Here is a 57,671-nt window from a genome sequence, read left to right as displayed (position 1 = left end):
GGGCTTGGTGGCGCCTGTGTTGGCGCCAGGGTTCATACGGGTTCGGCGCGCAGCTTGTCGAGCAACTGACGGAAGGCGTTGCCCCGGTGGGACAGCACGTTCTTGAGCTCGGAGGGGATTTCGGCGGCGGTCTGCTCGAGCTCGCTGACGAGGAAGAGCGGGTCGTAACCAAAGCCGGCCGTGCCGCGGGGGGCGTCGAGGATCTCCCCGTGCCATTCGCCGCAGGCGATCAGCGGCTGCGGGTCGTCGGCATGGCGAAGGAGGGCCAGTGCACAGTAGAAGCGGGCCCGGCGGTCTGCCTGGCCGGCGAGCTTTTCGAGCAGCAGGGCGTTGTTGCGCTGGTCCGATTTGGGTTCGCCGGCAAAGCGCGCCGAAATCACGCCCGGCGCGCCGCCGAGGGCTTCGACACACAGACCGGAATCGTCGGCCAGCGCCGGCAGGCCGGTGCAGCGGGCCGCGTGGCGTGCCTTGGCAATGGCGTTCTCGACAAAGCTCGGATGCGGTTCTTCTGCCTCGCTGACGTTAAAGGCCGACTGGGGCAGCACTTCGATGCCCAGGGGCGCGAGCAGGGCGGAGAGTTCCTTGAGTTTGCCGGCGTTGCCGCTGGCCAGGACAAGCTGTTTCATGGGGAGCCTCGCTTTCGTGGCGCTCAGGCAGGAATGCCGAGAGCCTTCTTCTGTTCCACGACGAGTTCGGCAATGCCGGCACCAGCCAGTTCCAGCAGGCTGTTCAGCTCGGTGCGGGAGAAGGGGGCGCCTTCGGCGGTGCCCTGAACCTCGACAAAGCCTCCCGCACCGGTCATCACCACGTTCATGTCGGTCTCGCAGTCGGAGTCTTCCGGGTAGTCCAGATCAAGGACGGGGACGCCCTTGTAGATGCCCACCGAGATTGCCGCAACAAAGTCGCGCATCGGATTGGCGGGCAGCTTGCCGGCCTTGACCAGGCCGTCGAGAGCCTCATGAACGGCAATGCAGGCGCCGGTGATGGAGGCGGTGCGGGTGCCGCCGTCGGCTTGCAGCACATCGCAGTCGATGGTGATCTGGCGCTCGCCCAGGGCGGCCATGTCCACCACGGCGCGCAGGCTGCGGCCGATCAGGCGCTGGATCTCCTGGGTACGGCCGGACTGCTTGCCCTTGGCGGCCTCGCGGGCGCTGCGGGTGTGGGTGGAGCGGGGCAGCATGCCGTACTCGGCGGTCAGCCAGCCCTGGCCCTTGCCGCGCAGGAAGGGAGGCACGCTCTCCTCGACGCTGGCGGTGCACAGCACCCGGGTGTCACCGAACTCGATGAGCACGGAACCTTCGGCGTGGCGGGTGAAACCGCGGGTGATGCGGACAGGGCGGAGCTGGGCAGGCGTGCGGCCACTGGGGCGGGCGAAGGGGGTGTCGGTCATTTGAACTTGTGGATGGCTGCGTTGATTTCACGGATGGCGCGTTCGATCTCGTCTTCGCTGAGATCTTCCTGATCGCGCTTGTTGCGCCCAAAGCCTTCCATCTGGGTGGTGAAGGCGTCGGCGGGCATGGTGCGGGTGGAGACGGTGTCGGGGGTGTCTTCCTGGTGGTCGTCGTGCCAGGTCATGGCGATCAGGGACATGTTGTCGCACTGGGCGCCGCCGAGGGCTTCGGCTTCGTTCATGAGCTGGGGTACGCCGTCCATCACGCGGCCGTCGGCGAGGGTCTGGACCAGGGTGTCGGCGTCGAGGGGACCCCACACGCCGTCCGAGCAGATGGCGATGACGTCACCGTTGATGAGGGGCGTGCCGCGGGAGAATTCGATCTGGGGCGGGTGGCTGCCCCCCAGACAGCTGAAGATGCGGTTGCGGCCGGGATGCACGGCGGCGCTTTCGGCGTCGAGGAGGCCCTGGTCGAGCATCAGCTGGACCCGCGAGTGGTCACGGGTCTGGGTGGCCAGCTTGCCTTTGCGGATCAGGTAGAGACGTGAGTCGCCGGCGTGGGCCCAGTGGGCGACGCCGTCCTGCACCAGGCAGGCGACGATGGTGGTGCGGGGAATGTCGGCGAGGTGCTTGTCGAAGGCGTAGTCGAGGATGGCGTGGTGGGCGTTACTGAGCACCCGCGACAGGAACAGGATCGGGTCGGTGACCTTGGGGCGGGCCTCCTGCTGGAAGGATTGGGCGATGAACTGCACCGAGATCTGCGCGGCGACCTCGCCGTAGAGATGGCCACCCATGCCGTCCGCCAGAACCAGCAGCAAGGCATCGCGGGTGTAGGAATAGGCGACACGGTCCTGGTTGGTGCGCCGCTTGCCGACCCGGCTTTCCTGGAAAATGGTGAATCTCATGTACGGCCTATCATTGTTTTGAGTCGGGAGCCCAGTCCTTCGAGCCAGGTCTTCTGCGCGGGCGGCGCCTCGCGGTGGCGTTGGGCGAGTACCTTTTGCAGGGCGAAGCAGCTTTGAGGGCGCTTCAGGGGGTCAAGTTGCAGGCACCAGTCGATGGTGGCCAGAAAATGATGGGAATACTTGCCGGCCCATTGTTCGGTGGCCGGGACGACGTTGTCGTGATTGATGCGTTCGTCGGAGCGCTGGGGGGAGTTGCCGGCCAGGCAGGCGTACATGCTGGCTCCCACACTGTAGATGTCGCTCCACGGGCCGAGGGCGTCCCGGTTGTTGAACTGTTCCGGTGAGGCGAAGCCAGGCGTGTACATGGGTTTCAGGATAGGGGTGTCCGACATCAGGGTTTGCCGGGCCGCGCCAAAGTCGAGCAGCACCGGGGTGCCGTCGGCTCGCAGGTAGATGTTGGAGGGCTTGATGTCCAGGTGCAGCAGTTTGTGGGCGTGCACCTCGCGCAGGCCGTTGAGCATGCGTGTGAAGACGCCGCGGATGAAGCGTTCGCGGACGTTGTTCTTGTTCTTGTAGGCGTAGTCGTGGAGCGTTCGACCTCGCTCGAACTGCATCACCATGTACACCGTGCCGTTGGCCCGAAAGAAGTTGAGCACCCGCACCACGTTGGGGTGCACCAGCTTGGCCAGCGCCCGGCCCTCTTCGAAAAAGCACTTCATGCCGTAGCGGAAGGCGCCCTGGTGGGCTTCCGTGACGTGGGGCGTGACCTCGCCTTCGGCCCGCAGGGCCAGGGAGTTGGGCAGGTATTCCTTGATGGCGACGGGGGTGCCGTCCTGGTCGTAGGCCAGATACACGATGGAAAAGCCACCCAGCGACAGCTGCCGCTCGACCCGGTAGTGGTCGAGCTGAAATCCGGACGGGAGGGCGCAGTTCTGTTGAGTGGCCATCAGGCGGGGCGCTACACTTCGTCTTTTGGTGGCAATCTGGCTCGCTAGTGTAGCCGCGGATTGCCGCTCTATCTCGGGAAAAAATGATGATTCACAGCATGACGGGCTACGCCGTCCAGACTCGCGACCTGGGCCGCGTGGCATTGCATCTCGAACTGCGGAGCGTCAATTCCCGCTATCTCGATCTTGCCTTCCGGATCAATGATGACCTGCGCCAGGCTGAACCCATGTTGCGCGAGGCGATTACCGCCAAGTTGCGGCGGGGCAAGGTGGAGTGCCGTTTCAACCTGCAGGCCAAGGATAACGCAGCGCGCGATATTTCCATCAACGGCATGGTGCTGGGGCAACTGAAGGCTGCCCAGGCCGCCATCCAGGCCGAGCTGCCCCAGGCGGCGCCCCTGTCGGTTGTCGAGGTGCTGCGCTGGCCCGGCATCCTGGCCGACGACAGCGTGACCTTCGAGGCCATGCAGCCGGAAATCGCGGCAACCATCGCCGTGGCCCTGGACGAGCTGATCGCCACCCGGCGGCGTGAAGGTGACAAGCTGGCCGAGATGATCCGCGGCCGCATCGCCCACATGCGCCAGCTGGTTGCCACCGTGCAGCCCCGGGTTCCGGCGCTGGTCGCTGAATATCAGGAAAAGCTCGCCACCCGCTTGCGGGACGCCGCAGCCACCCTCGACGACGATCGCATCCGCCTCGAAGTCGGGCTGTTTGCCCAGCGTGTTGACGTGGCCGAGGAGCTGTCGCGCCTGTCCACCCACCTCGATGAGGTGGAGCGCATCCTGAAAGTCGGCGGTTCGGCCGGCAAGCGCCTGGATTTCCTGATGCAGGAGCTCAATCGCGAAGCCAACACCCTGGGCTCCAAGGCCATGGCTGCCGACATGACCGCCATCGCCGTCGAACTCAAGCTGGCCATCGAGCAGATGCGCGAGCAGGTGCAGAACATAGAGTGAGGTTTCAGGACGGCACATGCCACCCGAAAACTCCTTGAAAATCAGTTGGTTAGCGTGGCGATTGATGTCATGAGGTAGCAAGCGGTTTCAGCGTAGCGCACGATTTCTGTGTGGTAAATCGTGTGGGAAATCCAGTCCTCCGCGATCTCGGGAGCAGCGCCCGAACATTTACCACACAGGTTCCTCGTGAATCGCTGTGGAGATCGCGCCATGACTGAGACTGAACGCGTCACCGACAAGACGCTGCGAGCCTGGCTCAATGCCGGAGCCGTGCACCGCGGCATCGGCGGTGGCCTCAACTTCGTTGCCACCGCCGCCGGTGCGCTGAAAGGCCAAGCCTCCTGGATCCTGCGCTACCGCTTTGTTGGCGTTGCCCGAGAGAAGGTGCTCGGCCGCTATCCGGATCTGTCGCTCAAGGACGCCCGCGAAGCGGCGCGCCAGAACCGAGCGCGCATCCAGCAAGGCGTGGACGTGGCCGCCGAGAAACGGGCAGAACGACTCAAGGTCCACGAACAGGTCACCGTGGCCGCCCTCGCGCAAGCCTGGTACGACCGCCACATTGCAAAGACCTACAAGCACCCCGAGGTCGTGCTGCGCGTCATCCGCCGCCACATCGAGCCGGTGATCGGCAAGCTGGGCGTGACGGAGGTACGGCCACTGCACATCGACAAGGTGCTCACCCGCATCCTCGATGCAGGCGCGCCAACCGTCGCCAACGATGCGCTGCGTCACCTCTTCCGCATGTTCCACTTCGCCGTGAAGCGCCGGTGGATCGACACCAACCCGGCCTCCGGCTTCGAGATTTCAGACGCAGGCGGCTTCGAGGTCTCAAGACAGCGCTGGCTGAACCGCGATGAGCTCGCCGCGTTCGCCAAGGCCATGCAGGACACACCGAACTTCGGTCGCCAGAACGAATTGGCCGTGTGGCTGCTGCTCGCCCTGTGCGTGCGCAAGATGGAGTTGCTGTCGGCTCGGTGGACCGAGTTCGACCTGAAGCGTGGCGTCTGGTCGCTGCACCCGTCGCGCACGAAGATGAACCAGTCCATCGACATCCCGCTCGCGGCGCCGGTCCTGCGGTGGCTGGAGGAGGTCCAGGTGTTCTCCTGCAACAGCGAATACCTGTTCCCGGCGCGCCGGCTGATCCACATGAAAGGCGGCGTGCCGAGGCGGAACCGCTTCGGCCACATCAGCCCGGACACGCTGAACGTCGCGCTGCGCCGCCTACCGCTGGACGACATCGAGCACTTCACCGTGCATGACATGCGCCGCACGGCCCGCACCCACATGGCCGCGCTGGGCGTGGACCGCTTCGTCGCCGAGCGGGCGCTGAACCACAAGGTGCGCGACATCGAGGGCGTCTACAACCAGTACGACTATTTCGAGGAGCGCAAGGTGGCGCTGGAAAAATGGGCGAAGTGGCTGGCTGCGATAGAAGAAGCGCGCAACGGCGGTGCGGCGAGCACGCAAGCCAGCGAAGACGCCATGGCGGCACTGGCGAAGCAGGCCCAGGAACTGGGCATGGGCTACGAGCAAAGCAGTCGCCGCTCGAGCGCAGATGACACGCACTCCCCATGAGGTGCGGCTGCTTCAGCCCGCTGCCCTGTGGGCAATCACTGTGCAATATGCCGCTTGCGGTAGAACCATATAAAGACCATTATAATGACTCTTAAAAATGATTTTTTGAGATAAGAGACAAAATAATGTCATTAAATCTAGCGCCGTCTAGCGAAATCCTCCAGATACTGGGCCAACGCGTGCGTGCGCAGCGGTTGGCCCAGGGGTTGCCCCAGCGCGAGCTGGCGCAGATGGCTGGCCTCTCGTTGGGCGCACTGCGCAAGCTGGAAAGCAGCGGCCAGTCTTCGCTGGAAACCCTGGTTCGCGCGGTGCAGGCGCTCGGGCTGGTCAATGAGCTGGAGGATCTGTTCGTGCTCAAGCGCCAGTCCATCGCTCAGATGGAAAAAGCCGAAGCGGCTACCCAACGGCAGCGAGCCCGCCGCCGGAGCAGCACATGAAGCGCCTTGCCGTCCACTACTGCGGCTGGGGCGAGGACTGGCCACTGGGCTTGCTCGCCGACGATGGCACCACGCTGCTGTTCGAATACGCGCCCGAGGCGCTGGCGCAAGGGCTGGAACTGTCGCCGCTGCACCTCAAGCTGCGTGCCGCCGCTTATGGCGGCTTTCCACCGCACCTGCTCCGCCTGCCAGGCCTGATCGCCGACAGCCTGCCCGATGGCTGGGGCCTGCTGCTGATGGACCGGTTGTTCCGTCAGCAGGGTTTGCGCCATCCCGGGCCACTGGATCGCCTGGCCTTCATCGGGGATCGCGCCATGGGCGCCCTGCGCTTCGTGCCGGCTGCAGAGCCTGATGCCGAGGAGCCAGACTGGAACCTGTTGGCCTTGGCCAAAGAAAGCGAGCGCGCCCTGGCCGGTGAGGCAGGAGCCGCCTTGCGCGAACTGGCGCTGACGGGAGGCTCCCCGCAAGGCGCACGGCCCAAGGCGCTGGTGCAGTACGACACAAGGTCGGGCCACGTCAGCACGCGCGGCGACGCACCAGGCTCCCCGTGGCTGGTGAAGTTCCCCGCCCAGGGCGAGCACAAGGAGGTCTGCGCCATCGAGCAGATGTATGCCGAACTGGCCCGCGATTGCGGACTGGAGGTGCCAGCCAGCGCATGGTTCGATCTGTCGTCCAAGCTGGCCGCCTTCGGCGTGGCGCGTTTCGATCGCGAACAGGGCTTGCGCGTTCCGATCCACAGCCTGGCGGGCCTGCTGCAGGTGGACTTCCGCCTGCCCGGCAGCGCGGACTACACCGCCCTCCTGCGGGCCACACGCCTGCTGACCCGCGACGAGCGCGAGGTGGAGAAGGCCTACGCCCGGGCCGTCTTCAACGTGCTGTTCCACAACCGCGACGACCATCCGAAGAACTTCGCCTGGCGCCTCGGACAGGACCGGCGCTGGCGGCTGGCCCCAGCCTTCGACTTGACCTTCAGCGAAGGCCCCATGGGCCATCACCACATGGACGTCTGCGGCGAAGGCAATGCAGTGAAACGCAGCCATCTGCTGCGCCTGGCCTCGGAGGGGGGTGTGGCGACGAAGGCGGCCGAGGCCACCATTGATCGGATGGCAGCGCAGGCGGCGACCTTCTCTCAACGTGCGGCAGCGTATCCGATCCGCCGAACGACGGTGCAGCGGATGAAAGCATCGATCCACAACTGCCAAGAGAAACTCATGCGCGGTTGATGAATGTCGACAGCAGCCCCGGACACAGAGTCGTCAAGCACCTGCAGGTAACGCATCCTCGTCCGGCAACTCTGCTTGCTCGTCATGCTGGCGGCGATGCAGGACGGCCCCAAGGTACGCCCCGGAGGCGCGAGTGCGATGGTGCCCTGCCAGGTGCGCTGTCGATTGCCTCGCCACGGCGTCCAGCTCCAACCCTGCTTCACCACCGCGCACGGGTGGCGCCACCCCGCCGGTCTGTTCGATGTAGTGCTCGATCAAAGCCTGGTGGCGTAGGCCATGTGCCGTCACCCCCAGCTCTTTGCTCGTGATGCCGAAGCGCGCCATCACGTAGTCGAAGCGCCGCAGGTTTTCCACGAGACCACGGCCTGGGTTACCCATGTGAGCGTCCGGCCCCTGCGCGACGCTTTGCGCGAACTGCAGCGCTTCGATGCGCTGCAGCGAATCCAGCGGCACGAAGCGCGGCCGGCCACCCTTGGCACCCTGTTGAATCCAGACGTATTCGTCGGCTTGCCGCTGCTCGACGGGCAGTCCTGTCGCCGCGAACGCCACGACGCAGCCGTGGGGCCTCAGCATCACCGCTTCCTTGCGCCGCAAACCCATCGTCCGGATGAGCCGCAGCGATGCGCCGACATAGGGGTCATAGGCACACACGCGCCCTATCACCCCGTCGATGTCGACACCCGCGGCACTCCAGCTCTTGTCGTGCTGGGCGCACTCATGGCGTTGGTACTCTGCGAGCGTCAGACCATAGTGATCCGGCTTTCGGATGAACCCGGGCTTGCCCAGCCATAGCGCCAGTCCGCGCAGGAAGCTCAGGTAGGTCTGGATGGTGGCGGGCGCGAGTCGTTCACGTTGCCAGACGGTGACCATGGCTTGGATGTGCTTCTGCCCGAGGTTGCGCGGATCTGGCAGCGTCTTGAACCCGGCCTTGAGGCGCAAGTCGCGAAAGAAGCGCCGCAGGAAGTCTGCACGCTCCTGGCGCGTCTTGTGCGACACGGTCTTTTTCAGTGCGGTGTGCTGGGCGTTGAACAGCTCGATCAACACTTCGAGCACACGCATCGGGTCGGCTTTGCCGGGGCGGTAGCGATCGAGCACCTGCTGGGGTGGCTCATATCGGGTGTGGCGCGCTGTGTCGATGCCGCCCTGGCGGCGGCGCTTGAAGTTCGGAGCAGAAAGGTTGGCCATGGCCATCTCCTGTGAAGAAGCCGCGCGCCGTCCCGGCGGCGTGCTGCGGTTGAAAGAGGTGGAATCGATCGAGTCCATGGGCAGCGCGGATTCCATTGCGCTATCCATGCGTGGTCAGGTCATTTCGGCGAGGCGCCCGACCACGGCGGTGCCTTGCCTACCCAGGTATTCGCTGGCATCACGCCACTTGCGCGGCAGCCGGCTCGGTCGGTCTTAAAAATGAAACTGAGTGATCCAACCCGGCGACGCATTTCTGCGTCTGCCGGGTGTTGTGATGCCGTCTTGCCTCGCAGGGCATGGACGACACCGGCGCGAAGGTCTGGCCTTCAGCGCGGTTGAATGGATCGGTTCTCGGAACGCAGCGTCATCCACCTGCAGGGGTCCGCCCCTTGACCGAAAGTCCAGGGCGGTGCCAGGTTTACGAGCGGGTGCACACGGGGAGCCCATGAGGGCAAGCACAACCGTGTGCTGCGCGAATGCGCGTGCTCGAAAGAATGACGGGCTCGGTGGCACGGCATCGGGTGCCGGTCAGCGAGCAGTCAGGCGCATGACACGCCCTCGGGGAACGTCCGGCGGCAAAGCGCCGGCCAGTCATGTGCAGCTCTACGTTGTAAACAACGCCGGGCATGGCCTCGGAGGACCATGCCGCGCCAGGCTCATAGGCCAGGCAATGGGAAGGCGGGTAACGACCGCAACGCCTTTCGCTCCACGATGGAGCAGGCCAGGAGGCCTCGGGAAACTGCAGTTGACACCGGCGGCGGACGAACGTCAACGGCTGTTCGCCGCGTACCCGTGCAATGCCCGCGAAATGGCGGTCGTTTCGGGTGGCGCTTGCAACCGAAACGACGGGGGAAAATATCCTTCGAACGCGCATGTCACCGAGACGGCATCAGGGCTTGACTCCCATTGATACGGCCTCTGGTTTCGACCGGCAAGAAACCACGTCATTCCAGACACGTGCCGCCCAGCCCGCGAAACATCTGCAGTGCAGCTGGAGTGTCACTGCAGATTCGCGCACGCCCCAAGAGCGGAAACACCTTTTCAATCCACTGTCACTGGAGTGGTGTCACAAGGCGCTGGGAATACCAGTTGACGATGCGTTCATCCATGCGAACTTGCCCTCATCACGACGAGAGGAGTTCGAGATGAGCAAGTTCTGGTATGTCACCGGCCAATTGACCGAAGTGCAGCGCTACATCAATGTCCCCATGCGGTGGTGCGAGCAGTATCCCGCGCGCGAGCGGCGGGAGTTCTGGCTGGCCCGAACCGATGGCGTCGACCAGGACGTGAAGCTCATAGTCCACAGCCGCTCGATGCCGGCACGGCGTGGGCACGAGGTCTGCGTGCTGTTGCTCGGCGAGCTGGTCGTGGGCCTGGTGAACCTGAACACAGGCCGACAGGTCAACTTCATCCGCGCCGATCCGCCGCTGCTGCTGCACCGCTGCGACGGGCTCGTGTCGGTTGGCATCATCGCCTCGGGCGCCGCCCTGGCCCTCGGCTGGGATGTACTGGTCCTGGTGGGGGCCGCGCCCCTCGGGGTGCTGTACCTGCCCGTACAGGTGATCCGACGCCTGCTCGCGCGAACCTGGCTGCGCGGACACGTGGATCGTGGCCTGGAGAAGGCGTTGACAGCGGTATCCGCCGAGCCACCGCGGCTGCGACGAATCAAGTAGCGAAGCGCAGCGGAATCGCCGCCCCGTGCGGTGATTGCAGGCCTCTTTCACCGCATGAATTGCGGCAATCACTTGCCCATGCGGTGAATTGGGTGTTTAATCTCCGCATGTATAGCGGAGAAAATCTCTACATCTGGCAATCCGCCGACTGGCCCCAGTGGCACTACGACCTGCCTGCATTGGCCCAAGCGCTGGCCGAGGTCAGCCGCGCCCAGGGCATGCTGCTGGGTCGTCTGGCCGACGTCGGGCTGGTGTTGCGCGACCAAGCCAGCCTGGCGGCACTGACGGACGATGTGGTCAAGACCAGCGAGATCGAAGGCGAACTGCTGGACGTCGCCTCCGTCCGCTCGTCCATCGCCCGCCGCCTGGGCATGGACATCGGCGCACTGGCGCCAGTTGATCGACATGTCGAGGGCGTGGTCGAGATGGTGCTCGACGCCACCTCGCGCAGCACCGAGCCTTTGACGGCCAAGCGCCTGTTCGGCTGGCATGCCGCCCTGTTCCCGACGGGCTACTCGGGCCTTGCCAGGATCGCCGTGGGCCAATGGCGTGATGACGCAGCCGGCCCGATGCAGGTCGTGTCCGGCCCGGTGAACCGTCGCAAGGTTCACTTCCAGGCGCCCCCCGCAGCCGTGCTGCCGGCTGAGATGGCACGATTCCTGACATGGGCCAACGACGAAACAGACGAGCCTGCGCTTATCAAGGCCGGGCTGGCCCACCTGTGGTTTGTCACCCTGCACCCGTTCGACGACGGCAATGGCCGCATCGCGCGCGCCGTGGGCGATCTGTTCCTGGCGCGTGCCGATGGCGCCGAGCAGCGCTTCTACAGCCTGTCGGCGCAGATCCAGCGCGAGCGCAAGGCCTACTACGACATCCTCGAACGCACCCAGAAGGGCTCGCTGGACGTCACCGAGTGGCTGGCTTGGTTCCTCGGCACGCTGGGCCGAGCCATCGCCAGCGCCCAGACCACGCTCGACAGCGTGCTGGCCAAAGCTCGGTTCTGGCAACGCTGGGCCGGCACGCCGATGAACGAGCGCCAGATCAAGCTCCTCAATCGCCTGCTCGATGGCTTCGACGGCAAGCTCACCAGCAGCAAGTGGGCGACCATCGGCAAGTGCTCGCCGGATACGGCGCTGCGGGACATCACGCAGCTGCTGGGGGTGGGGGTGCTGCGGAAAGCGCCTGGGGGTGGACGCAGTACGGGCTATGAATTGGTGCATCCATGACGACGATCGAGAAAATGCTGGGCTGAATTTGTGCAGCAGATCACTACACAATTGCCTTGATTCCAACTCTGAACCGTGCAGAACAAGCCGCGATAAACGAGTCCGGCATCTAGCCCAAGCCGTGGAGTATGGCTGAGGGGACGGGCGACACTGCAATTCCACAGCCGCAATCGCCCGCACGAACGGTAGGGAGGGTCAGGCCATCACCAACTTCGACCAGCGTCTGCCCGCGCCGCCGTCACAACTGACGCACGAAACGCTCAAGGACTCGTATCTATTTGATTTCCTCGGCTTGGACAATGACGCCCACGTGGGCAGATCGAGAACGCCCACTGTGCGCCCCTATAGTGCGCTTGACGGGTTGCTGAGGCGAATCCAGCCGGGCGGAGCAGTTGGACGGAGTTTGGACACGGCGCTGACTGCGGTATCCGCCAAATTGCCGTAGCTGCGGGGTTCGAGTAATCGAAATCTCCGCAGAGTATTACGTGAGGCGCTCAACGTTTGGCTGGCATCTCCAGCCCAAGCGTAGTCTGCGAAGCGATCTGCATCACTTTCGCCGACAGATCCGCTCCGGACACGTCCTCGTAGCGCGCCGGGATGCGTTCTTTCAGACGAAACAGTCGCTGATGGGCCGAACGCGTAAGCTGGCCGTAGGTGACGGCCTGCACTCTGCCCCGCAAAACTTTCTCCTCCATCAGATCCTTCTCACGCACGGTTTTGGGCGCGATCTCGTAGCCAACGACGAAGGCGCGGAACATCGGCGTTCCGTCGAGCGCACCGCTTTCGAGGAAGTCCTGCACATAGCCGTCGGCTTGGTTCATCTCGTCGCGGCCGATCGCGGAGCGACCTTTCTTCAACTCGATGATCAGGACGTTTTGGATGCGCGTGAGCGTGGGATCCGTTGGATCGAATCCCTCTGTACCAACGATCGAGCACGTCGCATTGGCTAGCGCCATGATGTCTGGGCGCTGCTTGGCGTTGACGAAGGCATCCTTGGAGAGGCGCTTCTGAAAGACCTTTTCGGCGGCCGTCTTGAGACTCACGTTGGATGCGTATTCGCTGCTGTCGAACTCGGGGCCGAATAGCCATCGGGCCTGCGTAACCAGTGGATGGAGGGTGTGCAGTTCGTCGGTTGAATCGTCGCCGGAAAGCTTCTCGATGGCCACAATCACCGCCAGGCGTTGGTCAATCTCGTCGAGCACCGACAACGCGTCGCGCACGGTCCATTGGCTTAGCAGTCGGTCGAGGCCGTCGATGTCGGACTCGTCGAGCTTGGTGAGTTTTTCAAGTAACGCAGCCCCACCGCGGGCCTTCTCCAAGTTGATGACGGCCTGCACTGCCGCCGAGAGCACGTCCTGCGAGACGGTGGGCGTGGCCTTCACCAGGTCGCGGGCAAAGCTGGCGACCTCGGCCCGGCCCAGGGGCGAAAGCTCCTTGAAGTCCTCGCGGTTCTTGACCAGGGCCTCTTCGGAGCTCTCCTCCACCAGCGTCGCCGAAAGCTGGGCGAACACCTTCTTGGCGTAGTCGCGGGCGGCCTCGAAGAGCGCATCGACCTTCTTGCCGCTCTTGAATCGCACCCAGTCCTGCTCGACCTCCGGCAGCCAGCCGTCGTCGGCCTTGATGACGATCGAGAAGCGCTTGGCGAAGCGCGCTCGGCCATCGATCACGGCCTCCGAGCCAACCACCCAGCTCGGGACGCCGACCAGGCGCCCATTCACCCAGAAGGCGATGCCTTGGTAGAGGGTGTATTTGGCCGTCCGCGTCGTGTCGACGACGAAGGCCTCGGCCGGCGGGCAGCCGGGGATCTGCAAGTCCTGCTTCTCGATCAAGCCTATTTGTTCGGCCAACGCGACCGACACCCCGTTGACCCGGACGACGAACTGGGGGTCGTGGACGAAGCGCCCCGCCAGGATCTCGCGGATGGCATCGGCGTCGGGCAAGTGCCGCTGGACGATCACGGAGAGCTTGGTCCCGTGGCCCTTCCTCAGGAAGGATCCCTCCTTCTCGATCTTGAAAGGGTTCTCTTCGCTCTGGGTGCCGATGTCGAAGCTCGCGCCCTTGTCCTCGCGCCAGGTCTCCACCGAATACTGGTCGGCAAAGCACAGCAGCCCGTGCCGGCCGACGCCGTTGCGCCCATAGGCCTTGCGGCGCCAGCCTTGGCGCTCCGGCGGGAACTCGACCAACGCGCTTTGATGCTTGAGGCGGTTGTAGCCCAGCTTCATCCAGCGGCCCTTGAACTGGCCGGCGTTCATGCCATGGCCATCGTCCTCGACTGTCAAAGCCAGCTCATTGGTGGGAGGGATGGTTAGGTCCACGAGGGACGCGCCGGCATCCCAGGCGTTGGCCACGAGCTCGGTGAGCGCCACCTCGGGATCTTGGGCGATGCGCCCGAGCGTGCGGACGAGGTAGTTCTCCTCGAACAGCGATCCAGTCGAATCGTCGGCCTTCTGCTTTGCCTTTGGTTTGGTCATCGTCTCCCCTTTCTTGTCTGGACCTCGGCCTCAGTGGCCGAAGATGTCTCGCACACGCTCGAACGGCAGGCCCGTCTCCGCGGCCCGGCGCGCCTTGCGGGCGATCACCTGGTCGAGCGGCAGCTCGCGATCGAGCGTCTCGAATAGGTCGAAGCCGTCCATGCAGATCACGCGCTTCCCTTTGCCAAAGGCGATCAGGCCATCGGGCGTGAAACCGCTGTTGCTGATGAAGAGCCCGCGGGCCCATGCCGCCTTCTGCTCGACCTTGCCGTGGAAAGCATGCAGGTCGGCCGCAGGGGTCTGCGCCGAGTGCCACTTGGCCTCGACCAAGTAGGTCTCGCCTTGCAACTGGAAGCTCCCATCGATCTGCTCGCCGCGCAGGCGGAACGGCTCGCGGGCTTGCAAGCCGAACACGTTGAAGGTGTTTGTGAGCCAGGCCTCGAACGCATAGCCCCGCGGCTGCGGCTCCAAGGCCGACAGCTCGATGAGCTTCTGCTTCAAAAGGATGATCTTCGGCCGATCGAACGCGGGCTTGGGCGGCTCTCCCTGCGGGGCCGACGCCTGGTCGGGCTTGCCCTGCATGCGGTTAAGCAGCGAGAGGAAACGCCCTTCGGCGTTGTCGACCCACTCCTCGCGCCGGCTGTCCTTGCGAGTGGCCTCGCGGTAATCCCAAAGGGCTTTGAGCGTCTTGATCGACGTGGCCAGGTCCACCTTGTTCAAGTAGCAGCGCAGGCGTTTGGCCTTCGAGGTGCCTAGATCCCGATAGGCCGGATCGTCAATGTCGACGTTGAGCTCCTCGACGAAGAAGGATGACATCGTCCGGTCCGAGAAATCGAGCACGTAGCCATTGCCCATGTCGAACAGGTCGTCGACGAGCTTCATGTCCAGGGACCGTATGTTCGGCATCTCGGCTGCTAGGCTTTGCTCGCCTCGACAATCGCGCACGCCCGATGGTCATAGCGGTAGCGCAGGATCGAGCCATCAACGATCAGCGGGATCGCCTGCTCAATGATCGGCAGCGGCAGCAAGAACCATTCGCGCGGCTTGATCGCCTTGCCGAAGCGGTCCTTGACTTCGATGTCCAACCTGGCCTCACCGAAGAAGTGGTGAACGAGACGCTCGAAGGCATTGGCGTTCAAGTTGATCGCCTGGTAGCTCATCACCGGCTTGACTGGCGCCATCAAGAAGGTCGGATCGTCCTCGACCCCACGCAAGCGCGTCTCGAGGTTCCCCGTGGTGAAGCCGATCTTGAAGAGGCTGCCGTCGAGCCGGGCGATCTCGGGGAGCTTCGAGAGGCTCTTGACCACGTAGATGACGCCGGTGACGCGATCCTGGCCTTGGGCGGGCTGGACCTCCACAGACTTCTCGGAGCCGAAGAGCGGCCCCGCGTTTGGGTCGGAGATGCGCCGCCCGTTGGGATCCTTGTAGAGCTGGGTGGCCAGCGAGCGCAGCAGGTTCTGGCCCTCGGTCCCGTTGTCGAAGATCAGGCGCAGCCTGGCGTTACGCTTGCCGTTGCGGATGTGCGGATCGCGCACCTCGGCGACATAGACCATTACGCCATTGAGGATGAAGAAGCCGCCGGCCTCGATCTCCTGCTCATTGGCGAATTGCACGCTCCTGCGAACGCCTGAGGAGAGCTCCGCGGCGGCCTTGTCGAATAGGGGCTTGAACGTTTCGAAGTCCGCGCAGGGCTCACGCTCCGACACCATGTCGGGCCGCGCCGGCGAACCCTTGGCGTGGCGCAACTCGAAGAGGCCGCCGTTAGGATCGATGAGCAGCGGATCGTCGCTGTCGAGCAACTCGTCGAGGCTCTTGGGCTCGGGCTTGGGCGCAGCGGAGAGCAGCCCATGCCGGTCGATCTCGCCCAGGGTGGCCGCGAGTTCCGGGTTGTCCTGGTAAGCGCGCAGGCGCGCCTGCAGGGAGCGCTCCATCACGCCGACTTTTCGACTCTCGCCGCCTTTCCCGGGCGCGAAGCCATTACGCTCGACGAAAGCGTTGATCTCCTCGAACTGCGCCCGAGCTCGCGCGGCCGTGTCGATCGCTTTGGCCTGTCGGGGCTTGACGTTGAGCAGCTCCGAGTCGGCCTCCTCGGAGAGCAGCTCATCGAGCGTCTTCTTGGCGGCCATGCTGTCAGCCTCCGGCGGCCATGCGCTTGCGCTTGGCCTCGCGGATCCAGGCCAGGGCTTCCGCCATCCGACGCTCCATCGGGCTGGCCGAGTTCAGGTTCGGCTCGTGTCTACGCTCGGCGGTGAAGGCCTTGATGCGCGGGAACAGCGCCACGGCCTCTTCCTCGGTCATCGCGACCCTCGTCGCCGAGATCGCGCCATGGATGGTGCGGAGCACGTCGGCGGTGACGGACTTGGAGAGGATCTCGTAGGCACGTTGGAAGGGGTTGATGCTGTCGATGAGGTCGATGCTCAGCTCGTCGATGTTGATCAGCTTCTCGGCCAGCCGGATGAATTTCGAGCCGCCCTTGGCGTCGGGATCCACGTCGCCAAGGGCGGGATCAATCTCGATCTGCGGGCTCTTGAAAGCGCCGTTGGCCACCACTGCTTGGCGGATCTCCTCGATCTCGTCGTCGGTGAGGTCGGGATACTTGGTCTGGATCACCCGGGGGATGTAGACCTGATTGACCACCTCCGGCGCGTATTCATCGGGGTTCAGCGACGCGCGCAGGATTGAGTCGTCTTGGAAGATCGCGGCGGTCAAATCCGCCAAGTCTGTCTCGATGATCTGGCGGCTGCGCTCAGTCGACGGCTCCTTGAATCCGTTGATCGCAATCGAGGTGGCGCCATCCTTGTCGAACACGATGTCGGTCTCGCGGCGCGAACCGTCGATCTCGTCGCTCCCATCCTTGGCTCGGAACTTGAAGTTGGGCGCCAAGACCTGCTCCATGAGCAGCGAGCAGGCGATAGCCTTGAGCATGTTGTTCACGGCCTCCACCACCCGCTCCTCGGAGGCATCGGGCTCGGCGATGAGGTTGGTGAACTGGGCGTGGGGCTTACCGGGAGCGTCGCGGGTCGCGCGGCCGATGATCTGGATGATCTCGGTGAGCGAGCCACGGTAGCCGACAGTCAGCGCGTGCTCGCACCAGATCCAGTCGAAGCCTTCCTTGGCCATGCCCAGCGCGATGATGATGTCCACGTCGTCACGGCCCTTGATCTCACGCAGCGACCCCATCACGCGCTCGCGCTCGGGGCCGTCGTCGACGAGATCGGCGACGATGAGCTTCGAGCCGTCGGGACGCTCGACGCTATAGAAGCCGGTGGCCGCGTCGCGCCCGAGCACCCGGCCCAGGTGATCGAGGATCCGATCGACCTCGCCATACTTGCCCTCGCCGGTGGCTTCGGCCGAGCGCACGCTGGGGATGTGGACGATGGTCTTTTTGGAGGGGTCGAGCACCTCGTTAATCGCATCGATGTAGCGACCGCGGTAGAAGTGGTAGCCGATGCCCAGAGTCTTCAGATCCTTGTAGCCGTTGAGCTGCTCGTAGTAGGTGTATGTGACTCGGTTGAAGCGCGCCTCGTCCTCGGGCCGCAGCACCGGCGCGGCGTCCCCGCGGAAGTAGCTGCCGGTCATCGCGACGATGTGCGCCTTGTCGCGATCGACCAGGATGCGCACCAGTTCACCCAAGCGGCTTTCGTCGTCGGCCGAGGCGTGGTGGAACTCGTCGATGGCCAGCAGGCAGTTGTCGAAAGCCTGCGCGCCGAGCTGCTCGAAGGCAAAGCGCAGGGTCGCGTGCGTGCAGACCAGGGCCTGGGCTCCGCTTTGCATGAACTCGGCGAAGGCCTTGGTCTTCTGCGCGCCACCGGCGGAGGTCAGGTTCCACTCCGGGGCGACCTCCCAGTCGGCAAAGAAGCCGTCCTTGGAGAGCGGGGTGGATTTGAACGAGGAACCGATCGAGCGCTCCGGCACCGCGACGATCGCCTTGCGAACGCCCTGGCGATGCAGCTTATCCAAGGCGATGAACATAAGTGCGCGAGACTTGCCGGAAGCCGGCGGTGCCTTGACCAGCAGGTATTGCGAGCCGCGCTCGTCGAAGGCGCGCGCTTGCATGGCGCGCATGCCCATCTGATCGACGGACTGGCTGGCCCCGGTCTGGGCGTAGGTGATCTGGACGAAATCGGTCATCGGGCTCTCCTCAAGGCCAGCTCGCGGTTGGAGCCGGACCTGTCTTTGCGCTTCAAAGCGACATATTGCTTGAAAAGGTATTCCAGCCGCTCGGTGTCGTTGCGGAACGGTCGACCGATGCAGATGCGCTCCAAGGTGTCATCAAGAGCGCGATGGGCTGCCAGCAGCCCTTCGGGCATGGCCTCGGGGTCGTAGAGCTCGCCGATGGTCATTCCTGGATGCTCCTCGCGTGCGGCGATGATTGCCCATGCGTGGTCCTCGAGCTCCTGCTTTTGCTCATCGGAAAGGTTGGGGATGGGGAAGGTGTGGTAGCCCATCGTGTTGGAGTAGCGGATACGCGTCTCCAGGCCGCCGCACACGGTCGAGACCCAAACGGCATGCAGCCGCGTCGACAGCAGCGCCATCACATAGGGCGAGGCGTTGTAGATCGCGAAGGTGGCGTTGCTCAGGATCGAGTCCTCACCGGACGCGAAGCCGATGGTGAAGTATTCGCGGTCTTCGGAGAAGTGAATCGGCACCAGCACAGCGTCCGAGCCGAAGTCTTGGATCTGACGGAAGCGATGGGGCCAGGCGGCGTATTCCTGCGTGGTCGGCGCGGGGCTGGCCAGGCGGAAGGCGGCCACGGCATCGAGGCGCGCTTTGATCGGCGGAATGCTCGCGGCCTCTTGGGCATCTTCGTCAAGGATCCACAGGCAATATCGCTCGATGCCCTTGATGAACTCCTGCGTGCCGTAGTAACGGCGGACGAACTTCGCAGCGGCCGGGAAGCGCGCCAGCAGGTCGGCCTTCTCATCGGGTGAGAGGATCAGGTTGCCGTCGTCTGTTGGCATGTTGCCCTTGTCCATCTTCGGCAGGCCGTTGATGGGGCGCGACTCCTTTTCGACGATGGTGTCGTCCATCTCGATCAGGTAGGGGCTGATGTTTCGGACCACCCGCGAGAGTTCGGCTGAATACAAAACCTTCTTGGCGCTCGAGCGCGGGCGGATGCCGACGATGACGCAAGTGACGCCGGCGACGGCCGATGCGTTGTTGCGCCACTTGAAGGATTGGTGTGCGAAGCCGATCTCCATGCCGCGTCGATAGACAAGCGGCCAGAGCATGGAGACCATTTCGCCCTGGCATAGCGAATTGGTGGCCACGAACGCGCACTGCGCGGCCGTGGGCTGGGCATAGTCCGCGGCCTTCATATACCAAGCCGCCACGTAGTCAAGGTTGCGGTAGTTATCGGTTTGGCCCGAGAAAATCAAATCCATGTCCGCCTTTTGGGACTCATCTTGGTTGGAGCTGCCCAGATACGGCGGGTTGCCGACCACGTAAGTCTCTGCTCCCTCTCGAGGCGGGCAAACGGCCAGCCAATCGACGCGCAGGGCGTTGCGGTGGACGATGTTGCCGCTGTCTCGCAGAGGCAGGGCCGGGGGAGCGACGCCGAACTGCTCCTTGACTTGCTCGTTCATCTGATACTCGGCGATCCACAGCGAGAGCTTCGCGGTCTCGACGGCGAAATCGGCCAGCTCGATGCCGTAGAACTGATTGAGGTGGATGCCCGTCATCGGGATCGCGGAGCTGCCGAGCTCGCGCAGCCTGGCGAAGATGCGCGCCTCGAGCTTGCGCAGCTCCCGATAGGCGATGATCAGGAAGTTGCCTGATCCGCAAGCCGGATCGAAGATGCGGATGCGCGTGAGTCGAGCCAAAAGTCGAGTGAGCTTGGCTTCGCTGTCGCGCGAGGCGTCGAAGTCCTCTTCGAGCGAGAGCAGGAAGAGCGGCTGCAGAGCTTTCATGATGTTGGGCACAGACGTGTAGTGCATGCCCATGTCGCCGCGCATACCCGGCTCCACGACCGCTTGGATCATCGAGCCGAAGATGTCAGGGTTGATCGCCGACCATTTGAGCTCGCCGCAGCCTTTGAGCAGCCGGCGGGCGCGGCGCGAGAAGGCCGGGATCGGCGCATCCTCTTTGAAGAGCCCGCCGTTGACGTAGGGGAACTTGCGGGCGAAGTCGGGTAACTCCCCGCGAACGGGGCCGTCGAGGGCCAGCGCGCGGAAAATCAGCGAGAGCGTAGCGGCCATGTCCGTCCCGTCCTCGCGGGAGAAGGTCATCGCCGCCTGGGTAAACTGACCCGAGTCGAAGATCGAGGTATCTTCCGCGAAGAAGCAGAAGAGCAGTCGAGTCATAAACAGGTTCAGGCTGTGCGAGCTCGCCTCGCTCCAATCGGGGTTGGCCTCCAGGATGGCGTCATAGAGCTTGGCCAGCCGTCCAGTTGCTTTGATGTCGGCCGGGCTCTCCGCCACGCCTTCGTAGCGTTCGATGCCGGCGAGCGGCAAGAAAAAATCGAAGGAATCATTGACCAGGGAGCGCTCCACGTCGAGCGTAGCGCCAGTCTTGGTGTCGCGGGCGAGAAGCTCCTGGCCATCGGTGCAGAGCAAGATCCGCGGGGTATCCTTCTTGCCTTCAAACTGCTGGGCCATGGCTTCGATAGCCGCGCCGGCCCCTCCTTTGGGCGCGCAGCGATACAGCAGCTTCTTCTTCCAGTGGATCTGACCGGGCTCGCCGAGCAGATCAGGCTGGGAAGCTTGGCGAAGCTTTGTGATGGTCGCCTTGGGCGCGTCATACGCAGCCAGGAACTCGAAGGGGAAATCCGAGGAGCTGAATGGCTTATCGGCCAGCTCCTTGAGCGAGGATTCGATCTCAGCGATATTCATGCACACCAGTCCCGGAGATGCTCTCCCCCGAACTCTTCCCAAGGCAGCAGTAGAGACATGTCGAGCCCTTCTTTCTTATTTCTCGGTATAGCCAGTCAAATGTAGTAACGGAACGGCAGCGGAGGGAGGTCTTCCCTGCGCGGCGCTGCGGTCAAGATCTCGCCGACGGTGTCGGCGAAGCGCAGCGTCACGGGAACCCCATCGCCGTAGATGCATGCGTTGTAGTTCAGCTTAGTCAGGCCCAACACGTCGGCCATAACCTGCTCGATGTCCGCATTGCCACGCGCGATTTCGATGGTTAACGGGCTCGGAACTTCGCGGCCGGCATAGGTCTGCAGCCGCGTGACATAGCCCTTGGTCCACAGGTAGCCGCGAGTCTCGGACTTCACCCACGCCAGGCCACGCGCGATCGCGCTAGGGCCATGGCGATAGAGCTTGACGCCGGAATCCTCACGGATGCGCACGCAGACCACATTCGTCTCCGGCGGCACCGTTTCGCGGAAGCCTTCCCACTCCTCGTAGGAGAAGCGCGTCTTGCCATGGATGAAGAGCTCCTTGGGCGCTTCGCCGCCATGGCTCCTGCGGTAGGCCTCGACCACCAGCGACATTAGCGCCTTGGCCTTGTCCCTGGGCAGATGGAACTCGTCTTCCTTCTCGGACTTGAACTGACCCGGCGTGCCCTTGAAGACGACGCCATCGCCGGACTCCAAGAACATCTGAGCGCCGCAGCAGACCATGCCTGGCTCCGGATTCGAAGCATCCTGCTTGAACACGACGCCGACATAGCAGACGCCGGGGCGCACATGGGCGAGTTGCCAGGGCTTACCGCCCGCCTTGAAATAGCAAGTCGTCGCCAGGTTCCACGCCAGCGTCGCCGGATCCTGCAAGGCGCGCAACGGCTTGCCGATCTTGTTGAGGAATTCCTCCGGCGCCATCGTCGTCTCGCGCAGAACCTGCACCGCAGCCTTGTGTTCCAAGAGCCGCGCCTTGAGCTGGTTGTGGAAGTCGAGCTCGTAGAGATAGATCTCCGCAGACTTGGCATCCTCTTCGAACAGCCCCGGCTCATTGGTCAAAAGTCGGGTCGCTTGCTTCTTGTCCATGAGCGCGACCGGCGCAGCCTGCTCCGGTCCGCCCTTCTTGGACTTCGATTGCGGGCGGCAGTGTTTGTGTACATCCTCCGGCACGATCGCCATCCAGAGATCGATGTGCGCCTCGGCGTCATCGCGCAGATACTCAGCGATGGCATCCGAGTACAGCGACACGGCCTTGTGGATCGCCTGATGCCGATCGGGGATGCTGATCGCGGCATCAAGGTCAGCCGGATCGATCTCGAGGAAGGCGGCTGGCTCCAACGGCCATTCCACTCCAAAGATCGCCTGAAATCCAGGAAACAAGGTGTGGTTCGGGTCGTCGGCCTTGGCTGGCGCAATGGGCTTGCCGAGCCGCTCTGCGAACTTGCCGTAGATTTGGTGGCCGCGCGCCGTGGCCACGACGCCGATGCGAAGCCGCCCACCCGTGAGCTGACCGCGCAGCGGACCGTAAAGCGAGAGCCCATCCTTCGGATGTGCCATCGCCTGGCTGAACGCGAATTGCAGCTCGGGCTCGGCGATTTCGATGAGGCGAGGGGCAAACGTCACTGCGCGCCCTCCTCTTCGCTCTCTGCCTCCTGGGCGGCTTCATCGTCGTCGATCTCATCGACTGGGTCATCATCGACGGCGTGCGCTACGTCGGACAAGCCGCACGGCGCCTCGAACTGGATCGGGGTCGAAGACAGCGAAATGCTGCGGCCTGAGCCGACTGGCAAGAGCAACTCGGGCTTGCCTTCCGAGGCCAGCCACAGAAACGCCCGCATGAGCGTACGCCACTGCTCGTTCCACCAGCTTTTGCAGAAGCCCCGGCGCAGGCGATGCGCCTTCAATGCGTCCTCGAGCGGTTTGCCGTCGTCGTCAGTGAAGATGACCGCATGGCGAAGCTCGACGCGCCAGGGCTCGTCGAACGACGTCACCATGCCCACGCCGTAGGCCCAGCAAGCGCCGCGCTTCTCGCTTTTGCCTGTAAGCGCCTTGCGGCGCTTCGCGCCATCGAAGTCCTCGTAGGAAACGAACTTGCCGCGCCCGCCTGTGAGCTCCGGCGTGGCGTAGAAGACCCTTCGGCCGCTGGCTTGGTAGACGCTCGCGAAGCCCCTAGCCTCCATCGCCAGTTCCCAGGCTTGTCGGACGAGATTGCCCACGCGCTTGCGCGCCTCCCACCAAGGCACGTCCTTGTCGCCGAGCGTCGAACCCTCATCGATGAAGGTGTCCGTCACCGCGGCATTGGCCGCTTTGAGCATCACGGACTTGGCCATCAGCGACACGAGATCCGCCCCCTTGGCGAATCCGACGATGCGATCCTCGTGCTCGAACCAGGGCAGCTTGCGGTTCTCCTCCGTCACCTTGATCTCGCGATCTTTGCCGAGGATGCGCGCGGTTTCGATCGTCGGAGGAAGGGAGAGGATGCGAAGCCAAGTCGAATCGAGCGTCTCGTTTGCATCGGTCCGAACGATGGCGCCTTCCTTGAGCTCGGGCAGCCAGTGGCGGGCCAGGGACGGATCAGGACTCGACGCCTTGGGCGCTTGGGCCTCTTCCAGCGTATCGACCAAGGACGCGAAGCCCTTGTGCCATCCGGACGCGAAGTCGATCAGGTTCTTGCGGTGCAGCGAGATCGGCACATCGCTGAACGGGATGTTGTCAATGCGAACCGGAATGATGAAGCCCGGGACGCTTCGCTCAATGGTGCCGGCCACTGCCCATTCGTCCTTGACGCCCTGCTTGCCAACGGCCACTTTGGACACGACTGCGATGAAGCGGAACGAGTCGCTGCGGATCGCCGCTTCGATCTTGTCCCAAAAGTAGTCGCCGCCTTTCAAGCGCGCAAGGTCATGCCAGACCTTGTAGCCGGCCAGTTCCAACTTGGAACCGAGCCAACGGACGAAGTCATTGTCCTCCGGGGTGGCGTGGCTGATAAAAATTGCTTCGCGCGTCATACGACCGCCTTGTCGGCGGACAGTTCGGGACCGCCTGGCGCTAACGCTGCACTCTCGACACCATAAAGAGTAGGCGTGTTACGCAGCCATAGGTGATGAGTTGCTGGATCGAGCCGATGGTCCGAGCTCGCGTCCACATTCCAACGCCTGAGCACATAGCCAGCGAGGGCCGCTCGCGCCTTGATGCGCAAGACCCCATCCTGCATACTGTAGTCGGCCTCGATAGCCTTGGGATGCCTAATACCGGGATGAGGAACCACCTCCATCTCGACGATGCGAGCCCATTGCTCGTCGGAACTCAAGAGCTCTCTCTCGTCGGCTTCACCCTCAATTTCTTGAACTTTCGAGATACGCGTAAGCACGAAGTCACCGAAACGAGCACGGTCGCGATCGAAGGCTCGCACATGCCAGCGCAAACCGTTGTCGGCTAAGGCGACTGGGACGATTTCGCGACGCCTCGAACCCGAGGACAGCGACAAGTAATTGATCCGCACAGCACGGTGAGCACACATGCTGCGGGTGATGGCTCCTAGCGCCTTCAAATCAGGCCTGGTGAACTGCCCCGGCCCCTCGCAAGGCGCAGCCGGCTTCAACTTCAAATCCAGCCCGTCACCAAAGCCCTGCAACAGCCATGCAAGTACGCGATCGGAGTTGAACGGGAAGATCGGAGTAAAGGTTCCGGAGGGGCGATAGCACCGCTTCGTTGAATCGTACTCAAGATTGGAGGGGGCCATCTCCCGATAGAGCGTCAGATCGCGCGACGCCGCCGCTGGTTTGATGCCAAAGCGAGCCTCGACATCTGACCTGCGCAACTCGCCAGTAAAAAACGCGTGCAGTTCAAGAAATGCCAGCCGTTCTCGCTGCGCTTGCGACACATCCATCGGTTTCCCCAAAGTCTCGTCGTCAACCGACGATTCACCCAGAAGTCGAACTCTATTCACCTCTTAATGAGGATACCACATACATCAAATTGATAACCGCATCTGCTACAGCATGGGGCACGCTTGAGCTCATCATGAGTGTGATCGCTGTTCGCCCAGGAACACTTCGCACGGATCTATTGATAGGGCGGAACCGGCTGATAGACTTCGTCCGATCATGTGCGCGCCAGCCGTCAGCCGTGTCACTCCGTCTCACACCAGCCCAGGTATCTTGTGGGGTAAATCGTGGGGGAAATGCAGGCCTACAACCCCAATAGGCCATGAAAATCAACCACTTGGAGCGCATCTCACGCTTCAGGTGCAGAACATCGAGTAGGAAGAGCCCCATGCCCGGCACACTGTTCATCGTCACGGCACCTTCCGGTGCCGGCAAGACCACCTTGGTCAGCGGCCTGCTGGCCCGCGATCCGCTGGTGAAGCTCTCCGTGTCCTACGCCACCCGGGCCCCGCGCGCCGGCGAGGTGGATGGCACCCACTACCATTTTGTCGATGTGCCCACCTTCCGGGCCCTGCGTGACAAGGGTGAATTCCTTGAGTGGGCCGAGGTCCACAGCAATTACTACGGAACCTCCCGCGCGTGGCTGGAGACGCAGATCGCGGCCGGCAACGACATCCTGCTGGAGATCGACTGGCAGGGCGCGCAGCAGGTGCGCAAGGTCTTTCCGAAGGCGGTGGGCGTGTTCATCCTGCCCCCGTCGGTGGAGGAGCTGGAGCGTCGCCTGCGAGGTCGGGGTACGGATTCCGAGGACGTCATCGCCCGCCGGGTGCTGGGCGCGCGGGACGAGATGCGCCATGTGGCCGAGTTCGACTACGTTATAATCAACGAAGACTTGCCTGCCGCCCTCGAGGATCTGGTTGCGGTGGTGCGAGCATCACGGCTTCGCTACGCCAACCAGGAGGCACGCAAGCCGGAGTTTTTCCATTACCTGGAACAGGATTGATATGGCCCGCGTTACCGTCGACGACTGTCTGAAAAGAATTCCCAACCGCTTCCAGCTGACCCTGGCTGCGACCTACCGTGCCCGTCAGCTGACCGCCGGCGCCACCCCCCAGGTGGACCTGGACCGTCACGACAAGGACAAGCCCACCGTGATCGCGCTGCGCGAAATCGCTGCCGGCAAGGTCGGGGCGGAAGTCCTCAATCGCGGTCAGGCCTGAACGCCTTTCCCGAGAGAGCAATGTCATGGAATCCGCCGCCCCGATCCCCGTCAGTGGTAGCGGCGTTTTCCAGCCTCCTCCCTCCTGTGTCCTGCCCCTTGATTTCGGGCGGCTGAGGGCACAGGTTGCGGCTTACCTCCGCCCGGAGGACGTGGGCCGCATCGAAGCGGCCTACCATTTTTCTGCCGATGCCCACCGCGGGCAGGTGCGCAAGAGCGGCGAGCCCTACATCTCCCACCCGGTAGCTGTCGCCGAGATCCTCGCCGGCTGGCATCTGGATGCACAGGCGCTGTGCGCGGCCCTCCTCCATGATGTGATGGAGGACACCCACATCACCAAGGCCGAGATCTCCGAGCGTTTCGGGCGCACCACGGCCGAGCTGGTGGATGGGGTCTCCAAGCTCGACAAGATCGAGTTTCAGTCCCAGGAAGAGGCCCAGGCCGAGAACTTCCGCAAGATGCTGCTGGCCATGGCCAGCGACCTGCGGGTCATCCTGATCAAGCTGGCCGACCGTCTGCACAACATGCGGACCCTCGACCACATGCGCCCCGACAAGCGTCGCCGCATTGCCCGGGAAACCCAGGAGATCCACGCCCCCATCGCCAACCGGCTGGGGCTCAACAGTCTGTACCGGGAGCTCCAGGAGCTGGCCTTCAAGCACCGCTACCCGATGCGTTTCGGCGTGCTGTCCAAGGCCATCCTGGCGGCCCGGGGCAATCGGCGCGAGGTGGTCGGCAAGATCCTCGTTGCCATCGAGGAGCGCCTCCCCCAGTGGGACATCCAGGCCGAGGTGCGCGGCCGCGAGAAGCACCTCTACAGCATCTACCGCAAGATGGCCGAGAAGCGCCTGAGCTTCTCCCAGGTGCTCGACATCTACGGTTTCCGCGTCATCGTCCCCGACATCCAGACCTGCTACCGGGCTCTCGGTGCCTTGCATGCCCTCTACAAGCCGGTGCCCGGCAAGTTCAAGGACTACATCGCCATTCCCAAGGGCAATGGTTACCAGTCCCTGCACACCACGCTCATCGGGCCCTTCGGCACGCCGGTCGAGGTGCAGATCCGCACTCACCAGATGAACCACATCGCCGAGAGCGGCGTGGCCTCCCACTGGCTGTACAAGGAAGACGAGAAGACCCTCACCGAGCTCCAGCACAAGACCCACAGCTGGCTGCAGTCCCTGCTCGAGCTCCAGTCCACCTCCGGTGACTCCAGCGAGTTCCTGGAGCACGTCAAGGTCGACCTGTTTCCCGGCGAGGTCTATGCCTTCACCCCCAAGGGCAAGATCTTCGCCCTGCCGCGGGGGGCGACGGTGGTGGATTTTGCCTACGCCGTGCATACCGACGTGGGCAACCGCTGCGTGGCCGGGCGCATCAACGGCGAGCTGATGCCCCTGCGCACCGAGCTGCACAACGGCGACCAGATCGAGATCATCACCGCGGCCCACGCCAGCCCCAACCCGGCCTGGCTGAGCTATGTGCGCACCGGCAAGGCGCGGGCCCAGATCCGGCATTTCCTCAAGAACGCCCAGCAGGAAGAAGCCTCTACCCTGGGCGAGCGCCTGCTCAACCAGGCCCTGCGGCCCCATGGCCTGACCCTCGGCCAGGTGAGCATGTTTGCCTGGGATCGCTTCCTGAAGGAATTCACCCTGCCCAACCGCCGTGAGCTGATGACCGATATCGGTCTCGGGCGTCGCCTGCCGGCCATCGTGGCGCGGCGCTTGGCGGAGATCCAGGACGTGGAGTCGGGCCGTGCCGATGTGGTCAAGCCCAAGCCCGCCGGCGCCATCCTGATCCGCGGCACCGAAGGGGTGGCGGTGCAGCTGGCCCGCTGTTGCCGGCCTATTCCGGGCGACCCTATCGTCGGCATCATCCGCAAGGGGCAGGGGCTCGAGGTGCACCTCCACGACTGCCCCCAGGCCCGCAAGCTGCGCAGCGAGCGGGACCGCTGGATCGACGTGGAGTGGGAGGCTTCGTCCGATCGCCTCTTCGATGTCACCCTCAAGCTCCTTACCCAGAACGTGCGCGGGGTGCTGGCCAAGGTCGCCAACGCCATCTCCGAGCAGGACTGCAACATCCAGAACGTGAGCACCGATGGGGAGCAGGGGGCCTACTCCACCATCTACATTACCCTGCAGGTCACCCACCGCCTGCATCTGGCCAAAGTCATCCGCGGGGTGCGCAACATCCCCGAGGTGGTCCGTATCAACCGTCTCAAGGGCGACCAGAAAAGCGCCTGAGGCTGCTAGAATCCACGCCGCTAAAAGGGAGATCAAACATGGCAGGTTACGAATCCGAGCACACAAAATTCATGCGCGAATGGATGGAGAAGCATCCGGAAGAGCGTGAAGAACAGAAAAAAGGCCGTGCCCTGTGGTGGGACAAGCCCCAGGATGCCGAGACCACCCGGCAGTACGCCGAGGGCAAGGTGCCGGCCAAGGCCTATCCCTACTCGACTGAAGGTTAAGCGGCGGATTGTTCGCGCCACGACTCGCCTTCATTGACGTCGAAACCACCGGAGCCAATCCGGTGGTCGACCGGGTTACCGAGATCGCCGTCCTGCGGGTTGAAGACGGTGAGCTTGTCGAACGCTGGTCCAGCCTGGTCAATCCGGGCATTCCCATTCCCGACAACATCCAGAGCCTGGTCGGCATCACCGATGAGATGGTGGCCGATGCTCCGGCTTTTGCCGAGCTGGCTATCCGGATACGGCAGTTGTTCGCCGACTGCATCTTTGTCGCCCACAACGCCCGTTTCGACTACGGCTTCATCAAGAACGAATTCCAGCGCATCGGCGAGCGCTTTGACGCGCCGGTGCTGTGCACCGTCAAGCTGTCCCGGGCGCTATACCCCCAGCACCACAAGCATGGGCTGGATGCACTGATCGAGCGTCATGGTCTGACCTGCTCGGCCCGTCACCGGGCCATGGGCGATACCGAGGCCCTGCACCAGTTTGCCGGCATCGTTGCAGCCAGCTTCGAGCGGAGTGTGCTCGACATGGCCATCGTCAAGGCCATGAAGGCGCCGAGCCGGCCGGCGGGGCTGCCGGAGGGGGTGCTCGAGGGCGTCCCCGAAGGCCCGGGGGTGTATGTCTTTTACGGAGAGGATGACCGCCCCGTGTATGTGGGGCGTGGCGTCAGCCTGCGCTCCCGGGTGATGAGCCATTTCTCGTCCGAGCACCGTAACAGCAAGGAAGCCAAGATCGCCCAGAACGTGCGGCGGGTGGATTGGCAGGTGACGGCAGGGGAACTGGGCGCCCTGCTCCTCGAATCACGCTTGCTTCGCGCACTGAAGCCTGCAGAAAATCGCCAGCAGCAGGATTCCGAGGGGGTTTTCGGACTGCGCTACGATGCGGCCCGGAAACGTGGACCGGTCCTGGTGCGGGAGAGCCTGAACGGGCTTGACCCCATGTCGGGGGCCGCGCTTTACGGCGCGTTTCGCAGCAAGAAGGAGGCAGATGCCGCCCTGCGTGAATTCGCCAGCCTCTACCGTCTGTGCCCCCGGCGTCTGGGTACGGAGCCCTGGAATGACGGCCCCTGCCTGGCACACTCGGCGAAACGCTGCGCCGGCGTGTGCGCCGGCAAGGAAAGCCCGGCCGAACACGACCAACGTCTGCTGAAGGTGCTGGAAAGCCTGCGCCTGAAGCGCTGGCCCTGGGCCGGGCCGGTGACGGTCCGCGAGGCACATCCTGAATCCGGCCGCCTTGCTTTTCATCTGCTGGATGGTTGGTGTGTGCTGGGTACCGTGGAGGATGAAGCGGCGCTGGCCGCGCTCATCGCAGCAGAGCCGCCCCGCGTCTTTGATCTGGATACCTATCGCATCCTGCTGCGCTGGCTGGATACGCCTGCCGGGAAGGCTTCCGTCAGCGTCTTGCCCCGGGGGCCGGCCGCCACGCCGTAGTCCAGCGGGGTAGCCCCGGCAGCCCCATGCCTCTCAAGTTCAGCCGCCCACTACCACAGCAGCCTTGTGGCGCCGCTCGCGCCACCCCTCCACCAGCGAATACACCGCCGGCACCACCACCAGGGTCAGCAGGGTTGAACTGATCATGCCGCCGATCACAGCGATGGCCAGGGGCTGGTTGGTCTCGTTGCCGGCGCCAAAGCCCAGTGCTGCCGGCGCCAGGGCCAGGATCACCGTGGCCGAGGTCATCAGCACCGGACGCATGCGGATCGGGCAGGCATTGCGCAGGGCGGCGTCCACCGGCAGGCCTTCGCCGCGCCGCTGGTTGGTGAGGTCCACCAGCAGGATCGAATTCTTGGCCACCAGGCCGATCAGCAGCACCAGGCCGATCATCGAGTAGATGTTCAGGGTGTGGCCCGTGGCCCACAGGGCCGCCACGCCCCCGACGATGGCCAGAGGCTGCGCCAGCATCACGATGAAGGGCTGTACGAAGCTGTTGAACTGGCTGGCCAGCACCATGTAAAGCAGGGTGAGGGCCAGGGCAAAGGTGAAGCTCATGTACTTTTGCGTCTTGCCGAACTCCTCGGCCTGACCGATCAGCTTGACCTGATAGCCCGTGGGCAGCAGCTCTGCCGCGCTGCGCTTGACCACCTCCACCGCCTCGCCCAGGGGCAGGGTCGGGGAGGCATAGAAAGTGGCGGCGTATTGCAGGTCGAATCGCCCGACAACCGCCGGCCCCAGGGTTTCCCGGAAGCTGGCCACGCTGTCGAGACGCACCAGCTGGCCCGATTTGTTGCGCAGGAAGATCTTCGACAGGTCGGAGGGCTGGGTGAAGCTGCCTTCCCGAGCCTTCACCCGAATGTCGTAGCGCTGGCCGTCGCCGGGCTCGTCGCTGTATTTGGCGATGTCCACCCCGCCGGTGAGCATGTTGATGGCCAGGGCCACGTCCTGGGTGCTCAGGCCGGCGTCGGCGATGCGCAGGCGGTCGGGGGCGAAGGCCAGCTGGGGCAGGTCGAGCTGCAGGTCGGTGTCCATGCGGCCGATGCCGGGGACGGTGGCCAGCTTGCGTTGCAGGGCCATCGCATGGCGGCCGAGCTCCTGCAGGTTCTCGCCGGTGAGCACGAACTGCAGCGGCTCGCCCCGCTGCCCCTGGACCATCGGATACGGTGCAGCAAACACCCGGGCACCGGCGATCTGACTGAACTCCTTGCGCAGCAGTGGAATCACGTCCTGCTGCTTCACGCTGCGCTCCTCCCGCGGAACCATGCGCACGACCACCGTTCCCTGGTTCACCTGCCCGGCGGTGCCGAGGCCGATCAGGGCGAACTCGGAGCGGATCTCCGGGTGCCGGTCGAGAATGGCCTCCACCTCGCGCAGCTTGCTGTCCGTATAGTCGATGCTCGAGCCCAGCGGGGTGCGCAAGGACACCAGGAAACGCCCCTCGTCCTGCTCCGGGGTAAAGGCCTTGCCCACCTGGGCAAAGAAGAAAGCGCTGGAGCCGACCACCGCCAGGGTTGCCAGCAGCACCCACAGGCGATGGGTGAGGGCGCCTTCCAGCAGGCGCACATAGAGGGCGTCCAGGGCTACAAACAGGCGGTCGAAGGCCCGGTAGACGGGGCCATGCTGCTTCTCGACCCGCAGGTAGCGGGCACACAACATGGGCGTGAGGGTGAGGGATACGAACAGCGACACCAGCACGCCAAAGGTGACGACCAGGGCAAAGCTGCGGAAGAACTGGCCGATGATCCCGGAGATGAAGGCCACCGGTGCAAAGATGCACACCAGCGACAGGGTGGCGGCCATGACGGCAAAGACCACCTCGTTGCTGCCGTTGATGGCGGCCGAGACCGGGTCGGGGTCCAGCTCCTCCCGGTGCCGGAAGATGTTTTCCAGCACCACGATGGCGTCGTCCACCACCACCCCGATGAGCAGCAGCAGGGCCAGCATGGTGAGGGAGTTGAGGGTGAAGCCGGCAAAATAGATGACGGCGATGGCCCCCATCAGGGACACCGGAATGGCCAGGGCGATGATCAGGGTGGAGCGCACTGAACGCAGAAAGAACCACACCACCAGGGAGGCCAGCAGGGTGCCCTCGATCAGGTGCTCTTTGAGCGAGTCCACGATCTCGAGGATGAAGACCGCGTCGTTGGAGACCACCGACAGGCTCATGCCCGGCGGCAGGGCCGGGCGCAGCTCGCGTTCCACGCGCTCCAGGATGCGTTCGGTGATGGCCACGGTGTTGGCGTTGGCGATCTTCACCATGCCCAGGCCCACGGTGGTCTGGCCGTTGAAGCGGGCCAGCTGGCGGTTGTCGGTGAGGCCGTCTTCGATCTCCGCTACGTCCCCCAGGCGAATCGGTGCCTTGTTGCGCCAGGCGACGATGAGGCCCTGGAGCGTATCTGCCTGGTGAAACTCCAGATCGAGCTTGAGCAGGCTTTCGGTTTTCTGGCCGACCACGAAGCCCCCAGCGAGCTGCACATGCTCCCGGCTGAAGGCGTCGCTGATGTCCTGGGCCGTGACCGCATGGGCGGCCATGCGGTCGGGCAGCAGGTTGACCCGGATGGTGCGGTCTCGGCGCCCGCCGAGGCGTACCTCGCCCACGCCGTCGATGGTCTCGAGGCGCTTCTTGAGCACATTGAGGGCGTACTGGTTGAGCTGCTGCTGGGTGCGGTCGCCCTGCAGGGCCAGCCACATGATGGGCTGGGCATTGGTCTCGACCTTGGCGATGACCGGCGGGTCCACGTCCTTGGGCAGGCGGCGCAGCACCTGATTGACCTTCGACTGGACTTCGTTGAAGGCCACGTCCACCTTCTTCTCTAGGGCGAAGGTGATGTTGACCACCGACACCCCCGGCGAGGAGGTGGACTGTACGTGCTCGATGCCCGGCACACTGTTGACGGCCGATTCGATGACGTTGGTGATGCTCGAATCGACGATGTCCGGGTTGGCGCCCTTCAGCGCCGTGGTGATCGAGATGACCGGAAATTCGATGTAGGGAAAGCGGTCCATGCCGATCCGCTGGTAGCCGATCACGCCCACCAGCACCAGCACGGCGCTCATCATCCACGCCAGCACGTGGCGCTTGATGGAAAGCTCGGGCAGGGTCATGGCTTGGTGGGGGTGGGGGATGCCTTGATATTGACGGCGGCGCCGTCGCTCAGGAAGCCCGCGCCGTCCTCGGCGACGGTCTCGCCCTCGGCCAGGCCCTTGACGATCTCCACGCGACCGTCGCGTTTGGCGCCGATCTCTACGATCCGCTGGACGGCCTTGCCACCGGCAATCACATAGACCACCTTGCCGGCCGGCCGCAACACCACGCTCTGCTCGGGAACCATCACCGCTGCGGCCTTGTGCCCGGTGACGATGGAGGCATTGACGGTGCCGCCGGACAGCAGGCTGCCGTCGTTGCTGACCCGCACGAGGACGTCCAGGGCCCGGCTGCTATCGTTGATGGTGGGCTTCACGTCCTCGACCGTACCCTCGATCACCTTGCCCGGCAGGTGGGGCAGACTCAGGCGCACGGGCTGGCCGGCCCGGATGCGACCCGCCGCCGACTCGGGGTAGGGCAGGTGGGCGCGCAGGATGCGGTTGGAAATCAGGCGGAAGAGCGGATCGCCCACCTTGACGTAGTCACCGGGGGAGACGATCTGGGTTTCGATGATGCCGTCCACCGGGGCCACAACCCGGGTGCGCCCGAGATCATTGCGGGTGGCGCTCTCCCGCGCCCGGGCGGTGGCCAGCTGGGCGCGCAGGGCGTCGCGCTGGGCCAGGCTGTCCTCGGCGCCGTTGCGGGAGATGAAGCCCTTGGCGACCAGATCCTGCTGACGTTCGGCAAAGCGCTCGGCCTGGGCCACCAGGGCTTCCAGGCGGGCAATCTCGGCACCATCGACCCGGGTCTGGATGGTGAAGTCGGTGGCGTCCAGTTCGGCGATCAGCTGCCCACGTCGGACCTTGTCACCGCTATGGGCCAGCACCCGGGTGACACGGCCTGCCACTTCGGCTCCGATGCTGGGGTCGATCAGGGCCTCCAGGGTACCGAGGGTGTCCTCGGTGATGTCGAGGGCCAGGCTGCGTGAAGTGGTGGTGGTGATCAGCGTGGGGGGCGGGCCGGAAGGCTTGTCCGGGGCCGCTTCGGGCTTGTTGCCACAGCCGGCAAGCCCGAGGGCGAGGAGCAGGGTGACGCGGGGAGCGAAACGCATGATCGTGGCCATCGGGCTGGCGGCAGGGGGCGGTAGGGTCAGGGAAGCGGGCGTTCGCCCTTGAGCAGGTGTTCGAGGGTTTCCCGCTCGCGGATGACATGCACCGTGTCCCCGTCCACCAGCACCTCGGCGGCCCGGGGGCGGGTGTTGTAGTTGGAGCTCATGGTCATGCCGTAGGCGCCCGCCGACAGGATCGCCAGCAGGTCGCCGGTATCCACCGCCAGATCCCGGTCATGACCGAGGAAGTCGCCGCTCTCGCAGATCGGGCCGACCACTTCGTAGCGGGTCGTGGGCAGACCGCGCGGGGCAACGGCGACGATCTCGTGGTAGGCGTCGTAAAGCGCCGGGCGGGCCAGGTCGTTCATGGCCGCGTCGATGATGGCGAAGTTTTTCTCGACACCGGGCTTGAGGTATTCGATGCGGGTCAGCAGCAGGCCGGCGTTGCCCACCAGGGAGCGGCCCGGCTCGAAGCACAGGGCTTCGTCGCGTCCGGCGAAGCGCTCCAGCAGGGGCTTGAGGTATTCGGTGGGGGTGGGAGGCTCTTCGTCGCGATAGCGGATGCCGAGGCCGCCGCCCAAGTCGATGTGGTCGAGCTTGATGCCTTCGCTGGCCAGCTGGTCCACCAGACCGAGGATCTTGTCGGTGGCCTCGGCCATGGGGGCCGGGTCGAGGAGCTGGGAGCCGATGTGGCAGTCGATGCCGCTGATCTCGATGTGGGGCAGCGTGGCGGCCTTGCGATAGAGATCCAGGGCTTCGGTGAAGGCCACGCCGAACTTGTTGCTGCGCAGGCCGGTGGAGATGTAGGGGTGGGTGTTGGGATTGACGTCCGGGTTCACGCGGAAGGCGATCGGCGCACGCTTGCCCATGCTGGCGGCGACTTCGTTGAGGCGGTCGAGTTCGGCGGCTGACTCGACATTGAAGCAGCCGATGCCCGACTCGAGGGCGTAGCGCATTTCGTCGCGGGTCTTGCCGACGCCGGAGAAGATCACCTTGCCGGCGTCGCCACCTGCAGCCAGCACCCGGGCAAGCTCACCGCCCGAGACGATATCGAAGCCGGCGCCGAGGCGGGCGAACACAGACAGGATGCCCAGGCTGGAGTTGGCCTTGACCGCGTAGCACACCAGCGCCTTGCGCTGGCCGAGGGCCTGCTGATAGGACTCGTAGGCGGCAGTCAGCGCGGCGCGGGAGTAAACGTAAGTAGGCGTGCCGAAGCGCTCGGCGATGTCGGCGAGGGCGACCCCTTCGAGGGTCAGGCCGGCGGGGCCGGCAGTGAGCGTCGGCACGGGCAGGGCAGTCGTCATTGAGCGGAGTCCTGGGAGACGGGTTTGTTATGATCCATGTCAGGCACCCGGCTGGGCGCCGGCGTGGTGTCGGCAGGTGTGGCGGCCTTGGCTGCTGGCTTGGGGATCTGCGGGTAGTGCAGCGGGCCCTTGATGCCGCAGGCGCTCAGCAGGAGTGCGCCGCAGGTCGCGGCGGCGATGGCGAGTGTTCGCATGGGTTCCGCGCAAAAACGGGAATGTTAACAGAACAAGGGATCAGACGATGGATGAAGCAGACTTCAATGCCCTGGCGGAAGCCGAGCTGGACCGCCTGGAGCATCTTCTCGATGACTGTACGGCGGATATCGATTATGAGGTCAAGCCTGGCGGGATCGTCGAGATCGAGTTCGAGAACGGCAGCAAGATCATCGTGAACCGCCATTCTGCCGCCCGGGAAATCTGGCTGGCCGCCAAGTCCGGCGGTTTCCATTTCCGACCCGTCGATGGGCGCTGGGTGGGTACCCGCGATGGCGCCGATCTTTATGCCGTGCTGTCCCGCTGCATGTCGGAGCAGGCGGGTGAGGGGATCAGCCTGGCGGACTGACCCCTTCTCCGATTAGTTGGTCCCCGCTCCAGGGTTTGCCGGCGCTTCCTCCGTGGGGGTGCCGGATGGCTCTGGCGGCGCATCGGAGGGCGCGGCAGGCAGGTTCTCCTGGTAGATCATCTCTTCGCCCGGGCTGCCCGCAGGTTGAATGCGGATCAGGCCCTTGGGCGCCTGGGGATAGCTTTCCGGCACGTTGTCCAGGGCCTTGCGCATGTAGTTGATCCACATGGGCAGGGCTGCGGCGCCCCCTGTTTCACCATTGCCGAGCTTGCGCGGCTGGTCGAAGCCGATCCAGGCGACGGCGGCGACGGTGGGCTGGTAGCCGCAGAACCAGGCGTCCACGTATTCATTGGTGGTGCCCGTCTTGCCGGCAAGGTCGCCGCGCTTGAGCACCAGGGCCTTGGTTGCCGTACCCCGGCGCACGACGTCCTTCATGATCGAGTCCATGAGATAGGCGTTGCGTTCGTCGATGACCCGCTCGGCGGTTTCGCCGGCGATGGGCGGGTCTACGCGGGCGAGGACGTTGCCCGCCTCGTCACGGATCTCCTTGACCAGGAAGGGCTCCACCCGATAGCCACCGTTGGCGAATACCGAGTAGCCGCGCAGCATCTGCCATGGGGTTACCGAGCCGGCGCCGAGGGCCATGGTCAGGTAGGGTGGGTGGCGTTCGGGGTCGAAGCCGAACTTGGAAATGTAGTCCTGGGCGTAGCGGGGGCCGATGGACTTGAGCAGGCGGATCGACACCATGTTCTTGGAGCGTGCCAGGGCCGAACGGAGCGAGATCGGGCCATCGTAGCGGCCATCGTAGTTCTTGGGCTCCCAGGATTGACTGCCGGTCTCGCCGGCCGGGAAGGACAGGGGGGAGTCATCCACCACACTGTTCGGACCATAGCCCTTTTCGAAGGCGGCCGAGTAGATGAACGGCTTGAAGCTCGAGCCTGGTTGTCGCCAGGCCTGGGTGGCGTGGTTGAACTTGTTGCGGTTGAAGTCGAAGCCGCCGGCCAGGGCGCGAACCGCGCCGGTCTGGGGGTCGGCGGCTACGAGCGCGCCTTCCACCTCGGGAAGCTGGGTGATCTCCCAGCGGTTCTCACCGCGGGTGATGCGGACGATCGCTCCGGGGCGGATGCGCTTGTTGGGCGGGGCCTTGTCGCCGAGCATGCTGGACGCAAAGCGGAGACCTTCGCCGTTGATGCGGATCGACTCTCCGTAGCGGTATACCGTGACCGAGCCTCCACCCGCCTGGGTGACGATGGCGGCCAGCATGTCGTCGTAATCGGGGATCTCGGAAAGGATCTCGTCCATCGATTCGGTGTGCTGGGTGTTCAGGCGACCCGGGTCGGCGTAGCTCTCGGCGCCGCGATAGCCGTGGCGCCGGTCGTAGTCGAGGATGCCCCGGCGAAGTGCCTTGTAGGCGGCTTCCTGTTCGGCCTTGAGGATGGTCGTGATGACCTTGATGCCCTTCGTGTAGGTCTCGTCCTTGTACTGTTCGTAGGCGATCTGCCTAGCCATTTCGGCGATGTAGTCGGCACTGCCGCCCAGGTCGGCGGCGCTGCTCGCCACCTTGAGGGGGGTTTCCAGGGCCTGGCGATGTTCTGCGTCGCTGATGAAACCCAGTTCGGCCATCCGGCGCAGTACATATTGCTGGCGCTGGGCCGCCCGCTTTGGATTGACCACCGGATTGTAGGCGGACGGTGCTTTTGGCAATCCGGCGAGCATGGCGGCCTCCGGTACGTTCAGGTCGCGGATGGATTTGCCGAAATAGGTGTGAGAGGCCACCGCGAAGCCATAGGCCCGTCGCCCGAGGAAGATCTGGTTGATGTACACCTCGAGGATCTGGTCCTTGGTGAGGTTCTGTTCGATCTTGAAGGCGAGGAGAACCTCGTACAGCTTGCGCGAATAGGTCTTTTCCCGGGTCAGGAAGAAGTTGCGTGCCACCTGCATGGTGATGGTCGACGAACCCTGGCGCTTGCTGCCGGTGGCCAGGTTGGCGCCGGCTGCGCGCAGGATGCCGGCGAAATCCACGCCGGGGTGCTGGTAGAAGCGGTCGTCCTCTGCAGCCAGGATGGCGTGCTTGAGCACGGGCGGCACATCCTGGATGCGGATGAAGGCACGGCGTTCCTCGCCGTACTCGCCGATCAACTCGCCGTCCGCGGTGTAAACCCGCAGAGGGATCTTGGGGTGGTAGTCGGTAAGGGCTTCCAGCGAGGGCAGGGTCGGCCAGGCGAAGGCCACGGCGAGGGCAAGGATTGCAACGCCGATGGCGATCAGGCCTAGGAGGGCAACGAAGGGGTAGAGTACCCAGCGCATGTCAGGGGCGGGAAGCAAATGAAAGTCCTGCATTATACGAGGCAGGGCGTCTTGACGCCCGTTGCATGAATCGGTGTTTTACCGGCACTGGCTTTACACCTGTCATGGTTGTTGTTAGGATTTCAAGTAGATTGTTGTAATTGCGCCTAACGTAAAGAATTTTCAGGACTTTTTGTGATCGACCTATCCTTTCTCAGCCCCGGGGCGCGCCCCCTGATCGGTGTCGACATCTCGTCGTCGTCGGTCAAGATGGTCGAGTTGGCCGCCGCTTCCGGGGGAGGATTCCGGGTAGAGCGCTATGCGATCGAGGCACTGCCCAGAGATGCTGTTTCCGATGGCAACATCGCCAATCTGGAAGCGGTTTCCGAGGCGATCCGGCGGGGGTGGCGCCGGCTGGGCACCAATACCAAGTTCGTTGCCCTGGCCCTGCCGGCATCGGCAGTCATCACCAAAAAGATCATCCTTCCCGCAGGCTTGCGTGACCAGGAACTGGAAGTTCAGGTCGAGTCGGAGGCCAACCAGTACATTCCCTTTGCCCTCGACGAGGTCAATCTCGACTTCCAGGTGGTCGGGCCGGCCGCATCGGGTGCCGACGAGGATGAGGTGCTGATTGCCGCATCGCGCAAGGAGAAGGTGGAAGATCGGGTTGCTGCGGCTGAGGCGGCGGGCCTGAAGGCCCTCGTGATGGATGTCGAGTCTTACGCTGCGCTTTCGGCCTTCGATCTCGTGCAGGCTGATCTCCCCGACGCCGGGCACGACAAGATCATCGCCCTCGTAGATGCGGGGGCCAACGTCATGAACGTGTCGGTCCTGCGCAATGGTGTGCAGGTCTATGCCCGGGAGCAGGCTTTTGGCGGCTTCCTGCTGACCCAGGACATCATGCGGCATTTCGGCATGTCGCTGGAGGAGGCTGAGAGCAGCAAGCGCACGGGGGCCCTCCCCGAGAGTTACGAGGCGGATCTGCTGAGGCCGTTCATGGACGCCCTGGCCCTGGAAGTGTCCCGTGCCCTGCAGTTCTTCTTCACTTCGACCCAGTTCAATCAGGTGGATCACATCGTCCTGGCGGGGGGGTGTGCGGTGATTCCTGGCCTTGCCGATACGGTCGCCGGCCGGACCCAGGTTGATACTCACATTGCCAATCCCTTTGCGGGAATGAGCTTGAGCTCCAAGGTCCGCCCCAAGAATCTGTCGGCGGATGCACCGGCGCTGCTCGTGGCCTGTGGCCTCGCCCTGCGGAGGTTTGATTCGTGATCCGTATCAACCTGCTCCCCCACCGGGAGGAAAAGCGCAAGGCCCGTCGTCAGCAGTTCGTCCTGCTGGCAGCACTGACAGCATTGGCGGGCCTGGCGGTATGGTTCGTCGGGCATTCCATCATCGCGGGCTATGTCGAGGGGCAGGAAGCCAAGAATGCTTTCCTCAAGCGGGAAATCGCAGCCCTCGATACGGAGATCTCCGAGATCAAGGGGCTGCGCGAGCAGGCCGAGGCGCTCCTGTCGCGCAAGCAGGTCATCGAGTCCCTGCAGACCAACCGGACCGAGACCGTGCAGATCTTCAACGAGCTCGCCCGGCAGATGCCTGAAGGCGTCTATCTCAAGTCGCTCAAGCAGACGGGTTCAAAGATCAATCTGATCGGTTATGCCCAGTCCAACGCAAGAGTCTCCAATCTGATGCGCAATCTTGAGGCCTCGCCTCATCTTGAGCGCGCAGATCTCGTCGAGGTCAAGGCCGCCGTATTGAATACCCGCCGCGTGAGTGAATTCAGCCTCAACGTGAATATCGAACGCGCCAAGGCGGCGGATGCCGATCTGGTCAAGGAAAAGGGTGCGTCGGCAGCGGCCCCGAAGGGGAAACCATAATGGGCCTCAAAGAATCGCTCGAGAGCCTGCGCAATCTCGACCTGCAGACCCTGCAGCGGGATTTCAGAGGGCTTGATCCGAATGATCCGGGGCAATGGCCCCTGCTGCCGCGGGTGGCGACTCTGCTGGCCCTGTTTGCGGCCATCGTTGCGGGTGGGTGGTGGTTCGACTGGAGTGATCAGTTCGCTACGCTGGAGGTCCGTGAGCGCGAGGAGCTGACCCTCAAGGAGGACTGGCTGAGCAAAAAGCGGCAGGCCGTGAATCTGGTGGAGTACCGTCGGCAACTCAGCGAAATTGACCGGCAGTTTGGCGCCTTGCTTAAGCAGCTGCCGAATCGTTCGGAGATCGAATCCCTTCTTGCCGACATCAACCAGGCCGGTCTGGGGCGTGGCCTTCAGTTCGAGTTGTTCAAGCCAGGTGCCGAGGGGTCGAAGGATTTCTACGCCGAATTGCCGATTGCCGTGCGTGTCACCGGCAGCTATCACGATCTCGGCGAGTTTGTCAGTGACGTGGCCCAGATGCCCCGTATCGTGACCCTCAATGACATTGCGATCGAGGCCATGAAGGAGGGCAACCTGAAGTTCGACGCCACTGCCGTCACCTACCGCTATCTGGACGACGAGGAAGTTGCCCGGCTGCGCAGGGAAAAAGCCAAGGAAAAGGCGGCCAAGTGAGGATCATGCGACTGACTTTGATGCTGCCGCTGGCAGCCTTCCTGGTTCTTCCAGGCTGTTCGGATCAGCAGGATGACCTTCGGCACTGGATGACCGAGTCCTCGAAAGATCTCAAGCCCAATCTCAAACCGCTGCCTCCGATCCAGCAGGCAGTGGAGGTGGTTTACGAGGGGGCGGGAAGGATTGATCCCTTCCGGGCGGCGAAGCTAGAGCCGGACAAGAAGTCGGGGATGTTCATGCCCGATGCCAACCGCCGCAAGGAGCCGCTGGAGTCTTTCCCCCTCGAATCCCTGAAGATGGTGGGGGTCTTGATCAAAAAGGGGCAGTCCCACGCCATTGTCGTGGCAGACAAGACCTTGCATCAGGTCAAGGTTGGAAACTATCTCGGGCAGAACTACGGCCATATCACGGCCATATCCGAGTCCGAAATCACATTGAAAGAGCTCGTCGAGGACGCCGGTGGCGAATGGACCGAGCGTATCAGCACGCTGCAACTGCAGGAGCAGGCGCCTCAGGAGGCGAAGAAATGAAAATGGGACGTCGTAGCTTCAGGTTGGGTGCATTGGCCGTAGTGGCAGTGCTGGGATGCATGGCCCCGGCGGCGCCTGCGCTCGCCCAGACCACCCAGGCTGCCGTGCCGGCGGGCAATCGGATCGAGAAGATGGTTGCCGCGGAGCAGGGGGGCAGCATCATCCTCAAGCTGACCATGGCGCAGCCGCTGGCGGTGGCGCCTGGCAGTTTCAGCGTGGCCAATCCTGCCAGGATTGCCTTTGACTTCCCGGACACGGCCAATGGCCTTGGCCGGAACAGCCAGGTCCTGAATACCGGCGATCTGCGCAGCGTGAATATCGTGCAGGTCGGAGATCGTACCCGGCTGGTGCTGAACCTCTCCCGTGTTTATCCCTACGAGACGCGGATCGAAGACCGGGATATCTACATCACCTTGGCCTCGGGATCTTTCAAGGAAGCCTCGGGGGCAGCTCCCCAGTCCACCCAGTTTGCACCGGCGGCAGTCGGGCAAAACGAGAAGCATGCCATTCGCGACGTCAATTTCCGGCGCGGAAAGGACGGCGAGGGACGTCTGGTGGTCGATCTGTCCGATCCCAATGCGGGCATCGATATCCGCCAGCAGGGCACCAGTCTGATCGTTGATTTCCTGAAGACCGATGTTCCCGAGCAGCTTCGTCGCAAGCTCGATGTGGTGGATTTTGGAACGCCGGTTTCGTCCGTGCTTACCCAGGCCCAGGGCGGCAATGTGCGCATGACGGTGACGCCTCGTGGGCTGTGGGAGCACAACGCGTACCAGAGCGACAATCAATTCGTGCTTGAGGTGAAGCCGGTCAAGGAAGACCCGAACAAGCTGACTCAGGGTGCAGGCAAGGCGCGTTTCGGTGGCGAGAAGCTCTCCCTCAATTTCCAGAATATCGACGTACGTTCGGTGCTTCAGGTCATTGCCGACTTCACCAACTTCAACATCATCACCAGCGACTCCGTCCAGGGCAACCTTACCTTGCGCCTCAAGGATGTTCCGTGGGATCAGGCTCTGGACATCATCCTGCAGGCCCGCGGTCTTGATCTGCGCAAGAACGGCAACGTGATCTGGATTGCGCCGCGGGACGAGCTTGCTGCCCGCGAGAAACTTGATCTCGAATCCAAGGCGCAGATTGGTGATCTGGAGCCCCTGCGCACGGAGAGTTTCCAGATCAACTATCACAAGGCCAAGAACGTTGCCGAGTTCCTCAAGAGCAAGGACCAGAGCGTGCTCTCCAAGCGTGGCAGCGTGGTGCCGGACGAGCGCAGCAACAAGATCTTCGTCAATGATGTGGCGTCGCGACTGGAAGAGCTGCGTCGCCTGATTGCCGAAATCGACGTGGAGGTGCGTCAGGTACTGATCGAAGCACAGATTGTCGAGGCGACGGACACTTTCACCCGCAACCTCGGTGTGCGTCTCGGTTTTGGCGGCAAGACGGGTGGGCTGCTCGGCAAGACCGACGGTGGCGTTTCTGTGTACCGGAACACTTTTGGTTCCGGATCCCTGACTTCCACGGGTTATCAGGCGGGGCAGATCTCCACTGTGCCCAACTTCACCGATTCCCTGGCGGTTAATCTGCCGGCCTCCACCATCAACGGCAAGCAGGCTGGCGCCTTCTCCTTGGCCTTGTGGAACAGCGCAGCCACCCGTTTCATCGATATGGAGGTTTCGGCACTGGAGGCAGATGGCCGGGGGAAGGTGGTGTCGAGGCCGCGCGTGATGACGGCAGACAAGGTTGAGGCCCTCATCGAGCAGGGTACCGAAGTGCCCTTCCAGACTCAGGGCGGTGGAACGACGGCACCCACGGTGTCGTTCAAGAAGGCCAACCTGGCCCTCAAGGTGAAGCCGCAGATCACGCCCGATGGCAAGGTGATGATGAGCATCGAGGTCAACAAGGATCAACCGCGTTATGACCGTCCGGTGGCCAACGGCAACGTGCCCATCGATACGAAGCACGTCAAGACCGAGGTCGTGGTCGAAAATGGTGGCACCATCGTAATCGGCGGCATCTACACGCAGGACGTGTCCAACAATACGGTTAAAATTCCGCTCCTGGGCGATCTTCCGGTGCTTGGTTATCTGTTCCGCAGCAACGAGCGGACCGACAACAAGACCGAGTTGCTCATCTTCATTACGCCCCGCATCATCAACGATCAGCTGGGTTTGCGCTGACCAATGGCCAGAATGGATTTTTCAATGCGTGATTCTTTCTCAGCGGCTTTCCGCTCCCATGCCCGACTCATCGCCCCTTCACTGATTGCGCTGGCACTGGTCAGTTGTGGTGGCGGCGGTGGCGGCAGTGGCTCCACCAGCTGCCCGGGGGGCTTTTTGACCTGTACCGGGTCGGGAACCGACGGTGGTACCACCACCCAGACGCCAAAGGTCACCCTGACCCTGGTGGATGCGGGGACGGGGGCGGCAACCAACAACCTGACCTCGGGCAAGCCGCTGACGGTTCGTGCGCTGCTTGTTTCTCCCACGGGGGTGCCATTGGCGAATCGGGTGGTCACCTTTACCACCGATGGTTCGCTTGCAGTTTTCGATCCGACTTCGGGTACCCGCCTGACTGACGCCAATGGCCTTGCCACGATCAATCTGCTGGCTGCGGATCTCGCTTCGAGCGGTGCGGCTCAAGTCACTGCCACGGTGGATGTGGATGGTGCTTCGGTCACCCAGAAGATTGCCTACGCCGTCAGCCCGGGTTCGGTGACGCTGTCGAATCTGACGGCGAATTCGACCTCCCTGAGCGCCTATGGCAGCACTTCCATTTCTGTGCAGGTGTACTTCAATGGCGTGCTGACGACGACGCCGCTCACCGTCAACTTCTCGTCAGGCTGTGACAGTAACGGCAAGGCCAGCATCACCAAGAGTGTTGCAACCATCAACGGTGTTGCGACGGCTACCTACACTGACAAGGGTTGTGCCGGCTCGGACATCATCACGGCTTCCCTGCAGGGAACATCCGCCCAGACCACGATTGCGGTTGCTGCGCCGAGGGCGTCGAATATCGGTTACGTTTCCGCGAGCCCCTCGTCGATGGCCCTTGCCGGTACGGGCGGGGCGGGGCTGTCTTCCAGTTCCGTCGTGACCTTCAAGGTGGTGGATAGCACCAACAACCCGGTCGCCTCCAAGGCGGTGAGTTTTGATCTTTCCACGCGTGTGGGCGGCATCAAGCTCAATAACCAGCTTTCCGGCCCGGTGCAGGCCACTTCCGATGGCGCCGGTCTGGTCAGTGTGACGGTGTCCGCCGGTTCTGTTCCGACCCCCGTCTGGGTTACGGCTACCCTTGTGGATGATCCGACCATCGTGACGCAATCCACCAATCTCACGATCTCCACGGGGCGTCCGACGCAGGATCGTTTCTCCCTATCCATCGGCACCTTCAACATTGAGGGCTGGAGTCGGGACGGTACGACGACGAGAGCCAACGTGTACGCGTTTGACCGGCTGGGTAACCCGGTGGCCGATGGCACGGTGATCAATTTCATCAGTGAAGGTGCTGGCATTCAGCCGTCCTGCGTAACCGCGGCGGGTTCGTGCAGCGTTACCGTTACCAGTGGCGAGTTCCGTCCGCGGGTCGATAGCGAACCCTCCACTTTTGCGGTCAAGGCTGGTCGGGTCACCATTCTTGCCTATGCCCAGGGCGAGGAGAGCTTTGACGACCTGAACCAGAACAACATCTATGATGCGGGTGAGGTGTTCCGTGATCTGGGTGATGCCTTCGTTGATAACACGGAGGACAGAGTCTGGACTTCGGGTGAGCGGGAAATCCAGTTCAGTGCGCTGAACACCTCCGCGTGCCCGGCTTATCCGTCTGATGGGCGATATTCAAATGCGCCCTACAAGGTGGGAACCTGCGATGGCGTGTGGGGCAACGCCCATGTGCGTCGTAACATCGTGATGGTTCTGTCCAGCCATGTCATCGGTACTGTGGCCCCGTCGACCTTCACCATACTACCCAAGGCTAATGCGACGGCAGTGCCGCCGGTAGCTCCGGTTTGTTCCGCTTCCTTCACGTTCCGGATGTCTGACATCAACAATAATCCGTTGCCTGCCGGTGCTGCACTCACGGCTATCTCAGGGGTGACTTACAAGAACGATACGGGTGATACGGTGAAGGCGACCGTGTCCTTCCCGCCGGGGTCCGATACTGTGTCCAACACCGATGCTCCTGGTGGCACGTTTCACACTTTGCTGGTTGAAGGCTCCAAGTGCGCAACGGACATGACCGGCAGCATCGGCATCACCGTGACATCTCCGAGTGGGGACTCGAGCGGCAAGACCATTACGATCAACTGATGACTGTTCCGGGGATTCCTAGCCGAGCCCCGGTCCCATGGGGCGGGGCATGAATCATCCGAAATGTATTGTTCTTGTCGGAATGCCCGGTTCCGGCAAGACAACCGTGGGCCGAGAGCTTGCCAAGCGTCTCGGCCTTCGGTTTGTTGATAGCGATCACGAGATCGAGTTGCGCACCGGCGTCAAGATTCCGACGATTTTCGAGATCGAGGGCGAAGAGGGCTTTCGCAAACGCGAAACATGTACCCTCGATGCGCTTACCCAGGAGGCCGGTCTGGTGTTGGCCACCGGTGGTGGTGCGGTGATTAGCCCCGTTAACCGTGAGTTGCTGTCCGGGCGTGGTGTCGTCATCTACCTCAATGTGCCTCCGCACATCCTGTGGGAGCGCACCCGTCACGACCGTAGCCGTCCGCTGTTGCAGGTCCCCGATCCGCGGGGACGGCTCCAGCAACTCTATGTCGCCCGCGATCCTCTTTATCGCGAAGCCGCACACATCATTGTCGAAGGCGGGCGGGGAACACCCCATGCCATGGTCCGGATGATCGAGAAAGAACTGCAGATCTTATGCGCACACTGAATGTAGAGCTTGCCGAGCGTAGCTATCCGATTCGCATCGGTGCCGGGCTTGTCGGTGATCCTGCCCTTATCCTGCCGTATCTGAAAACGAAGCGTGTTGCGGTGATCACCAACGATGTGGTGGGGCCGCTTTATCTTGCGCCTTTTGTGGCGGGCCTGCAGGCTCAGGGGTTGCAGGTAACGGAGATTGTCCTGCCGGATGGCGAGGCGAACAAGGACTGGCCGACTCTCAACCTCATCTTCGACGGCCTGCTGGCCGCACGCTGTGATCGCAGTACCACGCTGATCGCTCTGGGCGGGGGGGTGGTCGGTGACATGGTCGGCTTTGCCGCTGCGACCTATCAGCGGGGCGTACCCTTCATCCAGGTGCCGACAACGCTGCTGTCCCAGGTGGATTCATCGGTGGGGGGGAAGACCGCCATCAATCATCCCCTCGGCAAGAACATGATCGGCGCCTTCTACCAGCCTCGGCTGGTGCTGGCCGATACCCGCGTGCTCAATACCCTGCCGGATCGGGAGCTCAGGGCGGGACTGGCGGAGGTCATCAAGTACGGTCTGATCCGTGATCTGCCCTTTCTGGAATGGATCGAGTCTCACCTGGACCGTCTCCTCGCGCGGGAGCCCGAGGCCCTTGCAGAGGCGGTTGAGCGCTCCTGCCGCAACAAGGCCGAGGTCGTTGCTGCCGATGAAACGGAGCAGGGTGAGCGGGCGACCCTCAATCTCGGCCACACATTTGGCCACGCCATTGAGACCGGGATGGGCTATGGCGAGTGGCTGCATGGCGAAGCCGTGGCTGCCGGCACGATCATGGCAGCCGATCTGTCCCGGCGCATGGGCTGGCTCGGTGACGCCGATGTGGCCCGCATCCGGCTCATCCACGAGCGTGCAGGCTTGCCGGTGGTCGGGCCGACGCTCGGCGCCGAGCGCTATCTGGAGCTCATGTCCCACGACAAGAAGGTGTCGGACGGCACGCTGCGGCTCGTGCTGCTGAAGGGGCTGGGTCGCGCGGTGATCAGCGCCGAGGCGACGCCGGCACAGATGCGGGCCAGCATCGAGGCGTGCTGCGCCTAAGGCCTGATCGAGCACGCTATGACCCAACTGGCGCCCTACGCAGTCACTGAAACCAACAGTCGGGGGCGTCAGATTGCTGAGGCCCCTCCGACGGCCCGGGGCGAGTTTCAGCGCGATCGGGACCGGATCGTCCACTGCACCGCGTTTCGACGGCTTGAGTACAAGACCCAGGTGTTTGTGAATCATGAAGGGGATCTGTTCCGCACCCGTCTGACCCACAGCATCGAAGTCGCCCAGATCACCCGCTCCATTGCCCGCGCCCTGCAGCTGAATGAGGATCTGGCCGAGGCGGTCGCCCTCTCGCACGACCTTGGTCACACCCCCTTCGGCCATGCGGGTCAGGATGCCCTCAATGCCTGCATGAAGGATTTCGGCGGCTTTGAGCACAATCTTCAGTCCCTTCGCACGGTTGATCTGCTTGAGGAAAGCTACGCCGAATTCAACGGCCTCAATCTCATGCATGAAACCCGGGAGGGGATTCTCAAACATTGCTCGCCCAAGAATGCAGAGCAGCTCGGTGACATCGGCCGGCGTTTTCTCGAAGGGCGTCAGCCTTCCCTCGAGGCTCAGCTGGCCAATCTGGCCGACGAGATTGCCTACAATAACCACGACGTCGATGACGGCCTGCGTTCCGGTCTGATAAGCCTCGAGCAGCTCGAAGCGGTGCCGATCTTCGCGCACAAGCGTCAGGTCGTCGAGGAGGCCTACCCCGGCATTGGTGGCCGGAGGCTGATTCATGAAACCATCCGGCGCATGATCAACATGATGGCGGTGGACCTGATCGAACAGACTCGCAGCAATATTGCCGCTGCCGACGTCGGCTCTCTTGATGATGTTAGGGCTGCGCCACGGCTTGTGGCCTACAGCCCGGATCTCCTGCCTGCGCTGCGCGTCCTCAAGACCTTTCTGCGCGACAATCTCTATCACCACTATCAGGTCTTGCGCATGACCGACAAGGCCCGGCGCATCATCCAGGATCTCTTCGGGGCGTTCATGAGCGATCCCCGCCTGCTGCCGCCCCAGTACCAGCTGATGGCCCGCATCGACAAGCCCCGCGCCATCGCGGACTACATCGCCGGAATGACCGATCGCTATGCGATGCGCGAGCATCGGCGCCTGTTTGCCGTCGGCGAGATCCATTGAACCGCGGCTGCCATGCGGCAGCGCAAAAATTCCTTGAAGAACGGGCACCTGCGGCGGTATATTCGACCCTCGCCCAATGTGTTTGAACGGTCTCCTCGCCGGGATCGAGCGTAGCCGGCTGGCCAGCATCCGCCGGCTTTTTCACGGTTCGGACGGGGCGACTTTCCGCAGTTTGAATGTCCGGCGTCGCAGGAATGCGGGCGCCGGTGTGTGTTGTGTCGAGGAAAAACAAGATGGATCTTCCCCTGGAGCAGGGTCTTTACGACCCCGCCAACGAACATGACGCCTGTGGTGTCGGCTTCATCGCACATATCAAGGGCAACCGAACTCACGAGATCGTCAATCAAGGTCTCGAGATCCTCAAGAACCTGGATCACCGGGGTGCTGTTGGCGCCGACCCGCTGCAGGGCGATGGCGCCGGTATCCTGATCCAGATTCCGGATACCCTTTTCCGCGAGGAAATGGCCAAGCAGGGCGTGACGCTGCCGCCCGCCGGCGATTACGGTGTCGGCATGGTCTTCCTGCCGAAGGAGCATGCCTCGCGCCTCGCCTGTCAGGACGAAATCGAGCGTGCCGCCCGTGCCGAAGGCCAGGTGGTGCTCGGCTGGCGCGATGTGCCCACCGACCCGGCCATGCCCATGTCGCCGACCGTCAAGGCCAAGGAGCCGGTGATCCGCCAGGTCTTCATCGGTCGTGGCCCCGACGTGATGGTCACCGAGGCCCTCGAGCGCAAGCTTTACGTGATCCGTCGCCGCGCCGCCAACGCCATTGGCAGCCTCAAGCTCAAGCACTCCAAGGAGTTCTACACGCCGTCCATGTCGGCGCGGACCATCAACTACAAGGGTCTGCTGCTCGCCGATCAGGTCGGCCAGTACTACCTCGACCTCCAGGACCCGCGCTGTGTCTCCGCGCTGGCCCTCGTGCACCAGCGCTTCTCCACCAACACCTTCCCCACCTGGCATCTCGCCCATCCGTTCCGCTACATCGCCCACAATGGCGAAATCAACACCGTGCGCGGCAACTACAACTGGATGCGTGCCCGTGAGAAGGGTACCCACTCTCCGTTGCTGGGTGATGACCTGCAGAAGCTGTGGCCGTTGATCTACCCGGGGCAGTCCGACTCGGCGTCCTTCGACAACGCCCTCGAGCTGCTGGTGATGAGCGGCTACTCGCTGGCCCACGCCATGATGATGATGATTCCCGAAGCCTGGGAATCCCACACCCTCATGGATCAGAAGCGCCGCGCCTTCTACGAATACCATGCCGCCATGATGGAGCCGTGGGACGGCCCGGCCGCCGTGGCCTTCACCGACGGCCGCCAGATCGGCGCCACCCTCGACCGCAACGGCCTGCGCCCCGCCCGTTACTTCGTCACCGATGACGACTACGTGGTCATGGCCTCCGAGTCCGGCGTGCTGCCCTTCCCCGACGACAAGATCGTCAAGAAGTGGCGCCTCCAGCCGGGCAAGATGTTCCTCATCGACATGGAGCAGGGCCGCATCATCGACGACAAGGAAATCAAGGATTCCCTCGCCGCCGCCAAGCCCTACCAGGAGTGGATCAGCCGCATCAACATCCGCCTCGACACCTGTGCCGAGCCGGAGAGCGCCGTGGCGCCCGAGTACGCTGCATCCCTGCTGGATCGTCAGCAAGCCTTCGGCTACACCCAGGAAGACGTCAAGTTCATCCTTGAGCCCATGGCCAAGAGCGGTGAAGAGTCCACCGGTTCCATGGGTAACGACAGCCCGCTGGCCGTGCTGTCCGCCAAGTCCAAGCCGATCTACAACTACTTCCGCCAGCTCTTCGCCCAGGTGACCAATCCGCCGATCGACCCGATCCGCGAACAGCTGGTCATGTCGCTGGTGTCCTTCGTCGGCCCGCGCCCCAACCTGCTCGGCATCAACGAGATCAACCCCCCGTACCGCCTGGAAGTCCCCCAGCCGGTGCTGACCTTCTCCGACATGGCGAAGCTGCGGGAGATCGCCCGTTACACCGAGAACAAGTTCCGTTCGGCTGAACTGGACATCTGCTACCCGCTCGCCTGGGGCAAGGAAGGCGTCGAAGCACGCCTGGCCTCCCTGTGTGCGGAAGCCGAAAACGCGGTGCTCAGCGGCTCCAACATCCTGATCGTGTCCGACCGCAAGGTGGATGCGCTCAACGTGGCCATTCCGGCCCTGCTGGCCACCTCCGCGGTCCATCAGCACCTGGTCACCAAGGGGCTGCGTACCCGCACCGGTCTGGTCGTGGAAACCGGTTCCGCCCGGGAGACCCATCACTTCGCCGTGCTGGCCGGCTACGGTGCCGAGGCCGTCCACCCCTATCTGGCCCTGGAAACCCTGGCCCAGATCGCCGGTGGCGATGCCGAAACCGCCGAAAAGTACACCAAGCACTTCATCAAGGGTGTCGGCAAGGGCCTCATGAAGGTCATGTCCAAGATGGGCATCTCCACCTTCATGTCCTACACCGGCGCGCAGATCTTCGAGGCCATCGGCCTGCAGAAGGGTCTGATCGAGAAGTACTTCACCGGCACCTCCTCCCAGGTCGAGGGCATCGGTGTGTTCGAGGTCATGGAAGAGGCCATCCGCCTCCACCAGCAGGCCTTCAGTGCCGACCCGGTGCTGGCCAACATGCTCGACGCCGGCGGTGACTACGCCTACCGCATCCGTGGCGACGAGCACATGTGGACGCCGGACGCCATTGCCAAGCTGCAGCACTCCACCCGCTCCGGCAAATTCGACACCTACAAGGAATACGCCAAGATCATCAATGATCAGAGCAAGCGCCACATGACCCTGCGCGGCCTGTTCGAACTCAAGCCCGTCGGCACCCCGGTGCCGCTGGAAGAGGTCGAGCCCGCCAAGGAGATCGTCAAGCGCTTTGCCACCGGCGCCATGTCCCTGGGTTCCATCTCCACCGAAGCCCACACCACCCTGGCCATCGCCATGAACCGCATCGGCGGCAAGTCGAACACCGGTGAAGGTGGCGAGGACCCGAAGCGCTTCATCCCCATCGCCCAGCCGACCAAGCTGTCCGAGATCATCGGTGCCAGCCGCATCGAGCGCGACATCGAGCTCCAGGCCGGCGACAGCCTGCGCTCCTCGATCAAGCAGGTGGCGTCCGGCCGTTTCGGTGTCACCACCGAGTACCTGGTCAATGCCGATCAGATCCAGATCAAGATGGCCCAGGGCGCCAAGCCCGGTGAAGGCGGTCAGCTGCCCGGCCACAAGGTCTCCGAGTACATCGGCTTCCTGCGTCACTCCGTGCCCGGCGTCGGCCTGATTTCGCCCCCGCCGCACCACGACATCTACTCCATCGAGGATCTGGCCCAGCTGATCCACGACCTGAAGAACACCAACCCCGTGGCGGACATCTCCGTCAAGCTGGTGTCCGAAGTCGGTGTCGGTACCGTGGCGGCCGGTGTGGCCAAGGCCAAGGCCGACCACGTGGTGATCGCCGGCCACGATGGCGGCACCGGTGCTTCGCCCTGGTCCTCCATCAAGCACGCTGGTTCGCCGTGGGAGCTCGGCCTTGCCGAAACCCAGCAGACCCTGGTCCTCAACCGCCTGCGCAGCCGTATCCGCGTGCAGGTCGATGGTCAGATCAAGACTGGTCGCGACGTGGTCATCGGCGCCCTGCTGGGTGCCGATGAATTCGGCTTTGCCACCGCGCCGCTGGTGGTCGAAGGCTGCATCATGATGCGCAAGTGCCACCTCAACACCTGTCCGGTGGGCGTGGCCACGCAGGATCCGACCCTGCGCAAGCGCTTCTCCGGTCAGCCCGAGCACGTGGTCAACTTCTTCTTCTTCATTGCCGAAGAAGTTCGCGAGTTGATGGCCCAGCTGGGCGTGCGCAAGTTCGACGATCTGATCGGCCGCGCCGACCTCCTCGACATGCGTGCCGGTATCGAGCACTGGAAGGCCCGTGGCCTCGACTACAGCCGCATCTTCCACATGCCCAACGTGCCTGCCGACGTGCCGCGCATCCACACCGAGACTCAGGACCACAACCTGGCCAAGGCGCTGGACAACAAGCTCATCGAGCTGGCCAAGCCGGCCCTCGAGAAGGGCGAAAAGGTCTCCTTCGAGATCCCCGTGCGCAACATCAACCGCACCGTCGGCGCCATGCTGTCCGGGCGTTTCGCGGCCAAGTACGGTCACGCCGGCCTGCCCGACGACACCGTGCATATCCGCCTCAATGGTACGGCCGGCCAGAGTTTTGCCGCCTTCCTGTCCCGCGGCCTGACCCTCGAGCTGGTGGGTGAAGGCAACGACTACGTGGGCAAGGGCCTGTCCGGTGGCCGCATCATCGTGCGCCCGGCGGCGGGCTTCCGTGGCGACACGCCGAGCAACATCATCATCGGCAACACCGTGCTCTACGGTGCCACCGAAGGTGAGGCCTACTTTGCGGGTGTCGGCGGCGAGCGTTTTGCCGTGCGCAACTCCGGCGCCACCACCGTGGTGGAAGGTGTGGGCGACCACGGTTGCGAGTACATGACCGGCGGCACCGTGGTGGTGCTGGGCATGACCGGCCGCAACTTCGCTGCAGGCATGTCCGGCGGCGTGGCCTATGTGTTCGACGAAGACGGCACCTTCGAGTCCCGCTGCAACATGGCCCAGGTGGCCCTGGAGCCGGTCGAGGAGGAGATCGAGGCCCGCAAGGGTTCCGAGTCCGGCGACGAGCTCGAGTCCCACGGTCGCGTCGATGTGCGTCATCTGGGCATGGCCGATGAAGCCCTGCTCAAGATGCTGGTCGAGCGCCACGCCACCTACACCGGCAGCGAGCGCGCCAAGACCATCCTCGCCGACTGGGCCACCTACCGTGCCAAGTTCGTCAAGGTGATGCCGCACGAATACCGTCGCGCGCTGGCCGAGATGGCCGCGCAACAACAGAAAGAACTGGAGGCCGCGTAACATGGGCAAGCCAACTGGATTTCTCGAGTACCAGCGTCTTTCCGAGGCCTACGCCCCGGTCGAGCAGCGTCTCAAGCACTACAAGGAGTTCGTCGATCACCTGAGCGACGACGAGGCCGCCAAGCAGGGCGCTCGCTGCATGGACTGTGGCGTGCCCTTCTGCAACAACGGCTGTCCGGTGAACAACATCATTCCCGACTGGAATGACTTGGTGTTCCGCGGCAACTGGCAGGAGGCCATCGCGGTTCTGCACTCCACCAACAACTTCCCGGATTTCACCGGCCGGATCTGCCCCGCCCCGTGCGAGGCGGCCTGCACGCTGAACATCAACACCGACGCGGTGGGCATCAAGTCCATCGAGCACGCCATCATCGACAAGGCCTGGGAGAACGGCTGGGTTGTGCCGCAGCCGCCCACCTCCAAGACCGGCAAGAAGGTTGCCGTCGTCGGCTCCGGCCCGGCCGGTCTGGCCGCGGCCCAGCAGCTGGCCCGTGTCGGTCACGACGTGACCGTCTTCGAGAAGAGCTCCCGCATCGGCGGCCTGCTGCGTTACGGCATCCCCGACTTCAAGATGGAGAAGTCCCACATCGACCGTCGCGTTGCGCAGATGGAAGCCGAAGGCGTCACCTTCCGCACCAAGGTCTGTGTTGGCACCAAGCCGGGCGTCACCGGCATCAACGACGACGCCGTCGAAGTGGTGACCGCGGATCAGCTCAAATCCGAGTTTGATGCGGTGATCCTGGCGGCCGGTTCCGAAGTGCCCCGCGATCTGCCCGTTCCGGGCCGCGAGCTGGCCGGCGTGCATTTTGCGCTCGAGCTGCTGGTGCCCCAGAACAAGGAGGTGGCCGGCGACGACAAGAACCCCATCTCCGCCACCGGCAAGCACGTCATCGTGATCGGCGGCGGCGACACCGGTTCCGATTGCGTCGGCACCTCCAACCGTCACGGCGCCAAGTCCGTGACCCAGTTCGAAGTGATGCCCGAGCCGCCGAAGGAAGAGAACCGCCCGCTGACCTGGCCCTACTGGCCGATCAAGCTGCGCACCTCTTCTTCCCACGACGAGGGTTGCCAGCGCGAGTTCGCCGTGTCCACCAAGGAGTTCATCGGTGAAAACGGCAAGGTCAAGGCCCTGCGCACCGTCGAACTCGAATGGAAGGATGGCAAGCCGAGCGAGGTTGCCGGTTCCGAGCGCGAGCTGCCGGCCGATCTGGTGCTGTTTGCCATGGGCTTCACCAATCCGGTGGCGTCCCTGCTCGAAGCCTTCGGCGTCGACAAGGACGGCCGCGGCAACGCCAAGGCCACCACCGATGGTGAAGGCTGCTACGCCACCAACGTGGCCAAGGTCTTTGCCGCCGGTGACGTCCGCCGTGGTCAGTCCCTGGTGGTGTGGGCCATCCGCGAAGGCCGCCAGGCCGCCCGCGAGGTGGACACCTTCCTGATGGGTTCCAGCGTCCTGCCGCGCTGATATCCGTTCTGCCGCAATAAAAAAGCCCGGGTTTTCCGGGCTTTTTTACGTTCAGGACCGCTTACAGGCCCAGCAGATTCACCGCGTGGTGGCCGATCATCCACTCCTCGTTGGTGGGCACCACCAGCACTTCGATCTTGCTGTCGCGGGCGTGGATGCGGGTGGCGTGGCGTTCGTTGGCGGCGGGGTAGAGGGCCAGCCCGGTCCATGCCAGCCATTCGGCGATGCGCGCCCGTATCGGCGCCGCGTGCTCACCGATGCCGCCGGTGAACACGAGAGCGTCGAGGCCACCGGCAGCCATGCTGAGCTGGCCGATCATGCAGGCGGCGCGGTAGCAGAACAGCTCGATGGCTTCCTTGGCCGACTCCTCGTCGGACTCCAGCAGGGCCCGCATGTCCTGGCTGATGCCGGATACGCCGAGCAGCCCTGACTGCTTGTAGAGCAGATTGCTCAGGGACTTGGCGTCCATCCCCTTCTGCTCCACCAGGTGCAGGATCACACCCGGGTCCAGGCTGCCCGTGCGGGTGCCCATCATCAGCCCGTCCACCGCGGTGAAGCCCATGCTGGTGTCCCGTGACTGGCCGTCCCGCAGGGCGCACATGCTGGCGCCGTTGCCCAGGTGGGCGATGACGATGCCGCTGCGGGCTTTCTCTTCGCCCAGCAGGTCGGGCAGCTGGCGCGACACGAACTCATAGGACAGGCCGTGGAAGCCGTAGCGCTTGATGCCCTCGTTGGTCAGCGCGCGGGGGATGGGGAAGCGGCTCGCCACCGGCAGGCGGGTGCGGTGGAAGGCGGTGTCGAAGCAGCCCACCTGACGCACGTTGGGCATCAACCCGAAGAGCAGCTTGATGGCGCGCAGGTTGTGGGGCTGGTGCAGGGGCGCCAGCGGAATCAGCGCTTCAAGTTCCGTCACCACCTCCGGCGTGAGGACCACCGGTGCGCCATAGTGATCGCCCCCATGCACGATTCGATGGCCGGCGGCGACGATGTCCACGCCCGGGCTGTGGCGGTTGATCCAGCCAAAGATGAACTCCAGGGCCAGGCGGTGCTGGCCGTTCTGGTCGGTGCCCTCCGGCACGCTGAGGGCCTCGGTGAAGCGCTCGCCGGTGTGGGTGTCCTTGGCGTGCATCAGCGGCTCGGCGCCGATGCCTTCCACCTGACCCGACAGGCGGGGCGTATCGGCCAGGCGCGGGGTCATGGGGAAGAGGGCAAACTTCAGGCTCGAAGATCCTGCGTTGAGGATCAGGACGGCTTTCATAGACGGACTCCAAGGCGACGTTTGTGGGCCATGAGCTGTGCGATGGCACAGGAGGCGGTTCGGGTTTCGGCGGTATCGGCACGGCTGGTGAGCACGATGGGGACGCGGGCCCCCAGCACCACGCCGGCCATCAGGGCGTCGGCGAGGTATTCGAGTTGCTTGGCCACCATGTTGCCGGACTCGAGGTCGGGCACCACCAGGATGTCGGCCTGGCCGGCCACCGCCGAGCGGATGCCCTTGGTCTTGGCGGCCACCAGGGACACGGCGTTGTCGAAGGCCAGGGGGCCATCCAGCAGGCCACCCTTGATCTGGCCGCGGTCGGCCATCTTGCACAGGGCGGCGGCGTCGAGGGTCGAGCGGATCTTCTCATTGACCGTTTCCACCGCCGACAGGATGGCCACCTTGGGCTCGGGTACGCCCATCATGATCGCCAGTTCGATGGCGTTCTGGATGATGTGCACCTTGTCGGCCAGGGTCGGTTCGATGTTGATGGCCGCATCGGTGATCAGCAGCGGATGGGGGTAGGTCGGCACGTCGGCCATGAACACGTGGGACAGGCGTCGTGCCGTGCGCAGGCCGGTCTCCTTGGCCACCACCTCGCTCATCAGCTCATCGGTATGCAGGGAGCCCTTCATCAGGGCCTCCACCTCGCCGTTGCGGGCCAGGCGCACGGCGGTCTCGGCGGAGGCGTGGCTGTGGGGTACGTCGATGATGCGCACGCCGCGCAGGTCGATGCCGTCCCGGGCGGCCACTTCGCGGATCTTGCTCTCCGGCCCCACCAGCACCGGTATGACCAGCCCGGCATCACGGGCCTGGATGGGGCCGCGCAGGGATTCGGTATCACAGGGGTGGGCCACGGCGATGGGGATGGGCTCCATGCCCTTGGTCATCTCCAGCACATGCAGATAGCGCTGCTGGCGGTCGGAGATGGTGATCTCCGGCAGGGCCATGCGCGGGCGTTTGATCTTCTCGGTGGGGGCCATCACTTCGGCAGTGCCGTCGATGACCTTCAGCCCGTCCTGGTTCATGCACTGGCAGTCGAGCAACAGATGGTGGTTATGCTCGAAACGCTGGGTGCAGGTGATGGTGACGGTGAGGGTGTCGCCAATGGTGACGGGGCGCCAGAACTTGAGGGTCTGGCCCACGTAGACGGTGCCCGGCCCGGGAAACTCGGTGCCTAGAATGGAGGAGATCAGCACGCTGCCCCACATGGAATGGCCGACCACCTCGCGGAACTGGCTGGAGCGGGCGAACTCCGGGTCCACGTGGGTCGGGTTCACGTCGCCCGACATCACCGCGAACAGGTGGATGTCCTCGGGGCGCAGGGTGCGGACCAGCAGCGCCGAGTCGCCCACGGCGATCTCGTCAAATGTCCGGTTCTGGATGAAATCAAGCGCTTCGGTTGTCATGGAGTGTCCTGAAGTTGCAATGCAGCATGAACAATTCTACGGAAAGGCCTCATGGGAACTTTAGTATTAGATCAAATGAGTGCTGCATTGCATCACCAGCGCAGATTTTGTGCCTGTATGTAATCCGAGAACTGCTCCGCAAAGGCTTAAAAATGCCCCATGCTAGAATTTGTCGAAATGTCATCTCACCCTATCAAGGGCCCCTATGGAAGTGATCGTACTGGCCGCCGGCCAAGGTAAGCGTATGCGCTCGGTGTTGCCCAAGGTCTTGCAGCCG

The 57,671-nt window shown here is 63.7% G+C and carries 43 protein-coding genes; 23 read left to right on the top strand and 20 right to left on the bottom strand.

Going from position 1 to position 57,671, the window contains the following annotated elements:
- Positions 1–32: 32 nt before the first annotated feature.
- The 4 genes from rdgB to L6Q67_RS05200 are packed head-to-tail and all read right to left on the bottom strand — an operon-like array spanning position 33 to position 3,242.
- The gene (gene rdgB, locus L6Q67_RS05215; protein WP_296566331.1) at positions 33–626 is read right to left on the bottom strand and encodes an RdgB/HAM1 family non-canonical purine NTP pyrophosphatase; all 594 of its coding nucleotides are present in this window, start codon (positions 624–626) and stop codon (positions 33–35) included.
- Positions 627–649: 23 nt separating this feature from the next.
- On the bottom strand, positions 650–1,390 hold the full coding sequence (gene rph, locus L6Q67_RS05210; RefSeq protein WP_296566329.1) for a ribonuclease PH: 741 nt from the start codon (positions 1,388–1,390) through the stop codon (positions 650–652).
- Positions 1,387–2,295, bottom strand: a complete 909-nt coding sequence (locus L6Q67_RS05205) for a PP2C family serine/threonine-protein phosphatase (RefSeq protein ID WP_296566326.1) — start codon at positions 2,293–2,295, stop codon at positions 1,387–1,389. The genes rph and L6Q67_RS05205 overlap by 4 nt, the downstream gene beginning before the upstream one ends.
- The gene (locus L6Q67_RS05200) at positions 2,292–3,242 is read right to left on the bottom strand and encodes a serine/threonine-protein kinase (RefSeq protein WP_296566321.1); all 951 of its coding nucleotides are present in this window, start codon (positions 3,240–3,242) and stop codon (positions 2,292–2,294) included. The genes L6Q67_RS05205 and L6Q67_RS05200 overlap by 4 nt, the downstream gene beginning before the upstream one ends.
- Positions 3,243–3,328: 86 nt before the next feature.
- On the opposite strand from L6Q67_RS05200, the gene L6Q67_RS05195 reads away from it, so the two are divergent.
- From L6Q67_RS05195 to L6Q67_RS05180, 4 genes are all read left to right on the top strand, one after another.
- Complete coding sequence (locus L6Q67_RS05195) at positions 3,329–4,195, top strand: YicC/YloC family endoribonuclease (protein WP_296566318.1); 867 nt, start codon at positions 3,329–3,331, stop codon at positions 4,193–4,195.
- 210 nt (positions 4,196–4,405) lie between these two features.
- Positions 4,406–5,770, top strand: coding sequence for a site-specific integrase (locus tag L6Q67_RS05190; RefSeq protein ID WP_296566315.1), 1,365 nt, complete (start codon positions 4,406–4,408; stop codon positions 5,768–5,770).
- Positions 5,771–5,895: 125 nt separating this feature from the next.
- On the top strand, positions 5,896–6,207 hold the full coding sequence (locus tag L6Q67_RS05185; protein WP_296566311.1) for a helix-turn-helix transcriptional regulator: 312 nt from the start codon (positions 5,896–5,898) through the stop codon (positions 6,205–6,207).
- Entirely contained in the window at positions 6,204–7,430 is a 1,227-nt protein-coding gene (locus tag L6Q67_RS05180) for a type II toxin-antitoxin system HipA family toxin (RefSeq protein WP_296566308.1), read from the top strand. The genes L6Q67_RS05185 and L6Q67_RS05180 overlap by 4 nt, the downstream gene beginning before the upstream one ends.
- A 33-nt stretch (positions 7,431–7,463) precedes the next feature.
- Here the strand turns inward: L6Q67_RS05180 and L6Q67_RS05175 are convergent, their stop codons facing one another.
- A complete protein-coding gene (locus tag L6Q67_RS05175) occupies positions 7,464–8,711 on the bottom strand; it encodes an integrase domain-containing protein (RefSeq protein WP_296566305.1) in 1,248 nt (415 codons plus the stop codon).
- Between the two features lie 1,049 nt (positions 8,712–9,760).
- Between L6Q67_RS05175 and L6Q67_RS05170 the strand changes: the two genes are divergently transcribed.
- Positions 9,761–10,288, top strand: a complete 528-nt coding sequence (locus L6Q67_RS05170) for a hypothetical protein (protein ID WP_296566303.1) — start codon at positions 9,761–9,763, stop codon at positions 10,286–10,288.
- 92 nt (positions 10,289–10,380) lie between these two features.
- Positions 10,381–11,514, top strand: a complete 1,134-nt coding sequence (locus L6Q67_RS05165) for a Fic family protein (protein WP_296566300.1) — start codon at positions 10,381–10,383, stop codon at positions 11,512–11,514.
- Positions 11,515–12,008: 494 nt separating this feature from the next.
- On the opposite strand, the gene L6Q67_RS05160 is transcribed toward L6Q67_RS05165, so the two are convergent.
- From L6Q67_RS05160 to L6Q67_RS05125, 8 genes are all read right to left on the bottom strand, one after another.
- Complete coding sequence (locus tag L6Q67_RS05160; RefSeq protein WP_296566298.1) at positions 12,009–13,985, bottom strand: ATP-binding protein; 1,977 nt, start codon at positions 13,983–13,985, stop codon at positions 12,009–12,011.
- Between the two features lie 30 nt (positions 13,986–14,015).
- Positions 14,016–14,867, bottom strand: coding sequence for a restriction endonuclease (locus tag L6Q67_RS05155; RefSeq protein ID WP_296566295.1), 852 nt, complete (start codon positions 14,865–14,867; stop codon positions 14,016–14,018).
- 32 nt (positions 14,868–14,899) lie between these two features.
- The gene (locus L6Q67_RS05150) at positions 14,900–16,111 is read right to left on the bottom strand and encodes a GIY-YIG nuclease family protein (RefSeq protein ID WP_296566290.1); all 1,212 of its coding nucleotides are present in this window, start codon (positions 16,109–16,111) and stop codon (positions 14,900–14,902) included.
- A gap of 4 nt (positions 16,112–16,115) precedes the next feature.
- Positions 16,116–18,116, bottom strand: a complete 2,001-nt coding sequence (locus L6Q67_RS05145) for a DEAD/DEAH box helicase (protein ID WP_296566288.1) — start codon at positions 18,114–18,116, stop codon at positions 16,116–16,118.
- The gene (locus L6Q67_RS05140; RefSeq protein ID WP_296566285.1) at positions 18,113–20,815 is read right to left on the bottom strand and encodes a DNA methyltransferase; all 2,703 of its coding nucleotides are present in this window, start codon (positions 20,813–20,815) and stop codon (positions 18,113–18,115) included. The genes L6Q67_RS05145 and L6Q67_RS05140 overlap by 4 nt, the downstream gene beginning before the upstream one ends.
- Positions 20,816–20,910: 95 nt before the next feature.
- Positions 20,911–22,452, bottom strand: a complete 1,542-nt coding sequence (locus L6Q67_RS05135) for a hypothetical protein (protein ID WP_296566281.1) — start codon at positions 22,450–22,452, stop codon at positions 20,911–20,913.
- Entirely contained in the window at positions 22,449–23,837 is a 1,389-nt protein-coding gene (locus tag L6Q67_RS05130; RefSeq protein WP_296566278.1) for a toll/interleukin-1 receptor domain-containing protein, read from the bottom strand. Before L6Q67_RS05130 ends, L6Q67_RS05135 begins: the two co-directional genes overlap by 4 nt.
- Positions 23,834–24,718 (bottom strand): WYL domain-containing protein, encoded by an 885-nt coding sequence (locus L6Q67_RS05125; RefSeq protein ID WP_296566273.1) that lies wholly within the window; start codon positions 24,716–24,718, stop codon positions 23,834–23,836. Before L6Q67_RS05125 ends, L6Q67_RS05130 begins: the two co-directional genes overlap by 4 nt.
- Before the next feature lie 386 nt (positions 24,719–25,104).
- Between L6Q67_RS05125 and gmk the strand changes: the two genes are divergently transcribed.
- The 5 genes from gmk to L6Q67_RS05100 are packed head-to-tail and all read left to right on the top strand — an operon-like array spanning position 25,105 to position 29,832.
- The gene (gene gmk, locus L6Q67_RS05120; protein WP_296566271.1) at positions 25,105–25,719 is read left to right on the top strand and encodes a guanylate kinase; all 615 of its coding nucleotides are present in this window, start codon (positions 25,105–25,107) and stop codon (positions 25,717–25,719) included.
- Between the two features lies 1 nt (position 25,720).
- The gene (rpoZ, locus tag L6Q67_RS05115; protein WP_169145968.1) at positions 25,721–25,936 is read left to right on the top strand and encodes a DNA-directed RNA polymerase subunit omega; all 216 of its coding nucleotides are present in this window, start codon (positions 25,721–25,723) and stop codon (positions 25,934–25,936) included.
- Positions 25,937–25,961: 25 nt separating this feature from the next.
- Positions 25,962–28,172, top strand: a complete 2,211-nt coding sequence (locus L6Q67_RS05110) for a bifunctional (p)ppGpp synthetase/guanosine-3',5'-bis(diphosphate) 3'-pyrophosphohydrolase (protein WP_296566264.1) — start codon at positions 25,962–25,964, stop codon at positions 28,170–28,172.
- A gap of 38 nt (positions 28,173–28,210) precedes the next feature.
- A complete protein-coding gene (locus L6Q67_RS05105) occupies positions 28,211–28,399 on the top strand; it encodes a DUF3460 family protein (RefSeq protein WP_296566261.1) in 189 nt (62 codons plus the stop codon).
- An 8-nt stretch (positions 28,400–28,407) separates the two neighbouring features.
- Positions 28,408–29,832: an exonuclease domain-containing protein gene (locus tag L6Q67_RS05100; protein ID WP_296566258.1), complete on the top strand. Its 1,425-nt coding sequence runs from the start codon at positions 28,408–28,410 to the stop codon at positions 29,830–29,832.
- Between the two features lie 39 nt (positions 29,833–29,871).
- On the opposite strand, the gene L6Q67_RS05095 is transcribed toward L6Q67_RS05100, so the two are convergent.
- The 4 genes from L6Q67_RS05095 to L6Q67_RS05080 are packed head-to-tail and all read right to left on the bottom strand — an operon-like array spanning position 29,872 to position 35,526.
- Positions 29,872–32,940, bottom strand: a complete 3,069-nt coding sequence (locus tag L6Q67_RS05095; RefSeq protein WP_296566256.1) for an efflux RND transporter permease subunit — start codon at positions 32,938–32,940, stop codon at positions 29,872–29,874.
- Positions 32,937–34,031 (bottom strand): efflux RND transporter periplasmic adaptor subunit, encoded by a 1,095-nt coding sequence (locus L6Q67_RS05090; protein ID WP_296566254.1) that lies wholly within the window; start codon positions 34,029–34,031, stop codon positions 32,937–32,939. Before L6Q67_RS05090 ends, L6Q67_RS05095 begins: the two co-directional genes overlap by 4 nt.
- Before the next feature lie 38 nt (positions 34,032–34,069).
- Positions 34,070–35,332, bottom strand: a complete 1,263-nt coding sequence (lysA, locus tag L6Q67_RS05085) for a diaminopimelate decarboxylase (RefSeq protein WP_296566252.1) — start codon at positions 35,330–35,332, stop codon at positions 34,070–34,072.
- Positions 35,329–35,526, bottom strand: a complete 198-nt coding sequence (locus tag L6Q67_RS05080) for a lipoprotein (RefSeq protein ID WP_296566250.1) — start codon at positions 35,524–35,526, stop codon at positions 35,329–35,331. Before L6Q67_RS05080 ends, lysA begins: the two co-directional genes overlap by 4 nt.
- A 47-nt stretch (positions 35,527–35,573) precedes the next feature.
- Between L6Q67_RS05080 and cyaY the strand changes: the two genes are divergently transcribed.
- On the top strand, positions 35,574–35,894 hold the full coding sequence (gene cyaY / locus L6Q67_RS05075) for an iron donor protein CyaY (RefSeq protein WP_296566247.1): 321 nt from the start codon (positions 35,574–35,576) through the stop codon (positions 35,892–35,894).
- Positions 35,895–35,906: 12 nt separating this feature from the next.
- On the opposite strand, the gene L6Q67_RS05070 is transcribed toward cyaY, so the two are convergent.
- Positions 35,907–38,201, bottom strand: coding sequence for a penicillin-binding protein 1A (locus L6Q67_RS05070; RefSeq protein ID WP_296566973.1), 2,295 nt, complete (start codon positions 38,199–38,201; stop codon positions 35,907–35,909).
- A gap of 174 nt (positions 38,202–38,375) precedes the next feature.
- Here L6Q67_RS05070 and L6Q67_RS05065 point away from each other — a divergent pair, with 174 nt between their 5' ends.
- The 11 genes from L6Q67_RS05065 to L6Q67_RS05015 all read left to right on the top strand — a co-directional run bounded on the left by L6Q67_RS05065 (position 38,376) and on the right by L6Q67_RS05015 (position 54,727).
- Positions 38,376–39,452, top strand: a complete 1,077-nt coding sequence (locus L6Q67_RS05065; RefSeq protein ID WP_296566246.1) for a pilus assembly protein PilM — start codon at positions 38,376–38,378, stop codon at positions 39,450–39,452.
- Positions 39,449–40,057, top strand: a complete 609-nt coding sequence (locus L6Q67_RS05060) for a PilN domain-containing protein (protein ID WP_296566244.1) — start codon at positions 39,449–39,451, stop codon at positions 40,055–40,057. Before L6Q67_RS05065 ends, L6Q67_RS05060 begins: the two co-directional genes overlap by 4 nt.
- Positions 40,057–40,731 carry a type 4a pilus biogenesis protein PilO gene (locus tag L6Q67_RS05055; protein ID WP_296566243.1) on the top strand — a complete coding sequence of 225 codons (675 nt, stop codon included), beginning with the start codon at positions 40,057–40,059 and terminating at the stop codon, positions 40,729–40,731. The genes L6Q67_RS05060 and L6Q67_RS05055 overlap by 1 nt, the downstream gene beginning before the upstream one ends.
- A 5-nt stretch (positions 40,732–40,736) precedes the next feature.
- Positions 40,737–41,261, top strand: coding sequence for a pilus assembly protein PilP (locus tag L6Q67_RS05050; protein ID WP_296566240.1), 525 nt, complete (start codon positions 40,737–40,739; stop codon positions 41,259–41,261).
- Positions 41,262–41,320: 59 nt separating this feature from the next.
- The gene (gene pilQ / locus L6Q67_RS05045; RefSeq protein ID WP_296566970.1) at positions 41,321–43,435 is read left to right on the top strand and encodes a type IV pilus secretin PilQ; all 2,115 of its coding nucleotides are present in this window, start codon (positions 41,321–41,323) and stop codon (positions 43,433–43,435) included.
- Positions 43,436–43,459: 24 nt separating this feature from the next.
- Complete coding sequence (locus L6Q67_RS05040; RefSeq protein ID WP_296566238.1) at positions 43,460–45,562, top strand: hypothetical protein; 2,103 nt, start codon at positions 43,460–43,462, stop codon at positions 45,560–45,562.
- Positions 45,563–45,611: 49 nt separating this feature from the next.
- Positions 45,612–46,139: a shikimate kinase gene (locus L6Q67_RS05035; RefSeq protein WP_296566235.1), complete on the top strand. Its 528-nt coding sequence runs from the start codon at positions 45,612–45,614 to the stop codon at positions 46,137–46,139.
- Positions 46,127–47,209 (top strand): 3-dehydroquinate synthase, encoded by a 1,083-nt coding sequence (gene aroB / locus L6Q67_RS05030; protein ID WP_296566232.1) that lies wholly within the window; start codon positions 46,127–46,129, stop codon positions 47,207–47,209. Before L6Q67_RS05035 ends, aroB begins: the two co-directional genes overlap by 13 nt.
- Positions 47,210–47,227: 18 nt before the next feature.
- Positions 47,228–48,352, top strand: a complete 1,125-nt coding sequence (locus L6Q67_RS05025; protein WP_296566228.1) for a deoxyguanosinetriphosphate triphosphohydrolase — start codon at positions 47,228–47,230, stop codon at positions 48,350–48,352.
- A gap of 233 nt (positions 48,353–48,585) precedes the next feature.
- Positions 48,586–53,262 (top strand): glutamate synthase-related protein, encoded by a 4,677-nt coding sequence (locus L6Q67_RS05020; protein ID WP_296566225.1) that lies wholly within the window; start codon positions 48,586–48,588, stop codon positions 53,260–53,262.
- A gap of 1 nt (position 53,263) precedes the next feature.
- Positions 53,264–54,727 carry a glutamate synthase subunit beta gene (locus L6Q67_RS05015; protein WP_296566223.1) on the top strand — a complete coding sequence of 488 codons (1,464 nt, stop codon included), beginning with the start codon at positions 53,264–53,266 and terminating at the stop codon, positions 54,725–54,727.
- 61 nt (positions 54,728–54,788) lie between these two features.
- Here the strand turns inward: L6Q67_RS05015 and L6Q67_RS05010 are convergent, their stop codons facing one another.
- A complete protein-coding gene (locus tag L6Q67_RS05010; protein ID WP_296566220.1) occupies positions 54,789–55,985 on the bottom strand; it encodes an acetate/propionate family kinase in 1,197 nt (398 codons plus the stop codon).
- Complete coding sequence (locus L6Q67_RS05005; RefSeq protein WP_296566217.1) at positions 55,982–57,394, bottom strand: bifunctional enoyl-CoA hydratase/phosphate acetyltransferase; 1,413 nt, start codon at positions 57,392–57,394, stop codon at positions 55,982–55,984. The genes L6Q67_RS05010 and L6Q67_RS05005 overlap by 4 nt, the downstream gene beginning before the upstream one ends.
- Positions 57,395–57,671 lie beyond the last annotated feature (277 nt).

Origin of the sequence: Zoogloea sp. (assembly GCF_023150065.1) — a bacterium.
Classification (GTDB): domain Bacteria; phylum Pseudomonadota; class Gammaproteobacteria; order Burkholderiales; family Rhodocyclaceae; genus Zoogloea.
This window is presented reverse-complemented; position numbering and strand designations above follow the sequence as displayed.

Coding starts and splice junctions, on each gene's coding strand:
- L6Q67_RS05180 (WP_296566308.1), top strand. CDS start 6,204: ATGAAGCGCCTTGCCGTCCACTACTGCGGCTGGGGCGAGGACTGGCCA.
- gmk (WP_296566271.1), top strand. CDS start 25,105: ATGCCCGGCACACTGTTCATCGTCACGGCACCTTCCGGTGCCGGCAAG.
- L6Q67_RS05150 (WP_296566290.1), bottom strand. CDS start 16,111: ATGGCCGCCAAGAAGACGCTCGATGAGCTGCTCTCCGAGGAGGCCGAC.
- L6Q67_RS05130 (WP_296566278.1), bottom strand. CDS start 23,837: ATGACGCGCGAAGCAATTTTTATCAGCCACGCCACCCCGGAGGACAAT.
- pilQ (WP_296566970.1), top strand. CDS start 41,321: ATGGCCCCGGCGGCGCCTGCGCTCGCCCAGACCACCCAGGCTGCCGTG.
- L6Q67_RS05195 (WP_296566318.1), top strand. CDS start 3,329: ATGATTCACAGCATGACGGGCTACGCCGTCCAGACTCGCGACCTGGGC.
- L6Q67_RS05020 (WP_296566225.1), top strand. CDS start 48,586: ATGGATCTTCCCCTGGAGCAGGGTCTTTACGACCCCGCCAACGAACAT.
- L6Q67_RS05050 (WP_296566240.1), top strand. CDS start 40,737: ATGCGACTGACTTTGATGCTGCCGCTGGCAGCCTTCCTGGTTCTTCCA.
- L6Q67_RS05155 (WP_296566295.1), bottom strand. CDS start 14,867: ATGAAGCTCGTCGACGACCTGTTCGACATGGGCAATGGCTACGTGCTC.
- L6Q67_RS05145 (WP_296566288.1), bottom strand. CDS start 18,116: ATGACCGATTTCGTCCAGATCACCTACGCCCAGACCGGGGCCAGCCAG.
- L6Q67_RS05005 (WP_296566217.1), bottom strand. CDS start 57,394: ATGACAACCGAAGCGCTTGATTTCATCCAGAACCGGACATTTGACGAG.
- L6Q67_RS05055 (WP_296566243.1), top strand. CDS start 40,057: ATGGGCCTCAAAGAATCGCTCGAGAGCCTGCGCAATCTCGACCTGCAG.
- L6Q67_RS05205 (WP_296566326.1), bottom strand. CDS start 2,295: ATGAGATTCACCATTTTCCAGGAAAGCCGGGTCGGCAAGCGGCGCACC.
- L6Q67_RS05035 (WP_296566235.1), top strand. CDS start 45,612: ATGAATCATCCGAAATGTATTGTTCTTGTCGGAATGCCCGGTTCCGGC.
- rph (WP_296566329.1), bottom strand. CDS start 1,390: ATGACCGACACCCCCTTCGCCCGCCCCAGTGGCCGCACGCCTGCCCAG.
- L6Q67_RS05170 (WP_296566303.1), top strand. CDS start 9,761: ATGAGCAAGTTCTGGTATGTCACCGGCCAATTGACCGAAGTGCAGCGC.
- L6Q67_RS05185 (WP_296566311.1), top strand. CDS start 5,896: ATGTCATTAAATCTAGCGCCGTCTAGCGAAATCCTCCAGATACTGGGC.
- L6Q67_RS05175 (WP_296566305.1), bottom strand. CDS start 8,711: ATGGAATCCGCGCTGCCCATGGACTCGATCGATTCCACCTCTTTCAAC.
- L6Q67_RS05080 (WP_296566250.1), bottom strand. CDS start 35,526: ATGCGAACACTCGCCATCGCCGCCGCGACCTGCGGCGCACTCCTGCTG.
- rdgB (WP_296566331.1), bottom strand. CDS start 626: ATGAAACAGCTTGTCCTGGCCAGCGGCAACGCCGGCAAACTCAAGGAA.
- rpoZ (WP_169145968.1), top strand. CDS start 25,721: ATGGCCCGCGTTACCGTCGACGACTGTCTGAAAAGAATTCCCAACCGC.
- L6Q67_RS05025 (WP_296566228.1), top strand. CDS start 47,228: ATGACCCAACTGGCGCCCTACGCAGTCACTGAAACCAACAGTCGGGGG.
- L6Q67_RS05125 (WP_296566273.1), bottom strand. CDS start 24,718: ATGGATGTGTCGCAAGCGCAGCGAGAACGGCTGGCATTTCTTGAACTG.
- L6Q67_RS05110 (WP_296566264.1), top strand. CDS start 25,962: ATGGAATCCGCCGCCCCGATCCCCGTCAGTGGTAGCGGCGTTTTCCAG.
- L6Q67_RS05105 (WP_296566261.1), top strand. CDS start 28,211: ATGGCAGGTTACGAATCCGAGCACACAAAATTCATGCGCGAATGGATG.
- L6Q67_RS05160 (WP_296566298.1), bottom strand. CDS start 13,985: ATGACCAAACCAAAGGCAAAGCAGAAGGCCGACGATTCGACTGGATCG.
- aroB (WP_296566232.1), top strand. CDS start 46,127: ATGCGCACACTGAATGTAGAGCTTGCCGAGCGTAGCTATCCGATTCGC.
- L6Q67_RS05010 (WP_296566220.1), bottom strand. CDS start 55,985: ATGAAAGCCGTCCTGATCCTCAACGCAGGATCTTCGAGCCTGAAGTTT.
- L6Q67_RS05140 (WP_296566285.1), bottom strand. CDS start 20,815: ATGAATATCGCTGAGATCGAATCCTCGCTCAAGGAGCTGGCCGATAAG.
- L6Q67_RS05070 (WP_296566973.1), bottom strand. CDS start 38,201: ATGCGCTGGGTACTCTACCCCTTCGTTGCCCTCCTAGGCCTGATCGCC.
- L6Q67_RS05095 (WP_296566256.1), bottom strand. CDS start 32,940: ATGACCCTGCCCGAGCTTTCCATCAAGCGCCACGTGCTGGCGTGGATG.
- L6Q67_RS05015 (WP_296566223.1), top strand. CDS start 53,264: ATGGGCAAGCCAACTGGATTTCTCGAGTACCAGCGTCTTTCCGAGGCC.
- L6Q67_RS05200 (WP_296566321.1), bottom strand. CDS start 3,242: ATGGCCACTCAACAGAACTGCGCCCTCCCGTCCGGATTTCAGCTCGAC.
- cyaY (WP_296566247.1), top strand. CDS start 35,574: ATGGATGAAGCAGACTTCAATGCCCTGGCGGAAGCCGAGCTGGACCGC.
- lysA (WP_296566252.1), bottom strand. CDS start 35,332: ATGACGACTGCCCTGCCCGTGCCGACGCTCACTGCCGGCCCCGCCGGC.
- L6Q67_RS05040 (WP_296566238.1), top strand. CDS start 43,460: ATGCGTGATTCTTTCTCAGCGGCTTTCCGCTCCCATGCCCGACTCATC.
- L6Q67_RS05090 (WP_296566254.1), bottom strand. CDS start 34,031: ATGCGTTTCGCTCCCCGCGTCACCCTGCTCCTCGCCCTCGGGCTTGCC.
- L6Q67_RS05190 (WP_296566315.1), top strand. CDS start 4,406: ATGACTGAGACTGAACGCGTCACCGACAAGACGCTGCGAGCCTGGCTC.